Below are 55,581 nucleotides of genomic sequence, written 5' to 3' on the forward strand. Positions count from 1 at the left end.
TGGTGGGGAGAAGTAAATCATAAGCTTTCAATCCCATCATTTGAACGTCTTTACTTGAAAGTAGCGGCTTATTTGTCAAATCAGAATCTTTATGTAAAAGATGTATTTGCATGCGCAGATCATAATTACAGGCTGAGCATTAGACTGGTTACTGAATATGCATGGCAAGGGCTTTTTGCGCATAATCTTTTTTTAAGGCCACAGGATGAGGAATTGATGAACTTTAAGGAGGAATGGCTTATACTTTCTGCACCAGGTTTTATAGCCGATCCTAAAGAAGATGGCATTAGATCTGAAAATTTCACAATTATAAACTTCTCAAAAAAAATTATCTTAATTGGTGGAACAGCTTATACCGGTGAGATCAAAAAAGCAGTATTCACAGTATTGAATTACATCTTGCCACAAGAGAAAAATGTATTACCCATGCATTGCAGTGCAAACATAGGTGAGCGTGGTGATACGGCTATTTTCTTTGGATTATCCGGAACAGGAAAGACAACGCTTTCAGCAGACCCTGCCAGAAGATTAATTGGAGATGATGAACATGGATGGGATGCAAATTCTGTCTTTAATTTAGAAGGCGGGTGTTATGCAAAATGTGTCAACTTAAGTCAGGAAAAAGAACCTCAAATATTTAATGCCATAAAATTCGGAACACTACTGGAAAATGTCAGCTTATACCCAAATAGCAAAGAAGTCAATTATGCTGATACTTCTAAAACAGAAAACACAAGAGCTGCCTACCCTATTGATTTTATGGAAAATACGGTTAAACCTTCTTTGGGAAAACCACCTGAAAATATATTTTTCCTAACTGCTGACGCATTTGGGGTCTTACCTCCAATTTCAAAATTAAATGTACGTCAGGCCATGTATCATTTTATTTCAGGGTATACCTCTAAAGTTGCCGGAACAGAAATCGGAGTTACAGAGCCACAAATCACCTTCTCGGCCTGCTTTGGAAAACCATTCCTTCCCTTACATCCTGTACGATATGCCTCAATGTTAGGGGAAAAACTTAAAAGTGCTTCAATAAACGTGTGGTTAATTAATACTGGCTGGACTGGTGGAAGTTACGGAAAGGGCGAGCGTATTCAATTAGCATATACCAGAGCAATGATTACCGCAGTCTTAAATGGAAAGTTAGATGATGTAGTTTTCCAAAAACACAAAATATTTGAATTAGAAATGCCGCTAAGCTGCCCAGGAGTTCCAGCTGACCTTTTAAACCCAGAAAACACCTGGGCTGACAAAGCTGAATACCTCTTAAAAGCTAAAAATTTAGCGGACGAGTTTGCCAGAAATTTCCGCCAGTACAAAGAACATTAATACAATTAACATTAAATAAATTAATTATGAAGTATCCAAATAACTTGTTTTATACCAAAGACCATGAATGGATCAGTTTTGATGATAAATATGCCATTATAGGCATAACGGACTTTGCTCAAAATGAACTTGGGGACATCGTCTTCGTAGATATACCAACATTAAATTCAATAGTTAACAAAGATGAGGTTTTCGGTACTGTAGAGGCTGTTAAAACAGTATCAGATTTATTTATGCCCGTGACAGGGATCGTCGTTGCAGTAAATCCAGAAATTGAAAAGAAACCAGAAATAGTTAATCAGGATCCTTATAACAGTTGGCTGATTAAGGTGCTGGTGAATGCCCCTGAACAAAAAGAATCTCTTTTAACTGCCGGAGAATATAAAGCCTTAATTGGGGCAGACACGCATTAACATCAGTAAATAATCACCCAATTCCCTTTCGTTAAATGGTACCTCATCAAATACAAAAAGAATAAATGAATTCAATTAATCAATTTAAAAACAGACATATCGGGCCAGATAGCTCAGAAATAAAAAGTATGCTGGCAGTTATTGGGGTTAACTCTGTGAATGAGATGATTGATCAAATCATTCCGGAAGAAATAAGATATACCAGGGCACTAAAAATATCACCGGCACTTAATGAGTATGAATATATCAAATCATTAAGAAAAATTGCTGCTAAAAATGAAGTTTACCGAAGCTATATAGGCCTGGGTTATTATAATACGGCAATGCCTGCAGTCATCCAGAGAAATGTATTTGAAAATCCCGGATGGTATACCGCTTACACACCTTATCAGGCCGAAATATCTCAAGGAAGACTTGAGGCTTTGTTAAACTTCCAGACAATGGTCTCAGACCTTACAAGTTTGCCGCCGATTGCAAATGCATCCCTTTTGGATGAAGGTACTGCAGCTGCCGAAGCAATGCTGATGTTTTTCCATGCACAAGGCAACCCTGGGAATATCGATAAAGCAAAAAAATTCTTTGTATCTGAACATTGTTTCCCACAAACTATAGATATATTAAAAACCCGATCTGAGCCATTAGGGATTGAATTAATTATTGGTAATATCGATGTTATAGAACTTGATAAATCATTCTTTGGATTAATAATTCAATATCCAGATGTAAATGGAGAAATCCTTGACTACCAGGAATTGGTAACCAGGGCTAATGAATTAAATATTAAGATCTGTGTAGCCTCCGATTTAATGGCTCTAGCCATATTAAACCCTCCAGGAGAATGGGGTGCAGATTGTGTAGTAGGAAATAGTCAAAGATTTGGAATGCCATTAGGATTTGGTGGTCCTCATGCTGGATTTTTCTCTTGCAAGGAAAGTTTTAAAAGACTGGCACCGGGTAGAATCATAGCGTATCAAAAGATACTGATGGAAATCAAGCTTATCGAATGGCCCTGCAAACCCGTGAACAACACATTAAACGTGAAAAGGCAACTTCAAATATATGCACAGCACAAGCCTTACCTGCAATAATGGCAAGCATGTATGCAGTATACCATGGCTCCAAAGGGCTCAAATCCATCGCGTTTGAAATACACTTTAATACCTGTATTCTTGCTACCGAATCAGCTAAGTTAGGTTACCAGTCTAAGACTAAAGTATTCTTCGATACGCTAGTATTTGAAGGAGATATTGATAAAATTAAAATATTAACAGAGCAAAAAAAAAAAGATCAATCTAAGATACATCGATGATAAACTCTTTGCCATTTCAATTGATCAGACAACGTCAGCTGAAGATTTAAAAGACATCTTATGGATTCTTGCTCAGGCTAAGGGATTAACCCTAAGAAAAATTGGCGACTTAGAGTATTCTCCAATATCCATGTCCAGTTTTGTTAGAACCAGTCCTTTCTTGAGCACCCGGTATTCAATAAATATCACAGTGAGACCGAAATGATGCGTTATATCAAACGCCTGGAGAATAAAGATTTATCTCTCGTACATAGCATGATATCATTGGGGTCCTGTACTATGAAATTAAATGCCGCCTCAGAATTACTTCCACTTACCTGGCCGGAATTTACGGACATCCATCCCTTTGCTCCCTTGAGTCAGGCTAAAGGTTATTTAGAAATTATAGATGAATTAAGCAAAGATCTATGTGAAATCACAGGATTCAAAGCTATTAGTTTTCAACCTAACTCAGGTGCCCAGGGTGAGTATGCCGGACTCATGGTTATTAAGGCCTACCATAAAACCAATAATAATCAACATAGAAACATTACTTTGATACCATCATCAGCTCATGGAACCAATCCAGCTTCTGCTGCTATGGCTGGAATGAAGATTGTCATTGTAGGCTGTGACGAACAGGGGAATATCGATGTAAATGACCTTCGTCATAAAGCAGCAAGAGAGTATAAAGACATATTGGGTTGTTTGATGATCACTTACCCTTCCACTCACGGCGTTTACGAAACATCTATTAAGGAAATCGTTGGATTAATTCACGAAAATGGAGGTTTGGTTTACATGGATGGTGCTAATATGAATGCACAGGTAGGATTAACTAGTCCGGGTTATATTGGTGCCGATGTTTGTCATCTGAACTTACACAAGACTTTTGCCATTCCACATGGTGGTGGTGGTCCAGGCATGGGCCCAATAGCTGTTGCTGAGCATTTAGTCCCATTTTTGCCGGCACACATTACAATTGCTAAAAATGAAAATGCAATTTCGGCAGTCTCTTCTGCACCTTTTGGAAGCGCATTAGTATTATTGATTTCTTATGGATATATCAAAATGCTTGGTTCGGTGGGACTAGTGGAATCAACTAAAACGGCTATTCTGAATGCAAATTATTTAAAGGATTCGCTAAAAGGATATTATAATATCCTGTTTTCAGGTAAAAACGATCGATGTGCACATGAATTCATTATCGATTGTGGCATATTCAAGCAATTGGCAGGAGTTGAAGTCGGTGATATAGCAAAGCGATTAATGGATTATGGTTTTCATGCGCCAACTGTTGGATTTCCCGTTCACGACACGCTTATGATTGAACCAACTGAAAGTGAAAATAAGCATGAACTTGACAAGTTTGTCCAGGCAATGATCTCCATTAGGAGTGAAATAGACGAAATCATTCAGAAAGAATATAACCAGCAAAATAATGTATTGAAAAATGCTCCTCATACTATGACTGAATGTTTAAAGGATGATTGGAATAAACCATATAGCAGAGATAAGGCCGCATTCCCAACTCACTCGACAAGAGGAAGTAAGTTCTGGCCATCAGTAAGCAGAATAGACAACGCACTAGGGGACAGAAATTTAATCTGCACTTGCCCTTCTATAGAAAGCTATATAGCAGGTTAATCTATATCATAAATTCTGAAAAGAGTCTGAATACTTAAAAACACACCACTAAACCTGGGAGCCCCGGTTAGGGGCTCCTTATTAAAATTAAGGTTTATAAAAAAGACAAAAGCGAACCTAAAACATGCCTAAAAAATTACAACAAAAAATTTCTCAGTTCAAAGATGCTTCTGCAATTAAAGAGGCTGGACTTTACCCCTATTTTAGGGCTATCGAATCTGCTCAGGATGCTGAGGTAATTATTGAAGGAGAAAAAGTTTTAATGTTTGGATCGAACTCCTATTTGGGATTAACCAATCATCCTAAGATTAAGGAAGCCTCAAAAAAAGCAATTGATAAATATGGAACAGGTTGTGCCGGGTCAAGGTTTTTAAATGGCACTCTGGACATACATATAGAACTGGAGAAACGTCTGGCTCATTATGCAGGTAAAGAAGATGCTATACTTTTTAGTACAGGTTTTCAAGTGAATTTAGGTGTATTATCTTGCATCACCGGACGAAATGATTACCTGATACTTGACGCTCATGACCATGACCATGCTTCAATTATTGATGGTTGCCGCTTATCTCTATCACGGGTAATAAAGTATGCCCATAACGATATGGAAGACCTCCGCCGTAAGCTAAGTCTTTTACCTGAAGAGGCAATTAAAGTTATCGCAGTAGATGGGATATTCAGCATGGAAGGCGATCTGGTTAAATTACCTGAAATTGTTTCCTTAGCCCATGAATATGGTGCAAATATTATTGTTGATGACGCGCATAGTCTGGGAGTCATTGGCAAAAATGGCGCAGGTACAGCGTCACATTTTGGTTTAACGAGTGAAGTAGATTTGATAAGTGGTACTTTCAGTAAATCATTGGCTTCGTTAGGAGGCTTCGTAGCTGGTGATCACACTACAATAGATTATTTAAGACATAATGCCAGATCCCTTATATTTAGTGCCAGCATGCCACCATCGGCTGTTGCAAGTGTACTTGCCGCACTTGATATTATAGAATCTGAACCTGAAAGAATTGTTAAACTATGGGATAATACTTCTTATGCCATGCCATTAAATTAATGCAAGAAGAAGGTTTTGATGTGGGCGTAACAGAAAGCCCGATAATCCCCATTTACATTCGTAATAATCATAAGACCTTTTTAGTAACAAAACGTCTCCAGCAAGAAGGTGTATTTGTAAATCCAGTTGTCTCTCCCGCTGTGTCAGCTAATTCTTCACTATTAAGGTTCTCTTTAATGGCAACTCATACGTTCGGACAAATTGAAGAAGCAGTAAGAAAAATCAGGAAAGCTTTTGATAAGATAGGTGTAAGCACATTAAAAACTGAACAAGATCAGATGTAATAAACTTACCTATCCATACACAGTATTTATTTAATGAACTAATTACCAGGCCATCAGGCACAAGATTGGTCACTTATCATAGCTCACTGGAGGAGATTCCTCCAAATTACAAATTTATAGAAACCTCTGATGATCATTCACTTAGAATGTGGATCAAGGAATAAGTAGAATTTATTAAACTGATAAATATCAGTTCATATCCTGATTTCTTTCCAAAACTCCTTCCTAAATTTTGACATTCACATGCAAACTGATTCCATCAACTTAGTCTATTTTGATAAAGATACAAGCTTTGATTACCTATATCCCAAACGCATTCAAATTTTGTTTATCAGAAATTAGATAAAAAACCATCCGGAACACGACTGGTCACTTATCATGGAGCAATTAAACAAATACCTTCGAGTTATAAACTTATTGATAACTCTTACAGTTATGCACTCAAAATGTGGATGAAGGAATAATTTGAGCCGTGCAAGAAAACTGGCTTCATATATGGTTGACTAATACTCGTAGAGACAGTCAAAACAGTGATAAACTTTCTTCACATGAAATGGATAAACAAACAGCACTATAGAGACTATCATAGTCAAAATACTGAACCGCTTTTTAGTTGCCTGAACGTAACCAACATGACAGGATCCGCATTGGGGACAAACATATTCTCCTACTTCTTCTCCTTCTTTGGCAGTTTCTGAAATTGGAAATGTTTCGTCTAGTATACTTCTTGCCAAACCAGCATCTCTTTCAAAAAGGTGTAGCTTAACACCACCAAGGGCTTGCGTATATAAAGGGTTGATTGTTACAGTATTTTCATCAGATAAAAAACACTGAATGCCTGAGTCCATTAACCTTGATTTTACAATATTAGCTTCTATAGGATTATAGAAAACTTCGAACACAACGATATTATCCATTCTCAATTTAGATCAACAATAATTCATTATAATTGGAACAAAAATATAACTATAAATCCATATTTAATCAATGAACTATGTTATATTGGTTCGGTGCGTCCCTAAAAATTCAAATATAAAAATCTGAGAGGCTCCCCTTCTTCATCTTCATTACAGCTACACATTCATCCATTTTGGCTAATTTCTAATTGATTGTAATTATCATTTTTGCTCATACAATACAATAGTAGCTCAGGCCTGCATGGCCATCAAATTAACTCAATAGAAATGGACAACTCCTCTTAAATAAATTTAAAATATGGAAATGATGGTTGCTTTCTCCTTTTCCGACAGTCGTAATCCTTCATTTACCGCATAAGAAAAGAAACTATATTGTTTTATTTTTTTCCGCCAAAGGATAAAGGATATTCCTAACAAACTGTTTACTATTTTTTCAACGCTCCAAGGTGCCTATAAGTATTGAGCAATACGCTTGTTGGTGTGGTCAAAGTGTTAACACAGCTTGCCGGATTTCTATTTATTAGCCCGCAAGCAGTTGGAAAATGGGAACGGGGCGAGGGGTTGAATAATAGAAGTAATATCATTAAATTTGCCGCCCGAATGAACAATGGCGCTAAAGGCTTGTGTTACCCTGGCAGATTATTCTACAAAGCCAGAATTTCCATTGATTTAAAATCACTCTAACTTAATCAACAGGCTAATTCATTAACTAATTAGCCTGTTGACAATTATTTGTTAAATTCTGTCTTTTACACTTTGTATTCCGGATATAAACTCTTGTTGTAATTCTATATATATTTATGATTCCATTTTCCAAATCATAATTTTCATAAAACTTTGGTAAAAGAAAATATGCTATAATTTCAGCTCCAAATTGAGGAAATACATTTCTGGCAGTATCCATCACATTCTTTCCTCCAAAACCACCCGGCGAGGTTGTCATTAAAAACATTTTTTTTTTTTTGTTTTGGAAAGGTTTGATATTGATTCTGGTAAGCCAGTCAAAAATATTCTTAAATACGGTAGTATAACTTCTATTGTGTTCTGCAAGAGAACAAATAATAAGATCGCATGATTCAATCTCTTTTATAAATTGGTGAGCTGCTTCAGGGAAACCTTTTTTTTTTTCTTCATCTATGGAAAAAAGCGGCATCTCAAAATCATTCAGATCAATCAGGCTAACATCATTGGTGGTGAAATATCTGAGGCAGTATTTAACTAATTCCCGATTAATGGAAGAAGAAGAAGAGCTTCCTGCAAAGGCAAGTATTTTCATTGTTCTGGATTTAATTTTGTATTTTTTCTTAAAAGAGACCTATATGGTGGCTGACATGATAACTGCCGCCACTTCCTTTGGATGTGAAATATATACAGCATGGCTGCCTCCTTTAATCTCTGTTATCTTTGTTCCCGACCTCTTATACATCGCCCTAAGTATTAGAGGATTAATACTTTTATCAGCCGTGGGCACAATGCCAAATGCTGGCTTTGTATGCCATGCTGCTGCAGACAATGGTGTGGTAAAAGATACTGCGGCTATCGGCTTTTGTGAATCTGCCATAAATACAGCCTGTTCCTGGCTAAGACCACCTGCAAATCCAGCATGGAATTTTTCTTTGTCATAATATAAAAAGCCTTCTTTATCAGGCGGGAGAATACCATTTTCTGGTAAAGCTGGCTGAGATGAAACCCATTTCCATGTATCTTCACCCATATCCGGCTGAAAAGCAGTGACATAAACCAGAGCGGCTACTTTCGGATGGTTACTCACTTCGGTAATCACAGCGCCTCCCCAGGAATGTCCTACCAGAACGGCCGATCCATCAACTTTATCCAAAGCTCTTTTTACAGTTGCTGCATCATCCTGCAGCGAAGTCAATGGAATTTGAGCAATAACAACATGGTATCCTTTCCTGGTCAGAATATCATATACCCCTTTCCAGCCCGATCCATCCACAAATGCCCCATGTACGAGGATTATATTCTTAACTTTTAACATACTTTCTGTGCTTTGCGCATTAATTTTAGAATAATTGAATACTAAGGCAATTGCTGCCAAAAGCACCATATATATTTTCTTTCTCATACTTTTTTTTTTTTTATATTTTATATTTCAACTACCACTCTTAAATAATTGAGTAGCTTATTCGGTTTTCCCAACTAAATCCCCTCTTTGTCAGACACATCATACATCCACTTTTTAAGTAACTTTAATATGAACGGTATAGCTATGTATACCATTAAAGCAGAAATTATAACAGATACCACTATGCCACTTAGTATGGGTGACAAAAAATCTAGTTTAGCAAATAAAACAGCCACTATTTTGGGTACAAATATCGTCAGCGGATATACAGCCAGAAATGATGCAATTACTTGTTTCCAGCCAGGGATCTTTTTTTTGCTATCTGTTTGAAACCAAAACTGATTGCCACTATGCAGAACCTCTTCTTTCCCGGAAATATCTTCTATAGATGCTTCGTTTAAAATCTGCCTGCGCAGGTCTGAATTCATCCATTTCTTTGCATTATAGAATGTATTAAACCGCAGAACTACAGTATGAAATTTTTCTCCGTTTACAGAGGATAACTCACTCCTGTCTATGAACCCCTTCGACCTGTTAGTAGCTTCAATCAGTTTTTGATACCAAAGATTCCTTTGAATATCATTAGTATTATTAAGCTTATATTTTACAATAAAGGTGCTGATCATTGCGCTTATCCCAATTGAACATTCATTGTAATAATATCTCTGGAAGTAAGGTTAATAAACCAATCTTCCGATACAATTTGTGATTCCGGAAGAAGAATTCATAGAAACTTTGATACGTAATTTCCGCTTCCATTTTTGCCAGATACCAGCCAATACAATGATGTATACCTTTGCTAAAAGAGAGATGATTTTTCAGGGGATCTTCTCCGTTTTTCAAGTCATAATTTGCAGAAGCCAATATCACAATTAATAAATCTCCTTTTTTTATTAAAGTATCAGACAGCATATAATCCTGATGACTGTATCTTGGGAATGCACTATTTGCCGGCGAAGTTCGAAACAATATTTCGTCCGCAAGATTATCATGTGGTGGTATTTTATTACTTATAATTTGATGAAGCCCCTGGCTGATTAAACTTGCCGTTGTTCCTGATCCTGCCATAAACAAGAGCAGACTCATACTTAGCACCTCTTCTTCCGAAAGATCAGCATCTAATAATACAGAAATGATATCATTGCCCTTAAGATCTTTTTTTTCGGCTATAGCTTCACTGATGATTTGATGAAATGAGACTACATTTTTCAAGTGATCTTCAGGATTTCCTTTTACCAGTTGGAGAGAAATAGCATATTCAGGAAAATGCTCCCGCCATTCCAGGCCTAACATCTTTGAAATTACTTTTACCGGAACAAGATAGGAAAGCTCTTTTGCCAGATCATGTATTTCTTCCTTTTTCCAATTGAACAGCATACTTTTAATCTCTGTTGTCATAAACCCGCGATAACTCTCCAATACCTTTTTAGTGAAAAACTTTTCTAAAGGATCTCTTAATCTCTGATGCTCTGCACCATCAGTAGCTAATAAGTGTAAAGGTTTTGGAATGGCCTCGGAGAAAGGATTTTGTCGATATGACTGAGCTTCTGTTGCCGGTTGCACCCGAAATATGACGTTTTCTGTAAGCACTTCTTCTACATCCGAACGCCGTGTTACTAACCATGCCTTAGTCCCGTTTGGAAGTTCATAGGGATACAATCCTTTTTGCTTGCGTAACGCTGCCGAAATTAGTTCAGGATTCGTTGCGAATACTTTTGAGTTGAAATCTATATTGTCTATCATCGTTTTTCTCTGCAATTGATAAATACTCTTCTACAAAGTACCAGATCTGTGAAAAATGTGTTTATGCTCCAGAAAATCTTCCAATGAAGCTACTCCATTAAGCCTTCCAATTCCACTTAACTTATATCCACCTTCCTCAAATTCGTCATTTACCTGCGCCCATTCATTGATCCATACTGTACCGGCTTCCAGCGCTCTGATCACTTTGAATGGAAGGTCTACATCCTGACTCCATACAGATGCAGCAAGCCCATAAATGTTATCATTGGCCAATTCTATGGCTTCTTCTGCTGTCTCAAAAACCTGAAGAGTAGCAATAGGGCCAAATGTTTCGTCCTGAACAATCGACATTTTATTATCATTTACCAGCAATAATACCGGGCGATAAAATGCACCCGCAGTCAATGGACCACTAGTAATCTTCCCTCCTCTTACCAAAACCTTAGCACCTTCTGCAATTGCTTTTTCTCCACTTTATCTACACGATTCACATTCTCTTTGTCAATCATTGGTCCCATATCACTTTCAGGATCAGAAGCCGGACCTACTTTTACATTTTCTAATCTTTCCGACAATCTTCTAACAAGTTCATCCTTAATTCCTCTCTGTACCAAAATCCGGCTTCCCGTCATACAAAACTGACCAGCAAAAACAGTAATAGCTTTCTCCAATACAGGTACTGCCACATCCAGATTTGCATCATCAAAAACAAGCATAGGCGTTTTCCCTCCCAATTCAAATCCAAATTTCTTAAGCTGTGAAGCACCATTCCGCATTAAAATCTTTCCAGTTTGAGTACTACCAGTGTAAGAAATAGTTGGCACATCAGGAGACTCCACCATTAAAGCTGCACCTTCACTTCCGCTTTCGGTAAACTGATTGATTACACCCTTCGGTAAGCTTTTAACAGACGCAAAAACCTCGTTAATTTTTGCATTGATTTGTGCTGTTTGTGCCGGCATCTTAATCACAACGGTACGGTACATCCCGCTGCCAATGCTGGAGCTAAAGAGCGAATCATTAAAATAAGTGGTGAATTCCAGGGCGCAATAATTCCGGCAACCCCAATTGCTTCTGTAAGTACCATGCTATACGAACCAGGTTTGGTTTCCAAAGCACGACCCGTTTGTGTTAGTGCCTGAGCAGCATAATATCTTAGTTTAGGGGCTACCAAACTAAATTCGAATTCTGCTTCCCCTCTTACTTTTCCATTTTCTAAACTAAGTATATCCACCAATTGATTTTGATATACTTCAAACTGATTTGCGAGTTCGTTTAAAACTTTATATCGCAAATGACGGTTCGTTTTCCAATCACTTTTTTTGAAAGCTTCTTTAGCAGCAGCTATAGCTTGTTCTGCTTCTGCTTTTCCACCATCGGCATATTTTCCAATCGCCAATCCGCTGGCTGGATTGAAACTCTCTTTGTGGTTACCATTGTCTATCCAATCTCCATTAATCCAATTGAGTACTGTCTTCATTTTATATAGCGTTATTTTTAGTTTGAATATTTTTTGGTTTTACTTTCCATTTTTAATCTCTTCTGCAATTTTCTCAGCCATCATAATAACGGTTGGATTGGGAGCAGCCGAAACAGCATCAGGAAATATGGACGCATCTACCACACGTAACCCCCTGGTTTTATATACTTTGCCTGAAAAATTAACTACAGCATCTTTGCTATTTTCCACTCCCATCGGAACTGTTGAAAATGGATGATGATAGGTATCCAGGGACTTTTTCATGGATTCAATAATATCCTCGTCTTTGGTGATATCATTTCCCGGATTGAGCTCCTGTGTTGTCAGACTTTTAAAGGGCTCTGTCCGACCTATCCTCCGGGCAATCTTAATACCTTCCAGTAATCTTTTCTGATCTTCTTCTTCTGCCAGAAAATTTAAATCAATAACCGGGGATACTTTTGGGTCTTTGCTTGAAATAGTAAGCGTGCCTGATGATTTTGGATTAGTTAGTTAAGGCTACTGCCAGAACAAATCCTACTTGAGTTGGGCTCTGTTCATGGGGAAACAAATGGGTAGCTGTAATATGCAGGTCTAACTCCCCCTGCTTTGCATAAGAAGATTTTGTCCATAATTTTGCTCCAATCACAGGCGTTTGTCTTTCTACTTTTTCTGCGTCCAAAGCGTAGGCATTATAATAGAATGGATGATCATATAATTTTTTCCCAACAGGCAACTCTGCTACTAAAGGAATGTTCAATTCAACAAGGCTTTCTCTTGGCCCAACTCCCGAACGCAGTAGTATAGCAGCACTGCCGTAGGTTCCTGCCGAAAGAATGATTTCTTTACCTTTAAAAACACGTCCATCTGCAATTAAAACCCCAATCGCTTTTTTGTCTTCAAATAAAACTTTATCCGTTAATGCATCACCAATGACCGTTAAGTTCTTTCTGTTACGTACAGCTTCATCCAAATATGCCATTCCTGTATTGTACCTCACCCCGTTGATGATATTCATGGGATAAGCACCCACACCGTGTTGTTTCCCGGCATTGAAGTCTGAAATTTCGGCATACCCAATATTTTCCGTGGCTTTCATAAACGCAAGCTGCATAGGGCTGATTTCTTCTTTTGTCATTTGATGTATAGGAAATAATCCATTAGCACCATGCCATTGCTGATCTGACACATCTGATACTTCCATTTTTTTGTAGTAAGGAAACACATCGTCCCAGGTCCAGCCTTGAAGGTGATATTTTTGGGTCCAGCGATCAAAATCTGCCGGAAGAGAACGCACTGCAACAGCTCCGTTGACGCTGGAACTTCCTCCTAATACTTTTCCACGAATAGCTCCAATGGGTTTCTTAATATAACCGGGTGTGGATTGATAACCCCATTCATAACGACTATCTCCATTTGCTCCCAGTACATCGCTGCTTGCTATAATATCGGGATAGCCCTTCTTGTCGAATATAGGGCCCGCTTCCAATATTAATACTTTTTTAGAAGGATCTTCTGATAACCTGTTGCCCAATACTGCTCCCGCAGATCCAGCACCTACTATTACATAATCGTAATCTATGGTAGTAGCCATTGTTGTGTTTTTTGAATCCATTATCTTGAAATTTTGCGCATTAATATCCCTGGAAAATAAGGAGAAGACTCCTGCTATAACTATATACCTCACAGCTTTATAATTTAATTTTACGCTTTACTTATTTTATTCTTATGCAAATCTAATCTCTTACCAGTTCATGGAAAAGGTGAAAACCCGAACAAATCATGGATATTTGCGAATAAATAAACTCCATAAAAAAAAGCCCTGTCAAATAGTTGAACAGGGCTTTAGAAATAGGATAGACTTAAATGATTTATTGAATTATTGTGGTAAATTCAGGATGGTTTATTTTCCTTAAATTGTGTAGGAAATATTCCTGTTCTGGTTTTGAAAAACTTGGTAAAGCTAGAAGGTTCCTTAAACCCTAATTCATAACTAACTTCTTTGACGCTCATCGATCCGTGAATTAATAAACGCTTACTCTCCAGTATCATTTGTTCATTAATAAGTTCTTTAGGTGATTTTCCAAGAACCATCATTACTGCCTTCTGTAATGTTCTTTCGCTGATATGTAATTCTCTTGCATAATATTGCACTGTTGTTTCCTTTCTGAATGTTTGACTAATCAATTTTTTAAAATTCATAACATATAAACAATCCTGAGAATAACCTCTATAATGCACTTCTCTATTACTCAGCTTTTTGAAGCTCCGTTCTAAAGAAAACAACAGGTTGAATAAATCGTTACGGAGGATCAGCGCCTGGAATTCATCATATGGCGCCAAAAGTTCAATTTCCATCCTTTCTACATGAACAATAATGGCTTCTAGTTCCGATTCAATGAAGTTAAGTTTAGCAACATCACGAATACTATTGAAGATTTGAGCATTATCTAAAAAGTGTTTATCCTGCAGCGATTGATAAAGAAAATCTTTTGGGAATGCAATCATCACGAACCCATCGTAAAACTTCATTATTTATAAATTTATGAACCTGCCCGGGAGTGATAATAAGAATATCACCACGATTTACAGTTACCTCCTGAAAATCAATCATGTGCTTAGAAGTTCCTTCATTAACAATACTAATAAGGTAGAAATCTGTCCGGTGTGCTATTTCAACGAGGCCTTCTCCTTTTCTAATTCTTTCAGAAATTTTAATGAAATGCAGGCTTTGTAAAGGATTGTTAATGGGGCTAAAAGGATAAGACTTTATATTGGACATATTTATTATTTTCTCCACTTCATTTTTATGAGGCATACAAGATTAATATAAAATTGCAACAATCCATCTATTAAATATTCTAAAACAAAAGCTTCCAAAGGGGCTTTCTTTTAAAAAGATGCCGGCATTCTTGCAGGTATTCATCCATAATACGCGGTTTTCTTAAAATTAAGTTTGTAATTGTATCACTATCCGGTTCGGGAACTTTGATTGCCAAATCGTCAAGCTCAACAATATGGGTAGCCAGCCCAGCCATTTGGGTAATTTTGCTTTCCTGGTTAATTGACTAAATAGTTCGTCTGGCGTAATATCCACATATTCAATTTTATTGCCTGTTATACGGGATAGTTTTGCTGCCATTTCTATATTTGTAATGGCCTGAGGCCCCGCAAGAATGACTGATCGTTCCTTCAATTCTTCCGTCGCTAATAAATAATTCACCGCTACCGTTGCTACATCACGGCAATCAATATAATTTCGCTGAGCATTACCTAAAGCCCCGTAAATTTTACCAAAATATTGGATTGTAAATGTATTTCGCTCCCAATTTTGCATAAACGAATGGGGTCTTAAGCAACAAAATTCATCCAGATTGCTTGAAAGATAGTCATCTATTTTACTATGCCATTGGCTCACCTCTACCTTTGCCGGTGAATGAACAATCGGTGCAGATAACTTAACTATTCGTTTTATGCCGCTTTGTCTGGCAGCATCAATTATGTTAATTTCATGCTCTACCTGGTTCGGGGATGTTGCAGTTAAAAGAAATAATGCATCTGCCCCGATGCATGCTTCTTTAAGTTGCCCGCTTGAATTTAAATCGGCACTTACATAAGTGATATTCAATGCGTGGCTGCCCGTCAATACCGGATAAGGACGCTCAGGGCTTCTAAGAACCCCTCTTACCATACAATCACGATCATTTAGTTGACGCATTACCTCTGTTCCAACAGTACCTGTACATCCAAAAACAACTATAGCAGGTTTAATTTTTCTCATCATTATAATTTATTTACTTGTTGACGGATCGTCAATATTGCAGCGCCCAAAAAGGCAGATAATGTTATATTAAAGCGTTCTGATGGAAGTTTGAGTATTGAAGTGCATAACATTCCCAGACAGATCATTAAAAAGACGACAAGCGTGGATCTTATCAACTTGTTTTCTACTAAGATCTGTCTCGAATCGAATTGCCAAAGTATAATAAAGCTAAATACCGTTGATAATAAGGAAGAAAACCTATATAGCTCGTATAACTTGCCATCATAAGCTCATTTTTTCGAAGAAGAAAACCTGATATAAAAGACATTAAGGTGGGAAATATATAAGCAGGCACAGCTGCAGAGATCAGTGCGCGCAGGTTGAAAGTTGAAGGAAGATAATTTCTGGTTTTCATATTTAATGGATTTTTGTTTATCTCCTGCCAAAACGATAAGTTAGCGCAGCTTTTCCGTAAGCCATGTTCGAAATAGAGAAATCATTCACCGTTTTTTGGTTCGTGTCAAACAATTCATAACGATTTAAAAGCCCCATTCCACCCTGTGCCAGAAGCCAGATACCTCCTGTCAAACGCTGATGTACCTGTAGGCCGCCATGAATAGTAGAGAACTGAGCGTAATCGACCTCGTTACCATTATAACCTCCATAATTTTTCAGATTAAACCGTGTCAAGTCTATTGAACCAGCCAAACCTACTTGAGTATTTGGACTTACATTATAGAGAATATTTAACCTCGGCCAATAAAACTGCCAACCATTTATTATTTGTACTCCGATAATCAATTGAGATTCCAGGAGTAATCAAAGTCTCTCCGAAGGAATACATAGCATGAACCCCAAATCCAATTTCGAGATTCGATTCAGTACCAAATTTTTTCGATACCCCGAGTATTCCATCCAGGATCAGATCATCAAAAGAAACAGATTTTTTAAAATCTGCTGCAACGGTTGGCATTGCTATTACCAAAACAGACCATTTACTTGAAATTGGGTGCCGGATAATAATTACAGATTTTATTTCATGAATTTTTTCAATGCGGTTAGGATCAGCTATCGTATTATTTTCATAATTGAAATCCATCAAACGATAGTTCAGATTACTAAAAATGCTTGTCCTGCCAATTCTAAAAGGAGGAACAGGCAGCCATGCATCATAGGTGTTCAGTTGAAACTTATTCCCTGTAAGTGAACTTTCTGACGGCAGATCTTTAAAAGTCGCTTTATTATGAGCAGTGACGGACGGCAATACCGCCCACATCCTGAATAATCTGGCCCTGGCTTTTATTTGAAAAGAGGAGAGTTAAAACAATTAAACCAAGGCATGGCCATTTGGCTATAGCTTTGTAATTACAGTGAGTGGTAGTTTGGAGGTTATTCCTGATACCGCAGTTTCTAACAGTCATTAGTGTTTTCATTTTCTTTGGATTGAATAATACAAAGGTGGACTGAAAACGAGGGTTACTTTAAAACTAAACCATCCTTTATTCGGACAAATCTTGCATAAAGGCAGTTCGGTATTCCGAGGGGGTTACTCCGGTTATCTTTTTAAAGAGACGCCCGAAATAACTGGGATCTCCATAGTTAAGCTCAAAAGCTATTTCAGAAACGCTCTTGGTCAGATCCTGTAAAAGTAGCTGGCTTTGCAGGATACTTACTTTGTTGATCCATTCTTTTGGACTTTCACCAATAGTCTCCTTGATACATCTATGGAGATAGTTTTCGGAAACAGATAGCTCACCGGCATAAAATAAGATCGTCCTATGTTGCAGATAGTGTTTGTAAACCAGTTCCTTAAAATTGAAAGTAATTTCAGTACTTCGGTTAATACTTTTATTCAGTTCTTTACTTGAAGTAAAAATTTTTTGTAGCCCCGCCTGCAAAAGAGAGTAACAGATGCTAAGGTTTGGATTTGGGTAATAAAGCTCGATGCTCAACAGTTCAAATAAAGATGTTAGCCATGAACTGCTCTCCTGCGATAAATGAATGCTTATATTCGCAGAAAAGAGTTTAATGAGCTCTTGCTTTGATAACAATTGATTAAGGGTCTGGTCTTCAAATAAAATCATATGCCCCGCAGCATCCGGGCTCACCTCCTTTAAAGAGGTTACATTTCCTTGCCTGACAAATAAGATTTCATTCTCTTTGATTGACACCAAATCAGCATCTACCTGCTGTTTTGCACTTCCTCTGGTAATATGTACAATGAAATTATACTCAGGCCTATGCAATGGTGTTGGCACTTTAATGAAACCAGAGGTCTTTTCTATATCATGTATCTGAACAGCCGTCTTTAAAATCGCAAAATCAGCTGACATTTCTGACATAAACTGTCCCCTGAAATCTGTTGGAGTTATTCTCTTTATTTTAGTCACAGCACAAAATTAGCAGCACATATAATATCTATTATTGATTGTGATATCCCTTTTTATACAACGTATAAAATTTATCTATCTCCGCAGGACTATAAGCCTCCGGATACAACAAAATTTCTTTGGTAAACTCCAGAAATGCGGTTCCATTCGCAGTCACGATGTTCCCGTCAAGGACAGCTTGTTGTTCTTGATAATTCATTTCATTGTTATACTTTGTTCCCTTATACGCTTTGAGATCTTTAAGCGTATTACTGGTATGTTTTACTTCATTCAAAAAACCATTAACGCCTAAAAATAATGAAGCATCACAAATTGCACCTACCAGGGCATCTTTTGCCAAAGCATCCTCCACTAAAGGAAGTATCAGGTTAGTATATCGGGGCCTCTCCACGAAGAACCTCCAACCAGTATCAGAGCAGCGTATTCAGCAGGAACAGAATGGATATCATAATCGGGTATAACTTTCAGACCACCAAAAGAGACAGCACAATTCTTTGTCAATGACAAAGTTTTCACTATATATTCAGGGGCTATTTTACCTTCCGGGTCAGCATCAGCCAAGCCCCCATTAAGTGCAGCGGCAACAAAAGCAGACTCCCAATCAGCAAATTCACTAATTAGTACCAGGATAACTTCTTCTTTTATAATTCTCAAAGTATAAAATTCTTCATCAAAGATATAATTATAAAAAGAACCAGGATAAATATAATTTTAATTAATAATATATCTCCAATTACCCTCTTATTTCTGAATAAAAAATTATTTTTCTCATTAATTCAAATAATTTTCCTACCCAGTAGCAACCTGTTAAGGTGGATTCAAGAATGAAAGTCCTGCCTTAGTAAGGGTAAACCTGGTTCTTGTTGTCATTATTAAAGTTGAGTTAATATAAAACCCAAAATTTAAAATGAAAACAACGCATTTTTTTCACATTATTTCCGCTTTTTTATTAACTATCGGCGGTTGCAAAAAATCAGAGCAGCCAATTAAAACAGATAATAAACAATTTAATGAAATTGAAAGCTATCTGAGATCTGTAAGCGATACAGTTCCCGGTCTTGCAATAGCTATAACCAGCGGTGAGGATATTGCCTATAGTAAATCCTTTGGCGTAACCAATATACAAGATAAAACAAAATTAGAAGTTTGGAATACGTTTCATGTGGCCTCAATATCCAAAACATTTACTGCCACTGCTGTAATGCAGCTAGCCGAAAAAGGGAAGATAGATATCGAAAAGCCACTAATTACTTATCTTCCTTATTTTATACTGGATGATGAGCGTTATAAGACCATAACCATTAAGCAAATGCTCAACCATACCTCAGGAATGCCAGACGTATCAAATACAGAAGATGAAAAAGATTATGAGTGGGAAAAGGCATTGCGGATGAAGGTGCTTTAGAACGTTATACCAGAAGCCTGGCAAATCAAAAACTGATCAGCGCTCCGGGTGCAACGTTTCACTACAGCAATATCGCATTTGATGTGCTGGGAGATTTGATTGCCAAGGTTTCTGGAATGTCATTTGAGAAATATGTAAAATACAATATCCTCACTCCGCTGGAAATGCAGGAAAGCAGCTTTTATTATCCTGAAATTAAAAGTAATTTGCGCACCTCTCCACATACAGGTAAACCCACTGTATTAAGAACAGTATATCCTTATAATAGAATGCATGCCCCAAGTTCGACGTTAAACTCAAACGTTTTGGAGCTTTCGCATTGGGCAATTGCTAATATGTACCAGGGGAGATATAAAAATAAACAGATCATTTCTTCTGCTACATTTTCAAAAATGGTAAACCCTACAGCCCCTATTCCTGAATTAAATGCACAAATGGGCTTAAGCTGGTTTATACTTCCTTATAAAGGATATAAAACTTTACATGATGGTGGTGATATCGGCTATAGAAGTATACTGGCATTGGTGCCCGATAAAAAATTAGGGATTATCCTGTTAAGCAATACTGATAATATCGATATTCAGACAGTATACTTCAAAATTCTGGATATTTTATTAAAACCAAATCCATAGACACCGAAGAAAGTTGAAAGTAAAATATGTTTAAAAGGTGTTTAATTTTTCGAAGCCTCCGATACAACAAAAGGACGGTAAGGACTCAAGTTAAACGTAACATTCCCCTGCGAGTCTGTACTTTTATCTCCTGCAACCTCTGCTACAAGTGTATAACGCGCTTTAGACTTGTATCTGTCTACCTTTAAAGCATAAAAGAACATGTTTTTTTTGAACGGCGTACCCCTAAATTTATCAGCCAGGGATTCATGTTCATCTGCCGAGATTTCGATATTATTTTCCAGTAATCTGACATTTTTCACTTTCAGATAAGACTGTCCATTGGTGTATAAAAATCCAGCCAGGCACACTTCCATTGGTATATACTTTGCTGGTAACATCAAAATTAAGTGTTCTAAAGCCGGTGCTGATTTGTCCCGGCTTCCAGGTTGAAATGATATAACCGCCAGGTTTATAATAATCGACTTTTAAAGTGTCAAGCCTTGTATAATTTGCATTAAGCCTTTTCAGAAATTCATTTAAGTCTTTGTCTTTTCCAGATGTCCATCCAATTTCCGCCACAGCAAGCAATCTTGGGAAGTTCTGAACATTCATATCCTTCACTTCCTGAGGTACAGCAGGCCACATATTGGCTTGTATACCCAGCACAAATTTCTGTTCTGTTTCATTAAGATTAGCCAGAGGCCTATATTGATATACATCTTCAATTGTATTGGCCCCGCCGTAGTTTAGATCAGACATAGTTCCATCATTTCTATCTTTTTGAGTGATGTCAAAATAAAGCGGATCAGTAGGGCAAGCTATGGTATAAAAACCATACCTGGCCGCATTTTTCACTGCATCGTACCTACCTATCCATGACATAATTGCTGTGTTCTTTGGAAGGTTACCGGCATCTTCAAGAATATCATTCCATCCAATTGGCCGCTTCCCTTTCTGTGCTACAATCGCACTTACCCGCCGTACAAAATAGCTCTGCAATTCTTCCACTTTCTTCATTCCTTTTTCTTTCATAAACTGCTGTATATGAGGCTCGTTTTCCCAAAGGCGATGAACAACCTCATCTCCGCCAAAATGAATGTATTTTGAAGGGAAAATATCCGCAATTTCTCCAAAAATATCATTCAGAAATGTATAAACAGCTTCCTTTGTCGGGTCCAGAGGATTGGGTGTAAACTGCACCCCCCAGTAATTATACGAGTCCATGAAAGAGACCACATAATCCGGACTTGTTTTAGTGTTCACTCCCAGTTCAGGATGTGTAATGATGATAGGCCAGCAATGGCCAGGCACATCTATTTCAGGTACGATTGTGATATTTCTGACTTTCGCATAAGCAATTAAATCTTCATCATCTGGGCCTGAGTGTAATAGCCGGACCTCTCCGCAGGCTGTTTACTGCTCTCGCCAAAGACAGTGGTTTTCTTTGAAGTCAGTTCAGGATATTTTTTGATTTCGATGCGCCATCCCTGATCGTCTGTCAAATGAAAATGCAGTGTATTCATTTTATACAACGCCATTAGGTCCAGGTATTTTTTCATGACCTCCACACCATAAAAAGTACGACTTACATCCTGCATATATCCTCGCCAGGCAAATTGCGGTCTGTCTTTGATTTGCACTGCTGGCATTGTCCATTTTGAATTTTTAACTATGTTTTTACTTTCTATAGCATCCGGCAGCAACTGGCGGATGGACTGAATAGCATTGAACAACCCTTCCTTATCAGCAGCTTTAGCAATAACATTGCGGTCAGTGACATCCAGCGTATAAGCGCCTTTAACTGTATCTGCAAAATCTTTTGTAATCAGTAACAAAATTCCATTATTTTTTTCTGAGGAGGCTGGCTTCGCTAAATTTAGTTTATAACCTGTCGACTGGTTTAAAATTGACAGTAGAAATGAAGCTACCTGACTGGCATCGCTAGAACAGAAAACTGGAGTGGTAGACAGTAATGTAAAATGACCATTTCCCTTAATGATGGATGCCGGTTTCGGTATGATATTTACTGCGTTTTCCTGAGCCTTTACGGATAAAGTAAGAGCAAAGATAAACAACAAAAAAAAAACTACTTTTTCTATTCATTCTTAATTTGTTAAACATCATAATACTGTACAATTTATAAGTAATGTAGGCAAACTTGATATACTTATTTTGCGCAACCGTTTGCACTAAATTGTAATATGATAGATGACCGTGCTGCTGACTTTATTTTAAATCCGGAAATATAGGTCTCAGTATATATTATTTCATGATTTAAACTATATCTGGTTTTATGTGTTATACAAACGATAAAACCGCGCTATGAAAAGAACAATTTATTTTACTAGCTGTGCACTAGTTCTTGCATTTGTTAGCTGTAATAGCAATAAAGATTCTAAAGATGCCGCCGATAGTGTAAACAGAGTTAAAGCTATAACTACCAATGTTATGGCACGAGGTACACTGGGTGTAAAAGTATCCGATGCAGAATTTGCGACAAAAGTGGCCTCCGATGGAATGGCAGAAATTGAATGGAGTAAAATTGCACTGGAAAATACAGTAAATGTTCACCTAAAATATTTTGCCAGAACGATAATCAATGATTATAGTAAAATTAATAAGGAATTAGCATCAATTGCTGCAAAAAAAAAAAAAAAAACATTTCACTTCCCCTCACGCTGGACGATGAAAACCAAAAAAAATCACACGACCTTAATCAAAAATCAGGAACTGACTTTGATAAAGCCTTTGCTGAAACCTTAGCAAACGAAAATGAGAAAGCATTTAAGCTGATGCAGGACGAATCAAAAGATGGTAAAGATCCGGATGTCAGGGCTTTTGCAGCTAAAACTGTTTCAATTGCTCAATCACACCTCAATATGATTAATGTAATTCATGACAGTCTGAAGTAGGGTAAAACTACAAAAGCTCCCTTCAATGAAAATCATCGAAGAGAGCTAAATATTTTTCATAAATCAGAACCTTTATTGAGCGTAACCAGGGTTTTGAGGCGCCAGATTAGGATTTACCCCCAGAGGAAACTGTGGGACAGGAAATAAATTATGATACTCCCTGACATTAGTCGTGCCCTTAGCGGTTAACGTTGAAACCAATTTACCTGTGCGAACCAGGTCAAACCACCTACTCCCTTCAAAAGCGAGTTCTAACCGGCGTTCCTGCAAAATGGCATCCCGAAGATCCCCTTGTGTTAAATCTGTCAGATCTGGTAAACCAGCTCTTTTCCTGATGCTATTTACTGCTTTATATGCTGCGTTACCATTAACAGGATTATTTAGCTCATTATAAGCTTCTGCATAGGTTAATACGACTTCTGCATAACGCATCAAAGGGAAATTATTATCACTTTGATTTTCTGTTGTAGCATCTGCATCAACCCATTTATTCACATAATATTTACCATCTGTGCCTTTGATAAAGAAAACAGCTTTACGTTTATCACCAGCGGTATAACTATCATATATCTCCTGAGTAGGCTGAAAAGAACCAAAGCCCCTGCCCCCCACACTATTATTTTCCTGGGCAAAAAAGGCAATAAGATTTCCGCCCTGTCCACCAGGCCCGCTCACAAACTGAGCATCAAAAATAGCTTCTTTTCCAAATTCATTCTTAATATCATAAACATCTGAATAAGTATCCCAAAGACCATAACCTGCACCAGATAAAGTCATTACTTCATTCGCTTTATCTGCAGCGGGCTGGTATTGTTTTAAAGTCAGGTATACGCTAGCCAAAAAAGCCTTCGCTGCGCCACTGGTTGCCCTACCCTGATCTGCACTGCCATAAGCTAGTGGTAATATGCTTTCAGCATCCTTCAAATCTGCGATAATCTGCTTATAAACATCAGCCTTAGGGTCGTTTTGGATAAGTAAGCTGATCTAAAGAACTAACCTCCGAAGTAACAATAGGAAGATCTCCAAACAGTCTGACCAGATGGTAATAATAAAATGCCCTCAGGAATTTAGCCTCAGCAACTAACCTGGTTCTCAGTGCCTCATCCATATTTATTCCGGGTATTTTACTGATAGAAGCATTAGCTCTGGTTATACCGATATAAAAGTCGTCCCAGGTTTCACGCAGAATACCATTTTGGGAAGTATGGGTATAAGTATCCAGTTCAATTCTTGGGGCACTGTTATTTAACGGAAACATGTTATCTGTGGTGATCTCGCCCAGAATAACATAGTTACGCGTAACAAAACCATTTAAACGAACAGGCGCGTAAACAGCTGTAATTGCTGAAAGTGCGTCATTTTTAGTTTTATAAAAGTTCTCTGGTGAAATGAATGATTCCGGGTTTTCATCGAGTTTTTTACAGGATGTAGTCCATAATATGCTCAGGAGTAGTATATATTTAAGATTTTTTCATATGAATACATTTGATTTTTTTATAGACCAATATTAATACCTACCAGAAATATTTTTGATGATGGATAACTTCCATAATCTATGCCCTGGCTCAAGTTATCCTGCCCAAACCTGCTTACTTCAGGGTCATATCCTGAGTATTTGGTTTTAGTTAAAAGATTCTGTCCGCTGATATAAATCTTTGCATTGGATAATCGGATCTTTTTAAGCAGCTCCGGACTAAAATTATACCCCAGCTGTACGTTCTTTAAACGAATGTATGAACCATCTTCAACCTGCTGACTCGTTACCTGATATGGAGAACCTGCCGAGCTTGCACGTGGCATATTGCTACTCGGATTAGCAGGAGTCCAGCGATCGAGCACATTAGTAGATTGATTACTGACCCCCGTCATAGATTCCATCTCATACCTGTTTAAGTTGAAAATACTATTTCCTTGTACTCCCTGAATGAAGATAGAGAGATCAAATCCTTTATAGGAGAAATTTAGTAAGTAAAGCCAAAAGTATAATCCGGCTGGGCATGTCCCAGAATTACACGGTCCAATGAGTTAATTACACCATCGGGTACCACATCTTTATATCTGCGTTCTCCTGGTTTGGCACTTTTCTGTCCCGAGGCAGCAACTTCAGCAGCATTCTGAAAAATGCCATCTGTTACTAACCCATAAAAGACACCAATTGGTTGTCCTACACGTAATATTCCAGAGCTTCCCAATTGCAAGTGACCACTTGCTCCTCCTGAGGGGATATCGTCTGTGACTGCACCAAGATCAAGAATTTCATTTTTATTAAATGAGATATTAAAGTTCGTATTCCATTGAAAAGCTCCATTGAGATTAACCGTATTTACAGCGAATTCAAATCCTTCATTTTTAACTTTTCCAATATTCTGTAATGAGGTAGTAAACCCTGAGGTAATTGGCAAGGAAACATTATATAACAGATCTTTGGTTTTCTTTTGATACCAATCGGTCGTTACAGTGATCCTGTTTTTAAACAGACCCAGATCCAAACCAAAATTTAACTGGGCAGTAGTTTCCCATTTCAAATTAGGATTGGCAATCCGGTCTGGGGCATAGCCGATAGCGATGACGTTTCCAAAGTTATAACTTTCGGTCTTTAAGGCTCCTAATGACTGATACTGACCTATTTCCTGATTACCAGTAATACCATAACTGGCTCTAAGCTTTAAATCACTGACTGCTTTCAATTTACTCATGAAGGATTCACTGGATAACCTCCATGCCGCAGATCCCGATGGAAAGAAAGAATATTTTCTACCCATCCCGAATCTTGACGAACCATCATATCTTCCGGAGATTGTAAACAGATATTTATTACTTAAATCATAATTGATACGCCCCAAATATGAGCGTAAACTCCAGTCGTAAGCATTAGAAGTATTCGGATTGGTTTGCTGGGCCGCTCCTAAATTATTGAATTTCAGAATATCACTGGCAAAATTCTGTGCGCTGGCTTTTAAATCCTCAAAGTCAGCATTCTGAAAAGTATAACCCACCAAAAAATTAAAGCTATGGATATTAGAAATTACCTTTTTATAGTTTAATGTATTTTCGTTCAGCCATTCAAAATATCGTGACGTAGTGACTTCCGCTCTTCCATTAGTAGCCAGACCTGCATAAACAGTTCGTGGCAAATAAAAGTTAGTTTTACTAAAGGCCATATTTGCACCAAACATGGTTTTAAAAGTCAGACCGTCAATAATTTTGTATTCCAATGAAGTATTACCCAATATGCGGGTTTTCAGTTCAATATTTGTTCTTTCATTAGCTAAAGCAAGAGGATTGCTGATTAAGATCCCTCCAGGTCTGTTATTCATACTATACTGTCCCTGAGCATCATATACTGGAACAGTTGGAGAGAAAAATAATGCACTGTAGATTACACCAGCGTTACCACCTCCATCTCCGTCTGTTGCTACGGAGTTATTACTGCTATTGGTTACAGTCAGGCTATTACTGAATTTAAACTTACTGGATAATTGCTGATCCAGGTTTACACGTACTGAACCACGCTTAAAACCAGAGTTAGAGACAATCCCCTTCTGATTAAAATAGTTCCCGGATACAGCATACTGACTTTTTTCAGTTCCGCCTGTAAATGTCAATTGATAATTTTGTATGGGAGCAGCTCTAAAGATCTCATCCTGCCAGTCAGTCCCTTTACCTAAAGAAGCTATCTGGGCATCAGTATAAGTTAGTGGCTTAGGGTACCCCGGTTTACCAATGTTATCTCCGTTCACATTCGCAATCCCATCATTAACTAACGTAGCAAGTTGAGATGCATCCAGAAGATCCATCTTTTTCCTTAACGTTTGAGAACCATAATAACTTTCAAACTGGATGTGGTTAGCTCCGGCCTTTCCTCTTTTTGTGGTAATAATAATTACTCCGTTTGCACCTCTGGAGCCATATATAGCTGCTGCCGACGCATCTTTCAAAATCTCCATTGACTCAATATCATTGGGATTAATGCCCGGCCCGTTTTCATTATAAAGCGGATAACCATCAATGACGTAAAGCGGTTCATTTCCACCCTGAATAGAGTTTCCTCCGCGGATACGGATATTCATTCCGCCACCAGGAGCGTTTGAAGATTGTGAGACCCGAACCCCAGCCGCTCTTCCCTGAATAGCTTGTGAGAGCGAGGCAACCGGAGTAGCTTTGATGTCTTTTGAGCCGATTGAGGCAACAGATCCGGTAAGATCACTTTTCTTTACAGAACCATAGCCAACAACCACAACCTCATCGAGATTAGTATTATCAGCCTCAAGTGTAATATCGATTTGCTGGCGGCTATTTACTGGCAGTTGTTTGGTTATAAAACCGATACTCTTGAAAATTAAAGTACCCGCAGCAGGGACAGAAATCGAAAAAGTACCTTTCGCCGATGTACTTGTGGCTTTTGCAGTTCCCACTATTTTTACAGAAACGCCAGGCAGTGGTCCTCCCTGAGCATCTTTAACGAATCCATTCACTTGTATATCCTGAGCGCCAGCGACAAATATGCCTGTGAATAGAAACGCAATTAGTAAAATGATTTTTTTATTCATGCGATTAATTTTTGGTTAGGTTGGGAATTTATTAGTTGGGAATTTATATAGGTCAATACTCGTTATGCTGGATTGGCACCTCTGTATTATTGATTATATTATCGGCTATCGTATTATTAAAAGGGGCAATGTTTTGCATCGTTTGAGAAGGATACCTTTTAGTATCAAATTTTCCAGTCCAGTCTTTATCTTTACTATCACCAATTAGAATCCCGGTAACTCCATTGATGATGTGATTATTTTTGATCAGGCAATCACTTGCAGCGATGTAAAACCCAGTCTCAGTTTTACCTTTTGCCATCCCATACATTAACCTGATACCTATCGGCAAACCTGTCAATATATTATTGGTAATGACATGATGAGTTCCATTAACACGAATGCCACCTGTCCCTCCTTTGAAAGTATTGCTATTATTACACAATCATGCCCGCCACGCATAACCAGTTCTCCCTGGCAATCCTCAAAAAAATTACTGATATAACTGTTTCCTGAACTTTTATTGCTAATCACTTCCGGTTCACCGTTACATTGAATGAAGCGATTGTTACGAACCGTAGTATGCGCAATTTGTTTTCCCAGCAGTATAGGATCCTGCCCTACCTGAATACATTCTCCGCCATTAAATAGTTTCCAGCTTACTTTATCCTTATGCTCAAATACATTGTGATCAATCAGCGTGTAAACAGGCACCGCGTCAGCAGTAATCTTTACCTGCAATTCCTGATTATCAATATTGGCAATGAAAATACAATGGTCTACCCTGTTATGCTCCCCAGCCCCTGACACTACAACAATAGGTGTAAACTGAGTTTTCGCAGTATTTTTTGTAAAAGTACAGGCAGTAATCCGGCAGTATTTTGCTGCTTTCAATTCAATTAAAACCCCAGAGCTTTCCTCCTTCTTAAATAGGTTACAATTATTAAAAAAAGCAATCCTGAGATTTCCGTAAAACTTCCTGCTAACTGGAAGACAGGTTTATTTATATCACCTGAAAACACAACTTTCCCAACTGTTTCAGCATGAATCAGAATAGGTTTTTCTGCTGTTCCATGTGTATTAACAATTAACTCCCAATTGTCATATTGGTTATTCGCAATGACAATCTCATCACCCGGTACAACTAGCTCTGCGACTTTTTTAAACTCGTTCTGGCTGTTAACTTTATACACTTTACCAGCTGCACTAGTATGGATAAATAGCAAACAGCCCAATAATGATATTAGATTTTTCATTGGAATATAATTGTTTTTTAATGGTAATGAAGCTATCATGCGCTACCTGGTTCTTATTCATTTCGCTTTGTGTTCTGCTGCACATGATGGTTTCATACGATAAATGATAGGTTTATAATTATTTAATAACTCCGTTGAGCAACAATTGCCAGTTAGGATAAGTGCCAGATACAGCCATTAACTTTTTTTTTACGATGCTGGTGTAGCGTGGCTGAAAATAAGCGGCATAGGAAAGCACCCCAATAGCCGTTTTCGGATCGAAATCATGACCTATTGTATAACCCGCTTCTTTATTTTCAGCTCTCTTTTTATCAAAAGGTGTTTTGCTGTTTACAAACTCCTTGTGTTTCTTTTCACCCGTAGCAAAAGGTATTAAAAACTCAACGGATTTTTGAATAGATGATCCTGAAGGAGATGTATAAGCAAAATAATCAAATCCAGTTGCCCGCTTAATGAGTATTGCCGTTTTCAAGAGAGGTTCCAAAGTATAAATATGGTAATGGAGTGCATCCCTGTCTTCAAAATCCATCCCAGAGCCATCAGCATACAGGTTCTTTAAGATCTGAGTTTTGATATTTGTATCAGCAAACCGTTGGTACGTTTTTTATTATTAAGTATAAAAGCAATATTGGCCACTACTTTTATCCGATGTGAATTCCAGTTATTATAGACACTTTTCTTTTCTGATTTGAAAACGCGGGTTTGAAATTTCAGCATCAGCCAACTGGATTAACCACGCAGTGACTATTTCTTTTTCATTTGTTGTAAACTCTTCCTTTATCAAATCATAAGCTTCCAGTAAAGGATCTAGTTTACTGTCATTGATCGGATTACCGAGGCCATGATTAGTCCTTGCCCAGGCTATAATATATTGAATACTCTTTTTTAAATAAATCTTCTGATTACTGATGCGGTAAGTGTAGGCCAGGGCATATATTTTAGGCAGATCAGCAAGCGCTTTCTGTGTAATAATTTTTTTAGGATCATTTGCCAGATGTCCCTCAGAAATGATCGTATCTATTGGATTGGGCTCCTGCTGCAAGGAGATATCAGCTAAGGATTTTAAACTCTGATAGTTTTTTTCTGCACTTTGATCTGTTTTAATTAATAAGACCAGTTTTTGTATCTCGTTTCTATTTAAACTGAGCGATTGAGTCTGTAAAACCGGGATCAAACCTTGCGAAAATCCAGCGACAGATAGATAATAACAATAAAAAGCCAGACAGGCTATTTAAGTAAAATTTGCTCATAAGTTTAATATTTGGTTTAGTTTAATTAGGAATTGAAATTAAACAACCACACTCTAAATGGTTTAAGCTAAATCCCAAAAAATGGGCTAAAGACCAATTCCTCTCATTTCAAGCGTTTGAAATAATGTGAAATATATGCAAGAGAAGAATCAATTATAATTACTTACCATGTTACAACAAGTCACTCTTTTAAAAAAATGCAAGCAAATCTGATTCAAAAACGATGAACAAACTGAAACCATTTTTATTTTCATCGATACTAATTATCTCCCTATTTTTCTCTGCTGCGATAAAGGCACAGGATAAAGACGATAAAATTTACATTCTCGACTCCGTAAATATGCCACAACATTGCTGTGCGGTCTTATTATCGCTTACCTATTTCATTTACAATAAATCCCTGATTCCAAAAGAATTTATAAGCAGCTTGTGGTAAATCTACCAACTGTGCTACAGATAGTTCAAACCTCCGTGAGCGCATGTTACTCAATGCTTCATTCATCAAGGCTTTACCAAATAGTAACTGGCCCTGGTAAGCAGCAAGGCTGACTTCCCCACTCCCTAATTGGCTTTTTATATCTTTCAAATTAGCTTTTTGCATATCAGGATCATGTACCATATCAGTCGGTTTTGATGTTGCTGCCAATTTAAACATCAGCATAGCATATACCAGCCGGCATATCTGGCGCATGATAAAAAACCTCGCCCGGTTATAATCATTTAGATCACTACCAAAATAGCTATCAAGGAAAACATGCTCCTGCTCTTCAACAGAGATATGAAAATTTGCTGTTATGGCCAGATCAACATACCGGTCATTCTTAAAAGCCGCATCCCAGTCAATGATCCATATTTTTTCGCCATCAAATACCATGTTATTAGGATTAAGATCGTTATGGCTCGAAACCCGATCTTCATCATTCCATGGATAATGTTTTCTGATTTACATCATAATTAGCAAAACACTCCTCGAAAACTGGCCCTGTTAACATCTGTGAAGCTTTGAACTGATCGATGAGCCTGTCAACGGTATCTATTAGACTGCTTTCTTTTGGAAAAAGCGGTAGGCCATGTATACATTTAATAGTTTTCGCAAGCTCAGATAACAGCCTTTCCGGGGATCTAAAAACAGCTTGCAGTGGAATATTTTTAATAAAGCCTGTGATTGCTATACCTTCTGCCTTATTCAGATAATAAACTGGCGGAGCAATGCCCGCATCGGCAGCAATTTCCATACAGGTATACGCATTGACAGGTTCCGCTGAAATATCTGATTTCAAAACATATTCCTGATCGTTAACCGCAATTTTATAGACTTTAGAAGCTGAAAGTCCACCAGCGAGTAAAATTATTTCATCTACCTCTGTTGTGCTAAAGGTTTGTAATAACGCTTTCTCAACTACCGCTAATTTTTCGGCTGGTATAAGACCGTACAAAGTGCATAATCAGGTAATATTGCCACCCAATCTGGTAAGCAGGTTATTTATAAGGTTGATGTCTTTTGATTTCTCGACCGGAATGATTTCATTGGCCAATAGATTAGCTGTTTTTTCTGCATCTTCAAACAATTGCTTACCTGCTGGAGTAAGTACAACGTAACTCACCCTTGCATCCCGCTCGTTCGCTTCACGTGTAACCAAACCTCTTTTTTCCAGAGGTAAAAGTACCCGGGTGATACCGGATGCAGTAATTCCTATTTTATCAGCCAGATCTACCCTTCTCATCTTTTCACCTGCTGACTGCTGTAACAGATACAGGATCATAAAATCGTTAAAACCTATACCGTGAATATTTAGCCTGTCAAACCTGCGCGATATAACAGCTTGCACTTTGGCCAGGTTCATTAATGTTTTAAGGGAAGAGTTTATTGTTGACATATACTTGACTACTCAATGATTATGCAATAATATCACATTACAATAAGATTTGCAATTATTCTTTAATATAATTGTCGAAATTTCATTGATATAACGTATTTACATCGACAAAAAGATGAATTCTCTAACAAAATCCTTACCTTGAAACGCTCAGTGAAAACTGACATTTATAACAACAAAACAATAAGAAAAATGGCACAGCAAAGCATTCATGTTTGGGCGGGAACTTCAGAGAAAACAGAAGAACAATTCTATAAATATTTCGACCAGTCAAAATTCCTGAAAAACACCGAAGATTTAAACCTCCGCTCCCAGTTCAGTAAAGATCTGAACCTGCAAAATTCTTACGACGAAGACTGGATTACTATTTTCCATAACAAAAAAAAAAGATCAGCATTCAATCCGTTATTGAGGAGCTGCCAGTATGGAATGATCAAACCGAAGTAGAAATCTATCAGGCTTGTGTAAAGAAAGGAATTTCAACAGCAAATGCCATATTTAGTTATGCAGATGATGACCTAACGATTGAGAATCAAAAAGGAACCTATAATGGCCTGTTATATATAGGATAGGATGCTTTGACATTCCAGCCTAAAATTTCTACTTTACAAGACATGCAAGACTATATATTTGAAATTCAATTAAAAGTAAGGGATTATGAGTGCGATATACAGGGCATTGTAAATAATGCCACCTATCAATCTTATCTTGAACATGCCCGTCATGAATATCTGCAATCAAAAAACATTTCCTTTAAAAAGCTGACTGAAGAAGGCATCCTTTTAATGGTCTCCAGAATTGAAATGGACTTTAAAAGATCACTTACTTCTGGAGACACTTTTCTTGTGAAACTAAGAATTGAAAGACAAGGAGTTAAACTGGTGTTTTTTGAAGATATCTTTCGTTTGTCAGACCATGCGTTATGCCTCAAAGCTAAGGTTGATGTTATTGCTAAAATCAATGATAAACTGAGCAGAGGGGAAATTTTCGATACACTGAGCCTGGTTATGGAAAAATAAAAATTATGAATCTTATAGTCAACGAAAAAGATATTAGTATTCTGATTCAGACAGATCAACTAATCGCTGATATATATAACCGGCATCAGTCACCACCAAACTGGTCGAGACCTCCGGGGTTTATTACCTTATCGAAAATAATATTAGAGCAGCAGGTTAGCCTGTCTTCCGCTAATGCACATTTTCAAAAACTAAATGGCTATATCACAGAATTTACACCAGCCAACATTCTGAAATTAAGTGATGATGAAATGAGAGATTGTCAGATAAGCCGGCAAAAATCGAAATACCTTCGCGAACTCTCCAGTGCAATACTCAATAAAGACATAGATCTTGAAGAATTCTCAAATCTGGATGAAACAGAAATCAGAAGTCAGCTAATCAAAATTAAAGGGATTGGCCACTGGACAATAGACGTTTATTTAATGTTTTGTTTAGGAGCTAAAGACATTCTGCCTCTGGGAGATATTGCCGTGGTGAATACCATAAAAGAGCTGACAAATGCAAAAACAAAGGAAGAAATGATTGCTTTGTCTGAAAAATGGAAACTTTCCGATCACTCGCAACCTATTTTTTATGGCATCATTATTTAATCAAACGTAACCGACAAAGCAGCCAGCTTGGATACACATAGCATCAACATTTAAGCTACGCAATACGGATACTTAAACCGTTCTGATATATTCATCAGCAATCCCCTTTAAAAAAGGCACAACTTCTAATTCAAACCATGGATTTTTCTTTTGCCAGATCTTATTTCGCGGAGACGGATGAACGAGTGGTAAAAATGATGGCAGATATTCACGAAAATTGCGCACTCTTTCAGTGAGCAACATCTTTCTTGCATCTTTCAAATAATAGTTTTGTGCATATTGACCGATAAGTATAGTCAGCTGAACTTCTTTCATATTGCTTAATAACAGTTGGTGCCATAATGGGGCACATTCAGGGCGAGGCGGAAGATCCCCCGAACTGCCTTTACCGGGATAACAAAAACCCATTGGGATTAAAGCAAATAACCGGTCATCATAAAACTGCTCTTTGGAAACCCAAGCCACCTCCTTAATTCATTTCCACTTTGATCGTCCCAGGGTATTCCGCTATTTTGAACTTTTTGTCCCGGAGCCTGCCCTATGATCACAATTTTAGATTTAACACTCGCCCTAATAATCGGTTTGGGCAAATTAGGCAAATAATCTTTGCACTCCATACAGGATCTTATTTCCTTTAAAATATCATCCACGCTGTAAAATTAAAAGATAAAAATAAAAGAACCTCCGGGCCGCTAAATATTTAGTCCTCAAATAATATGTAGCCTATATTGTCATCGTTTATACCAGACAATAAATATCTGGTATTATTTGATAAATTTATATCCAGTATATCATCATCCGTATTAGGTTCAAATTCTTCACTTAATGGCTTTTCTTTGAGCAATTTAGCCTGATCATATAATATTAAGATACCGCATTTTTCATAAAATGGCCTCAGTTCTTTTTCGCAAAACCCTACGCATTCAACACCCCTGCTTTTTAGATTGCAGACAATCCCGGATTAACCGTTTCGCATAACCTTTCATTTTTACTATAGAGACTAAACCTACCAGTTCTGATAAACTGTAAACAGCATTATTTACTTCGATTTTAAAATCAAAATTGATCCGTGTTACACAAAGTATATTTGAATGCCGATCTGCAAGTAAATGAAATTCAGAATCACTGAACCTTTCGTTAAATTCCTGTACAGTAAAGCCGAGCCATTCTTTCACCTCCCAATATTGCAAAATGACCCCGATTTCAGATAATGAGAGCATATCAGGAGTTTTTATATGATAAGTTATCATATAAAAAATCAGATTAAAACGCTGGAAACTAATCCATTTTTCTCAAGCCTGTTAAAAAGCGTTAATACACCAGGCACTTGAGCAGGCTCTTTTAAATAAGTTTCCAGGTCAAAATAACCTACCTTGTCAATTTCATTACTAGCCACAATTTCTTCCGTTAAATCATAGATAAAACAATCTTGCTCCATCAGTATACTTTTATATCCCCATAGGCAGGAGCTGTAATATGGCAGTAAAACTCAAGTAAATCCGGGTTCATTTGAATATTCAACTCTTCCTTTATCTCCCTTTGGATAGCCTGGAGAGAAGTCTCCCCACTATCAATTTTCCCTCCCGGAAGATACCAGGCATTTTTATTACCACTAAAAGCTAATAATAGTTTCCCTTCTTTGATGACAACTAATCCTGCTGTATGCAATGTTACAAATTCACTACTCATGTCGCTAATTTAATATTTTTCACCTTCAAATCAGGAGAACTATATGATTTTATTAGAATGTCCCAGGAACCCATGTATTTTATTTATCATGCAATTACATATCATATGTAGAAATAAACATATATACTTGTATAGAAATCTGATAAATAAAATGGATATTAATTACATAGAAATAAACAAAGAATCCTGGAATAACCGAACAGAGACACATTTAAAATCTGATTTCTATAACCTTGAAGACTTCCTCAAAGGTAAAAAACCTCTCTTAATGAAATTGAACTTAATTTACTTGGAGATATAAAAGGTAAAAGCATTTTACACCTGCAATGTCACTTTGGACAAGACACAATTTCTTTGGGAAGGCTGGGAGCCAAAGTAACTGGTATAGACTTATCGGACAAAGCCATTGCAGCTGCAAAAGAAATTGCCGGAAAAACTAAAACTGAGGCCACATTTATATGCTGCAATATTTACGATCTCCCGAATCATTTGGATGAACAATTCGATATTGTATTTACCAGTTACGGAACAATTGGCTGGTTGCCCGATCTTGATCAATGGGCACAAATAGTTTCCAGATTTCTAAAGACTAATGGGAAATTTGTTTTCGTAGAATTCCATCCTGTAGTATGGATGTTTGATGATAATTTTGATAAAATAGGCTATAATTACTTCAATACAGGGCCTATTATAGAAACCTCAAGCGGAACTTACGCGGACAGAGAAGCTAAAATAAGTCAGAAGTCTGTTGGCTGGAATCATAGCATAAGCGAAGTTCTCAATAACCTTTTAAAATACAACCTTGAACTTAGTTCACTGGATGAATTTGATTATTCTCCATATAATTGCTTCAACAACACCGTAGAATCTGGCACTGAACAAAAAAAATATCGCATAAAACACCTTGAAAATAAGATACCAATGGTCTATGCAATCGTAGCCACAAAGAAAAACCAAGTGTAATTATAAAATCTGATGCCAACAATCTAATTTACATCAGATTTCCACAAAGCAAACTCAGGAGAAAGTATATGAAGAATTTATTGACTGTCCGTAATGCGATAATAAAAGAATATGCTGAAAAAAGCCTCCCCCTCACAGACCAGATGAAAATTTAAAACAGCTACAAAATCACATACCTCAGTAGCCCCACCAAAAGGCTTAGTAGAATAAGGTAAACGACGTTTAACTTCAACTTAAGCATCAAAAAAAGAGAAATTACAATCCAGACTAAAGCAACGGCATCAAAATGAGAAACGGTTACTCCGCCTGGAAAAATCACATCTTTTCCTAAAAAGATAGTTAGATTCAGGATAACCCCAACCACAGCGGCAGTAACCAGTTTTAAGACTCCGCCAATTACTTCATTACCATGGGATTTTTCAATTAATGGACCGCCAATAAAAATGAATAAAAAGCAAGGCAGGAACGTATAAAAAGTAGTCATTACCAATGCAATACTTCCCATCAGCAAAGACCCATTAAAATGGTTAAATCCTGCCATAAACCCAACAAAGCCGACTACAATAATCAGTGGGCCGGGCGTAGTCTCCGCAAGAGCAAAACCATCCACCATTTGCATTTTGGAAAGCCAGCTGAGCTTAGTTACCGCAAATTGTGCCACATATGGCAATACTGTATATGAACCTCCAATAGTTAAGAAAGCCGTTTGTGTAAAAAACAAAATTAATTGCTTCCAGAAGGAAAAGTCTCCCGATAAAATATAAAACGCAGTCAAAGGAATGAACCAAAAAATCATCAGGAAAATACAACAAGCTGTTTAATGAATCGTTTAATTTCAAATCCAGCATCCGGTGCAACCGAAGATGAATTGATATAATAATCTTCTTCATTTACAGGCTGATCCTGCTGCATATTATCCGCTCCATGTAACAATTCTGGATTAAAATACCGGATAATCAGCGCCAGAACAATAGTTCCAATGATGATTAAAAGTAGTGAAACATTGAAAAAGAAAATGCAAATGAAAGCGGCACCCGCTATTATGAAATGTAAAATACCACTCAGAGACTTCTGTCCAACTTTACATAAGGCAATGATAATGATGGCAATTACTGCCGGTTTCAAGCCATTGAACATAGCATAAATCCATGGTAAATTGCCATACGACACATAAACGATACTTAAAGCAAGGAGAATAAACATCGATGGCAGAACGAATAATATACCTGCAATCAGGCCACCCTTTTTACCATGTAATTGCCAGCCAATATAAATAGCTAATTGCTGTGCCTCGGGTCCGGGCGGGCAAAAGCATACAGATACTCAGCGCGTGAAAGAACCGGCTGTTACTAATCCATTTTTTCTTGTCTACCAGGAAATCATGCATTAATGCAATGTGTCCGGCTGTCCCGCCAAAACTAATCCAACCTAACTTAAACCAGAATCTTACAGCCTCTTTAAATGCGGGTCTCCCCAATCGTTTCTCATCCATCATTATAATGCTTAAAGATACGAAAAACCGCGATTTCAGCCAAGTTTAAGACACATATAATTGCCGTTTTTTAAGCATTTATCATCTCCTCCCGCCTATCTGCTGACGCCACATTGAGTAATACAAACCCTTCTGCTCTAAAAGCTCCTTGTGGCTTCCTGTCTCGGCAAACTGCCCCTCCGTAATCTCTTCTGAAGTGGCTGAAGGTTTAACAAAAAGTAATTTATCCTTTATAGAACGGAGTGTCTTGCGTAACAAAGCCAATTTGTCTTCTAAGCGGGTTATCTAACCGGCCAATCTCCGCAGAATTTTCCGGACGCTGCTCAACCGGCTTGTTCATCAGTTTATCAAAAGTTCTTAAATAAGCATCAGCTTCCCGGTAAAGGATAATCATATTACCTAAATCCTGTAAAGGCGCAAAAATAGCCGTTGAAATAAATTGCATTACCTGGAATGGTTAAATAAATATCATCCCAATATTATTTTATAAAAAGATAATATCAGTTAATAAATTACCAATCTGAGCTTATACGTTTTATTTACATTTGGTTCCAGACAAGCCAAATGTAATTATGATCAAGTATAAACTATTTTCCTTAGCGACGCTCTCCTTTTTTCTACTCCTGAATCTCACCTATGCTCAAACTACAAACAGAAATTATTCTGTTATCCCTCAGCCTGCTACTCTAAAACCACTAGCAGGTCAGTTTCTGATCCATAAAAACACCCCGATTATAAGTCCTTCAAATTCAGTGTTTGACGCGGCATCGGCCGAGATAAAAAACATGGCCGGGAAAAGTACCGGACAGGGAAAAACCACAGGAAAGATCATTCTTAAAACCGGAGATAATTCATTACCTCAGGGCGGATATACACTTTCTGTAAAAAATGAATCTATTACCATTACCTCCAACACAGCAGAAGGTGCTTTTTATGCCGTATCAACACTAAAACAGCTTATCGGAGCTCCTTTGTATACCAACCATCCCTTAAAAGACCTTAGCGTTCCTTGTGTAGAAATCACAGACGCCCCCCGTTTCGAGTGGAGAGGTATGCATTTAGATGTATCCCGTCACTTTTTTGATATCGCCTATCTTGAAAAAATGATAGACCGCATGGCATTATATAAGTTCAACAAATTCCATTTACATCTCACAGATGATCAGGGCTGGCGTATAGAAATTAAAAAATATCCCGAACTAACAGCTAAAGGCGCATGGCGTACACTTAACAAACAAGATTCCACCTGCCTTACCTTAGCTAAAGATAATCCTGACTATGCCCTTCCTGAGAAACATTTCAAGGTTATTGATGGGGTAAGGAAATGGAGGATTTTATACTCAGGAAGAAATGAAAGGCTTGATCAGCTATGCTCAGGCAAGAGCTATTGAAATTATCCCCGAAATAGATATGCCAGGACACATGATGGCAGCAACAACGTTGATGCCATGGCTTTCGTCTAATGGAAAAGGCGGGCAGGCAAAAGATTTTTCTGAGCCTTTATGTCCATGCAAAGAAACTACTTATGAGTTCGCCGAGAATGTATTTACAGAAATAGCGGCACTTTTCCCAAGTAAATACATACACTTAGGTGCAGATGAAGTAGAGAAAAGCAGCTGGAAAAACGTTCCTGAATGTGATGCGTTAATGAAAAAAGAAGGTTTAAAAGACATCAATGAACTTCAAAGTTATTTCGTTCATAGAATGGAACGCTTTTTTATAAGCAAAAACAAGAAGATGATTGGATGGGATGAAATCTTAGATGGTGGAATATCCAAAACAGCAACGATGATGTATTGGCGTACATGGATTCCTGGTGCCCCAAAACATGCCGCAGCAAAAGGAAATGAAATCATTATGGCACCTGGAGAATACTGTTATTTTGATGCCCAGCAGGATGTCAATTCCCTGCAAAAAGTTTACACATTTGATCCACTTGGTTTTCAGCTCAGCACAGCCGATAAAAAACTCATTAAGGGAGTTCAGGCCTGCACATGGACAGAAACTATTCCGAGCGAACAGCGTCTCGAATATATGATTTTCCCAAGGATGATGGCTATGTCAGAAGTAGCCTGGAGTAATTCACCAGCAGATTGGAAAGGATTTGAAAAGAGAGTGATCAGCCAGTTACCAATGCTGGATGCCATGAACATCAATTACAGGTTCCAGGATCTGAAAGGTTTTAGTCTAAACAGTGTTTTTACTGATACCACTTCCCTTCGCATTATTAATCCTGTTCCGGCTTTTAAAATACATTATACTACAGATGGATCTTTACCTACTCCAGCGTCCACAGTATTTAATGAAAGTGTTAAAGTTAATCATCAGCCAGTTCAATTTAAATTAGCCGCATTTAATACATCCGGCAAACGCGGAGAAGTTTATACGATCAATTATAAGAAACAAGATTATTTTGAACCCGCCAAAGTCACTAATCTGCAAAAAGGGTTAAACTTTTCCTACTATCCTCATGGTTACAAAGTAGTTAAAGAGATTAATGAAAAAGATCTGGAAATTCAAAAAGTGACTTCAGCTATCGAGATACCATTAGCCAAAACAGCAGATCAATTTGCGACTAAACATCAAGGTTATTTTTGTGCGGATCAAACAGGAGTTTATACCTTTTTCCTCAGATCTGACGACGGTAGTGTGTTAAATTTAGATGGAAGTATCCTTGTTGACAATGACGGCATGCACTTCGCTATTGAAAAGTCTGCTCAGATTGCGTTAAAAAAAGGATACCATCCTTTTGAATTGTTATTCTTAGAAGGTGGTGGTGGTTATACGCTAAAATTAGAAGTACAAGATCCTTCAGGAAAACGAAGAGATGTGAATGCTAAAGATTTTTACAGATAAGCCGCCGCAAATACCAGGTATAATTCCCATAATTCAAAACCGGGCTGATTTCAAATACAAATCCGTCCGGTCTTGAATTATTCTGAGTTAAAAACAGCCTGACTTAAAAGTTCACAAGGCTCTGACCATCATAGTTTGCGGGTGCATTCAATACCAGGTCATTTTTGTTAGGATGGCTACTATCGATATCATTAAAAGCATAAGTACCGATTGTATTTGCACTCAATGCAGCTTTAAAAATCCTTAAACCAGCAATATTACCCGTAAAAACAGGCCCGTATTTCCCTGTAAGTCTATTCTGGAATTATTTGCAGGACAATCATTACATAGTATAGAAGCTCTTAAAAAACCTGACATCAATGTATGGGCAATAGATTCCAGCTCTGAAATGAAGCAAATTGCTATAACTGGAGGTTTTAAAAATCCCGCTCAATATATAGTAGGTGATCTGCCTCAGGCAATCTTAAATTGTGTTGATCAATTAAAGTTCGATTGTATTACCTGTTTATATAATGGCCTTAGTAATTTAACAAAATCAGCTGTATTCGAGCTTTTGAGTAACTGCAAACAAATTCTGAACAGTAAAGGAAAGATATTTATAGAGCTGCATAACATCTTCTATATTATGCAGTAGCTACACTGCAAAAGTGCCTGTAAAATTTCTGATTCAGGGTGCACAACGTACAGATACCATAGAATTCACTTCAACAGATCATATTTACAGTGCAGAGGATATTGTGTTTTTAGCTTACCTTTTGGGCTATAACAGCAGAATAATGACAACTCATCCCGGTTGGGAAGAGCATTTCGAAAAAGCTATCATTCTTGAATTATCTCTCAAATAAAACACTTCAATCTTATAGAAGGCCCTGCATCTTGAACCTGCCCCAAAATTAAAAGGCTATTTTGGGGCTTTTACATTCATTACCTGTTAACATCGCAGAAAAATAAAATCTGTAAATTTGCCGGATGATGAAACAGAACAAATACGACGATCCGGATTTTTTCGCAAATTACAATCTGTTGCCCCGTTCAAAAGATGGTTTAAATGGAGCAGGTGAATGGCAGGTTTTCAAAGCATTACTTCCTGATCTGAAAGATAAAAAAGTACTTGATCTTGGTTGTGGTTTTGGCTGGCACTGCCGTTACGCAAGCGAACAGGGAGCCCAATCAGTAACTGGCGTGGATCTTTCTGCAAACATGTTAAAACGTGCCAGAGAAAGTGCTAACGACCCTTCAATTGAATATCTTCAGCTTGCCATAGAAGACATTGACTTTGCCGCTAAACAATTCGATGTAGTGATCAGTTCACTTGCTTTTCATTATGTAGAAAACTTCGATATCGTTTGCAAAAAGGTTAACCACACACTTAAACCTTGTGGTTCATTTGTACTTTCTGTAGAACATCCCATTTTCACTGCAATGGCTTCACAGGATTGGTATTGTGATCAGGAGGGTAAAAGATAAAAGATTACACTGGCCAGTTGACGGTTATCAGGATGAAGGACAACGTGTAGCAAGATTTCTTGACAATGATGTTATCAAATATCACCGCACTTTAGAAACTTATCTCAATACGATCATTGATGCCGGATTCCAGATTACAAAAATCTCAGAACCACAGCCATCAAAAAAAGCACTGGAAGAATATCCTGAAATGAAGGATGAGGCGCGCCGTCCGATTTTTCTTTTGATAGCTGCGATAAAAAAAATTCTTAATATACCTCTTTAATACTTTGTGGTAACAAAGGAGGTGCAAAAGAAGATACACCATTCACATTTGCACCCGCCTGTGCCATGTGACCGGCCCGGTTTAAGATAAACGGGATTGGAAAACTTAATACAGGTTCTGAGAGCTGATCTAATGAAGCGATATCATCAGCAGATAACTTTACAGATAAGGACTTAAGATTCTGATTTAGCTGATCCATTGTACGCGCACCAATTAAAGTAGAAGTTACTCCAGGTCTGCTCGCACCCACGCTAAAGCCACGCTGGCCGGAGTAGTTTCTTTTTCCTGGGCAATCTCAGCTAAGCGGTCAATGATCTGATAAGTATTTTCGGTAAGTTCCGTCCCTACTCCCATACTATTTCTTCCACTTTGTGTTTCCCCCTTATTAGCTCTTGTATATTTCCCGCTTAGAATTCCCCCATTTAACGGAGACCAGGGCATTACACCTAAGCCTAAATCCTGTGCCATTGGAATCAGTTCGCCCTCAACAGTTCTTTCCAATAATGAATATTCTATTTGCAACCCCACAAAAGCCGACCAACCACGAAATTGAGAAATCATTTGAGACTGCGCTATTTTCCATGCTGGTGTATCAGATATGGCAATATAACGTACCTTACCAGAAGTTACCAGATCGTGCAAAGCTGACATGGTTTCTTCAATCGGTGTATAAGGATCAAAAGCATGCATCCAGTATAGGTCTATGTGATCAGTCTGTAATCTTCTTAACGAGTTTTCTAAAGAACTGATAATAGTTTTTCTGCTGGTGCCACCTGCATTTGGATCACCAGGATACAGATTACAGAAAAATTTAGTGGAAAGTACTAACTGATCTCTGCGGAGATCTGTTTTCTTTAAATAATCACCAATTATTTTTTCAGAATGTCCTTTGGTATAAACATTGGCAGTATCAATGATATTACCTCCCAGTTCTATATATTTCGACATAATGGTCTCAGAATCAGATGGAGTTGAACCCCATCCCCAATCTTCACCAAAAGTCATTGCACCAAGAGTAAGCGGACTTACCCTTAACCCTGATTTTCCAAGGGTTCTATAACTTGTTAAATCCATAATATTTATTTTTTAAATATCCACCGCTGTGTGTTATACAATTAAAACACACAGGGAAACAATAAGCATATAAAAGTATTACAGAAAACGATGCTGCTGATTGCTAAAATCAAACTGATAATTGCAAATTTCAAACACCATATCATTTACCAGGTTGAAGACGTTTACAAACCCGGTTTCGCCCAGAAATAAGCAGCATTGTTAGTCGCGTAACTCACTCTGTTTTTTCCAGCTTCTTTGTCTCCGCTAAACGTTGTGAATTGACCAGGATATAAAAGAACAGTATCAATGGGCGCCTTTCCAGCTCCAATAGTTTCTATATCCCACTCGTTTTTAGCATTACAATTGATCCAGTACAAATTTTTGGACATATAGAAATCCAGGTAGTGCTCTTTGGTCTCTTTGTTTTTATTATTCCAGTTTGCATTATCATTCAACACTAATGTTTCTCCAAGGATTAGTTTGCTCCTAACCTCTTCAATATTCAGAAGATTCCCTTTCTTATCACTCACATAAGCATTAAAAGTAGGATCCATCCATATCCATTTATCAAGTGTTTTTGACCAGACTATATTAATCACGTGGCAATCAAAATCTGCCGTATCTTTCGGCATACAGGTAACTGCCCGCGATTTGAAGCCCATTGCCTGATATGCATCTTTCAAAATTGTTGCCATCATCCGGCAATTGATCCCACGGTCTTCCTTTTTACATATTTCAATTAAATCAACAGCATTTTTCCTGTTCGGGTTATCAGGATTTGTACCGTCATGCTTTACCACGTTATGAACCCATGACAAAAGGTTTTTAATTTTTGAGATTTCATCACCGTTCCCACTTATAGAATCCAGCTTATATTGCTTTCTGAATTTGACCAGTTCAGGTGCATCAGCATTCTGATAAGTAAAAACTACAGGTGTCCTTTTATCATTATTGTTATAATCACCTGATTTTTGAAGGATATAGTTATAGTCATCCTTTTCCCTTATTTTTAGTAAAACTATTTTAAACTGCTCTTCATTACGTAAACCATCCAGATCCGTATCTGTCAATGTATGCTTATAGTCCCGATACCCATTTTGAAAAGCGCTGTCCAAATATAGAATTGCTTTATTTTTATGATCACTGAGTGCATTGATACAAGAAAGATTATAGTAATTAAGAGGAATGAGACCCGAATATTTTTCTTGTGTACCAGCAGACATTCTCTTAAACTGATCACCAAAAATGATTATTTGTCTCTCTGCTTCTTTATAATCTTTTTTCGCTAAAGCATCTTTTTGCAATTGATTAAAAACCTGATAAGGTTGCTCAAATTCATCAGTAACAGTAGCAGTCTGGCTAAATACCACAAGTGTAGCACAGGTTAAACCCAACAATACAGAAAGGAATTTTCTCATAAAAATTATTTTTACATAAAGATAAGAAATACAATTGCATTGTAAATTATAAAACATACTTTTTAACCCCCGGATTTTATCACTAATTTGTCCTCATGTTTAATGAAATACCAACTATTCTCAAAGAAAGAATGCAGTATCTTGAAAAGATCGATCTGGCTGACCGGACTGATGGTACACCAAGGAGCAAACGTCTAAGACAAATCAATTCTGAGACCGGTAAATTTCTATCCCTGCTTTCAGTTAACCTGCCAGAAGGAGAAATTATTGAAATCGGGACAAGCGCAGGTTATTCAACTTTATGGCTTGCTTTTGCAGCCAGAGAAACAGGAAGAAAGATAAAGACTTTTGAAATTGATGCTGATAAAGTCAATTTAGCTAAAGAGACCTTTCGGATTGCTGGTCTGGAAAAATCTATAGAATTAATTCACGGAGATTTTTTTGATCACGCACCACACCTTGGTCAGATTGCCTTTTGCTTTTTAGATGCAGAAAAAGAGATATATGAACGGTGTTTTCAGGAAATTGCTCATAAAATAGTGCAAAACGGACTTATAGTTGCGGACAATGCAATAGATCAATATGAAGGAGTTAAGCCAATGATCAATACTGCTACGCAGGATAACAGGTTTGATTGTTTGACGGTTCCTATTGGTAACGGGGAATTTATCTGCAGACGTAAATAAAAAAACAAATTAAGAAGAGGGATCCTGAATCAGGATTGAAAAAGTATACTTAGATGAACCTGGCAATTACCTTTTTGTACATACATCAATACTTTCATTTCCACCAAGCGACAATGCGGGAACAAAAAAGAAGATCTCATTTTTTTTAAGCTCTCCTATTTTCTCTAGTGAAGCCTTAAACAGGTCCGCTCTCAAAACTTCCTGAATGATACTATCATCACATAAATAGCCATTAAAAAAATCAGTCAGGCTCCAGACACAAGTTTCAATTTGCTTATAGTGTGGATCAAACAAGCAAACATCTTCGTCAGTAGCTGTTATTTTCCTATAATAAAACAATTCACCAAAGCCGCTAATCGCAATCGGAACATAATTTGATGCTTTTCTCCCAATAGTTCTTTCTAAATCATCCTGAAAATCGTCAGGATTGATAACTTCTATCAACCCATCATTATATTTACCCAGTCCCTTTTTCCTCCATAACTCAATCATACTGGATGGAAGTATATGTGCATATTGATTAACCAGGGCTTCGCTGGCAAGTTCTGTATGTGTCGGCTGATATTTTCCTAAAAAACGAGTTAGTTCCATTTTAGTAGTGATTATTAATCTACCTACAATATACCTAGTTTCTTAGTCGCAAACAACCACTAAGATTGGCTAATTCATACCCTAAAAAATCATAAAAATGGATATATATTTGTTATAAACAATTCAAAAAATCTAAAAAACAGACCATGGCAACAGTTAATCCTTATTTAAACTTTGATGGTAATACCGAAGAAGTATTTAATTTTTACAAATCAGTATTTGGCGGTGAATTTGACGTATTAGCCAGATTTGGTGAAATGCCAGAAGAATATCAAACCGACAAAAGTCAAAATACCAAGATCATGCATATTTCTTTACCAATTGGCGGAGGAAGTACTTTAATGGGTAGCGACCGTCTGGAATCTTATGGGCCTATCACGAAAGGTGATAATTTTTACGTTTCTATTCAGGCAGATAGTGAAGAAGAGGCAACAAAACTATTCAATGGTCTTTCTGCAGGTGGTCAGATTATCATGCCATTGGAAAAATCTTTCGGGTGCATTCTTTGGAATGTTCAACGATAAATTTGGCATACAATGGATGATCAATTTTGATTATAATAAAAAGTAATTAATATAGAAAGCATTATCCTTTTATAAGCTTCAAAAAGCCAGACACTATTTGGTGGCTTAAAAAAGGATGATGCTTTTTAAAACACTAATTTATTTTAGCGAAGCAATTTTCTCAAAAACTCTTGCAATTACTTCAGCACCCGGATCAGGAATATTCTTCAAAACTGCCTCAGAAAGATAGGAAGACCTTCCAAATTTAGTATTCGTAATCGTTTTGGTATATTCTGCCCCTTTACGTGCCTGCTGGGCAGCATTGATGACAGATTCATTCTTTGCTAACGATTCAAATGCAGGTTCCAAAGCATCAATCATCGTTCTATCCCCTACTTTTGCCCCGCCATAATCCTTCACCTTTTGCAAACCATTTAAAAGAGCTTTTCCTAAATCATGATCTTTTGAATAAGTATGACCAGCAGCAGTAAATAAAATCGATAACAATACACCACTTGATCCTCCAGCCTCTCTGGCCAGTATCCTTCCAATAGTTAGCAATAGTTTTCCGGTATCATCCAGGGGAAGCTTATCTACAACCAATAACAAACGTTTACCCGCCAGCGCAAATGTAGATCCGGCATCACCGTCACCAACTTTAGCATCCAGTCCATTAATTTCTTTTTCGATAGCAACCAATAAAGAACCCGTTTCTTCGATCAGCTGTTTAACATTAGCATTCACAGAAGGTTCATATTGCAGCGTCTCGGGAAGCTTTGGACTACTGATTTCTGCCGGTTTGTTGAAAGGTTGTATCTGCCATGCAGCAGGCTCTGAATCAACCAGTAATGCCTTCTCAATTTCTTCATCCAGCAAAAGTACTGATACAGAGAAACCACTCATATTAATTGATGACATCAAAGCAGCCGGGCCAACTATAAAGTCAACTTGAGCAGCTAATTTTGTTTTACTGAACGCATTGACCAGTAAACTCATTTCAATAGGGCTTACACTACCCATATTATTAAAGATCATAGCATATCTGCCATTAGTATCAGGCAAATTCGCCTCTAGTTTTTTTTCAATAGCCAAAGCCATTAAATGATCTGCCTGTGCATAAGCAATTACTTCTATACCCGGCTCTCCGTGAATACCCAAACCCAGTTCGGCTTCCTGGTCAGTTAAGCGGGAGAGTGTCTCCTGCCCCAGATGCTGGCATTCGGTAAGCGAAAGACCTATCGAAGCCGTACGATCAATAACTTGCTGTGCAATCTTTGCAATCTCAGCTAATGATTTACCTTCTTCAGCAAGCTGTCCTGCAATTTTATGCACAAACAAAGTACCTGCCAATCCTCTTTTTTTAACATCCTGGCCAAGGGCGATATCATCATCAACTGTTACCGTTTGCACCTCGTACCCTAAAGCACGTGCCTGTTCTGCAGCCAAACCAAAATTAAGACGGTCACCAGTATAATTTTTGATAATTAACAAAAGCCTTTTGGCCCGGTTGCAGCTAAGATAGCCGACAATACAGCATCTACTGTAGGTGAAGCAAAAATATCACCACATACCGCAGCAGTAAGCATCCCTTTTCCCACAAACCCTGCATGAGCAGGCTCATGGCCAGAGCCACCACCAGAAATAACCGCTACTTTTGACTTATCCCAATCTTTACGAATGACTACACGTATCTCAGGAAAGGAATCCAGTTTGGCTAATTTAGGGTTAGTTAATAATCCATTGATAGCTTCATTTACAATCTGATCGGGTTCATTTATAAAAAATTTCATGGTATATTATATTTCGTTTGTGTATAATTCAATAATTGATAGCGTTACAAGGTAATGAAAGATCTTATTTTTCGCTTTTCAGATTCATTAAGATAATGTCATAAAACAAGATTACCCCAAATACGTTATCATGATATAAAACCCTAATCAGATTATTATGGCATGGAATCCGGATGTATATAACAAATTCAAACAAGAACGTTTTGGCCCTTTTTACGATTTATTACAATTAGTAAAAGTTAAACCAGCTTTAAGTGCAATAGATTTAGGATGCGGAACTGGTGAACTGACCAGGAAACTCGCAGATGCGCTGCCCGGATCAACTGTTCTTGGAATAGATTCATCACAGGAAATGCTTAATGATGCTATCGCCTTTCAGAATGACCAGGTCAGTTTCAAAAAAAGAACAATAGAACAACAGCTTGCGTCCGCAGAAAAATACGATCTGCTCTTTTCAAATGCAGCCATCCAGTGGGTCGGTGACCACGAAATATTATATCCGAAAATTATTTCTGCTGTTAAACCTGGCGGACAGCTTGTGATACAAATCCCATCAAATCATAGTCACTTCACTCATACCACACTAATAGATATAGCCACAACCCCGCCTTTCGCAACTGCATTGAATGGCTTTACCCGCGTTTCTCCGGTTTTGGATATACAAGAATATGCTAAGATATTTTTCCAGCACGGAGGTACTGAAATCACAGTTTATGAAAAGATATATCCACATGTTCTAAAAGATGCAGACGCATTGTTTGACTGGGTATCCGGCACAGCGATGATCCCCTATGTAGAAAAACTGCCAGAAGATATCAAACAAAGTTTCATCGCCACCTATAAAGAAAGATTGCGGAAAGAATTTAAAGAATCACCTATATTTTACCCTTTTAAACGAACTATTATGGCTGCTACTTTTTAGATTTTCTAAAAGGAATAGTTTAGTTTTGTGACCGCTTATGAAATTTGATTCAATCACTTATTTGGCAGCAGGTAATGATCGTCAAAAACATGCATTTACTGTACTCAAAGATCACCTGATCTTTGAAATACTACAACCATTTGATCCTATTTTAGTTGGAACCGTTCCTCTGGATATAGCTATTAAAAACAGTGATCTTGATATTATCTGCTATTATCATGATAAAAATGAGTTTAAAAATTTACTCATTGACTCCTTTTCACAATTCAAAGATTTCAGATTAAGGAGACAAGGATCAATAGCCAGGAAGTAGTACTGGCTAAAATGATAGCCGATAAATGGGAGATTGAAATTTTCGGACAAGAAATACCTACCCGTGAACAGGCGGGCTACAGACATATGCTCATCGAAAACAAATTACTGATTGAACATGGTGAGCAGTTCAGAAAAGAGATTATCAAACTTAAAGAGCAAGGTTATAAAACCGAACCCGCTTTTGCCAGATTACTGAATCTGACCGGTGATCCTTATCTTGAATTACTGAAACTCTAAAGGTTTAATCTTTTCTGTTTCCAACCATCACTACACCGGTTGTATTACCCGTAGCATCTCTCAAGGGTGTGTAGCTATAGCATATTTGATTAATTTCTGAAGTAAAAGACACTCCGTTATGATAAACATGTTCCAATTCTCGGATACACTCTTTAGTCTTGCTATTCCATAAATCCAGCATCCTGTCATTTACAGATTGTATCTGAAAATCAAACCCACTAAATAAGCCATTGCCATTGCTACTGGTGCAGACATCACTACGGCGCGCAAATTCCGGTCCGACTCCAACCTGTACAGCCTGCTTAACTCCCTTTCACTCACATCCATCCCGACTACCAAAACTGAGACAACGTGATTCTTTTTACCAAGAATTGGTGTGTAGCTATAATCCACAAAGATCGTTTCGATCTTCCCGTTATTATTTGTATAAAATTTAGCGCCCGTTTCGCTATATGGCCTTCCTGTACGAATTACATCATAAATTAATTCGGGAAATGGCTGTTCAGCAATTTCGGGAAGAAACTCCAAAATGTTCCTGCCCAATACAGATTTTTCCCTCCTCAACAGTTGCAGCATAGCAGAATTTGCAGAATCCAGTCTTAACGTTTTTGCATCCAGAATCGCAATTGCAACCGGCGCATTTTGAAACAAATTCAGAAATCCTTTCATAACTCACAGCCCTTTAAATTGGTTAACTCAACTAAATATTCCAATTTTATTCCATAAAACAAAGCGTATTTCGTATACACTTTTACGCAAATAATTGAACAAAAAATCCCGGCAAAATCAATTTACTTTGACCATTTGGCTTAATCTACCCCATTGGTGGCATTTTATGGAGATCATAATTTTACCTTTGTGAAAAAGAAGAATTTTTCAACTACGTTTAAAACAATATAAAAAGCTTAATGCCTCAAAATTATTACAATCGGTAAGAAATTGAAGATCTCATCTCAATTACTGAAAAATGCCTTAGAAATATATTTCTAAGGCATTTTTCAGTAATTATATCATTTCTGGCTACTTACAATCTCTTTTTAATCCTATCCTAATATATCTTGAGATTACTGATCCATCAGGATAGCTAATTGTTACATTAAGATTTGCAAAGCTTTTCCCAGTATCAGTAACTGGATTATGCCTGACAATGACAGAATTCCCTGTATTTGATCCAACTATTTTAATTCCTGGCTGGGTAGACCAGGCTAAGGTAGTTCCTGCAGGTATATTTTCGAGTGTATAGGTATAATCGCCACCATCCGGTTCAGCTATGTTTCCAGTACATAAAATGAGTGACCCATTAATATATGTTGTTAACGAATAAAGATAATTTAGAGCAATTATATCATTGTTATTAAACGTCCTATTGCCTCCGGTAGTGCAAGCTAACATCCATGAGCCTGCATCAGCATCAGTTGGTGTTCCTGGAATATTGATTGCACCAACGTCACCTATTCCTTCATTACCTCCATTGCCACAACTAAATGCCCTATTCATATAATCAGTATGTCTCAGGCCAATGCAATGACCTAATTCATGTTGTATAACTGATGCAACATACAATAAATCTGGATTTGCACCGTAAGCCTCAGGATGCGTATTCATTTTAATCTCATTATATGGATTACCAGAAGATGTTGGAAATCCTGCCGATCCTAAAGCTATACCGCCCCCTTGTGGGGCTTCATAAAATCCGATCAAATTGATATCCCCCGTACCAAGAGTCCGCTGAAACGAATACGAAGTTTTAAAGCATTATAGCGATTTACTGCAGTATCTAAAGCAGCAGAAAAAACCTGCGGCAGATTTGAAACTGAAATTGTTATCATTCTTTCCGGAGATGCAGTAACAAGTTGATTGGTACGATATTGTTCGGTATTGGCTACTTTAACTGAAAAAGATTCATCTCTCTGATCCAGATCTTTATCTGGAAGGAATATGTCCCCTTCCACAATGTATCCGCCCTTAGTTTTTAACACATTCATTGTACTAAATCCAAGAGTTTTGATTTTACTTAATACACTTACAGATATTTCTTCGGGTTTGCTTGGTTTTTCATTTTTACATGCAGTGAAGCAAAAACAAAACAATAATAATAGTGCGATAATTTTCGGTTGTTTTTTCATAATTATTACATAACTGGTTCAATTATAAATATATGGTAATTAAAATAATAAAAAACTATCATAGAAAATAATTAAATTTAACCAATTGCGTATCCCCTTCTTTGATATCCGGTATTCATAAACCTTTCCCTGTTTCTTTACCCTGATGAGCAATTTTTTATTCGCTAACCGCGAAACCTCCAGATCGAAAACATTTCCGAAAGAATGAATATTCTTCAAAGCCATCTCCTTCCAATCTTTCGGCATTCCCGGTGTACAAGTAAAACTATCAAAAGCTACAGGACGCATACCAAATAATCCTTCAGTAAATACCCGGCAATACAAGCCGCTTTCTGCCGATAAATGACGCTGTCCACCCTCCGGATAAGCCTCCACAGGATATGGAACATGCTCTCCCAATAACCTTCTGCGGGAATAATACTGAAGATAGGGCATTGCCAGTTCCGTTTCTCCAGCTGCCAGAATACCTCTTAAAGCATACAGTGTAGACCGGTCCCAGAAGGTTTTATCACCAGCCTGAGTTAGTAAGCCATCGGGCGTAAACAACCCTGGAGAGAAAAGCGCTTTTATAGTTCCTTCCTTGTGCTCATAAATTCCTACCGTACCGTAAGTGGCATACATACAGATCCACGATCTTAACACCGTATTTTCTTTATAATAACGATAAGTATCAAACCCTTCAATAACACCCGCAAAATATTTGTCAATTGCACCCCGCAGCTCTTTTGCCTGACTCAGATAACCCTTTGTTAATTCCGGAGATTTTCCAAGCAATTTACTCAGTTTACTTGCCGAAATCAAAGCATCATAATACAAGGAGCTCGTAGATAAATTAGCTTTCCCGGCAGGGAAACGTCCTTCCAGTTCATCACTTTGAGAAGCCACCACTCCTTCTGCATTAAGCTTTCTTCTGGAATACTCCAGGCACCATTCAATTAATGGCCATAAAACCCGTGCAGAATCTATATTTCCATTTGCCAATGCATAACGTGATGCCCCATAGGCGATCATAGCCTGATCGCCACGATCACCAGCGCCATTCCAGAAACTTGTTCCTTCGGCTATAATAGAACTTGGAATAGGCTTATATTCAGGATTCATATAGGCCGAAAACATCCGATACGAATTCATTGCAGATTTACTGGCCAGATCATCACCCAAAAAAGCAAAAAACGGATTCACGTATTCAGCCTCATCATTTGCCCAGATCGCAGCATAATAAGAAAGTCCGCCAGGGCCATGCATCAAGCCCCCCTTCGTTTTAAAAATACTCTCCGCAGCCCTGATTTTTGCAAAAGCAAAAGCAGTATTCAATATAATATCAGGTGTGACCAATTGTAATTGCTGCAAAATACTCCGAACACGTTCCTTACGACCTTCTTCTTCCTTCAGTACGACAGCATTGAGGATCGATTGATGATCGGCCGCAGCCTGGTAAGAAACTGAAAACAATACAGAGTCTCCAGGCTGAACAAGATGCGCTCCATCACCTATAGACTTTAATACCAGCTTATGTGGCACTTTATAACTTCTAGAAGTATCAATAAGAACCTCTCGGCTCTGTCCATCCATTGAAATCAAAGCTGGTCTGTTTCCTTTATTAATGAATACCAGTTTTTCTATTGCCATTGGTTTATCCGCAGAAGGGAATAAAGAACGTTTCAAACTAATCGTACCCTTGCTGCCAATTTCACTATAGATCTCCATAATTCCATGATGTCTGATTCCGGTGACCCTTTCTGATAAACCTGCTATTTGATGGCCATTAATTAAATCGTCTTTCAATGGTTTACCATCAATAAAGATCTTTGGCAACTCATTATCACCAATTACCTGCATCAAACTCGCATGAGTATCATTAGGCTTCATCCTGAAAGTTGGAAAAACAACAGTACGTTTTAAATGCAACCGGCGCAGGCTATCTACTTCATACTGCACCCATAAAGAAACCTTCTGTCCACTCATTTCAATATGGTCAGCATGAGGCAAACGGCTGTCCGTCTTCCAAAAGATACTACCATCCTGACTGACTGACCAGCGATCAATCTGCTCGGGCAATGTATGCTGCTGAGCGTAAACCGGAACACGGTTTATAAACAACAGCAGAAATATTAAAATAAACAGCTGTTTATAATACATCGTCATAGCTAAATAAGATTATTTTTTTTCTTAGTTAATTTAAACATAAGGACATCATGCGCTGCAATTGTTCCCGTAATATTATCTTTTGTAAACCCAGTATCTTTATGTTTCCAAAGATCCCTGATCTGATAAGTACCATCAATTTTATATTGCTTTATCGTTGCCTTTAAGTCCTGATTGATAGTAATTGGCTGATTACTTCTATTGATAATACAAAAAGCAAAATTCCCATCACTTAGTGGTTTAAACCAAACTTCATAATCTCTGTATTTCATCCACCTGGTGGCAGAGATACCCAATTTATCCTGATCAATATCCAATACCTCTTTATTGGTCAGAATTTTCGCAGTTTCGGCAGACATATTTCTGATGTCATTACCAGCAATTAATGGCGCCGAAAACATAGCCCACATACTCATATGTAACCTTTCTTCATTTAGCGTCAGGATGCCATTTCCAATCTCCAGCATATCCGGATCATTCCAATGTCCGGGGCCGGAAAAATCACCTATTGACGTATGCAGATCTATAATCTGTAATACACCTAAACCGCCCCAGTTATTTGTACAATCAAAACAATTGATAATATCTTCGGTAGTACGCCATAAATGACCAATGCTTTTCCCCCACTCCCAGGGTTTGGTTGTCCCCCATTCACAAATGCTAAATACCATAGGCCTTCCCGCCTTATTGATCGCATCTCTCATTAACGTATAAGAAGCTTCAGCACTTTGTTTTCCATGATTACACCAGTCATACTTTAAAAAGTCAACTCCCCATGCGGCATAAGTTCTGGCATCCTGAAACTCATACCCCCTGCTCCCTGGTCTGCCCTGGCAAGTTGCTGTGCCTGCATCCGAATAGATCCCGAATTTAAACCCTTTCGAATGAATATAGGCTCCAAGACTTTTCATACCCGAAGGAAAACGTTCTGGATCTGCAAGGATATTCCCCAGGCTGTCCCGCCCAATCTGCCAGCAGTCATCAATCACGATATACTCATAACCAGCTTTTTTCATACCATTCAAAGCCATAGCATCTGCTACCTCTTTAATGATATTTTCATTTATTTTACATTCAAATTTGTTCCAGCTATTCCAACCCATTGGTGGGGTTTTAGCCAGTTCTTCGTTTTTTTTTGAGCGCGCATAGAAAGACATGACATGCTCAATATCAAAAGCAATAATATTCTCATCATGATTTAATGTTTTGTTTTTCCC

Annotated in this window: 71 protein-coding genes and 7 pseudogenes (1 of these 78 cut by a window edge); 25 read left to right on the forward strand and 53 right to left on the reverse strand. The window is 37.7% G+C overall.

From position 1 onward, the window contains the following. The 6 genes and pseudogenes from pckA to ACWYN3_RS11520 form a co-directional block, all read left to right on the forward strand. Positions 1-1,332, forward strand: the 3' portion of a protein-coding gene (pckA, locus tag ACWYN3_RS11495) for a phosphoenolpyruvate carboxykinase (ATP) (RefSeq protein WP_456221270.1). 222 nt of this gene lie to the left of the window's left edge; the window shows 1,332 of its 1,554 coding nt (coding positions 223-1,554); its start codon lies beyond the left edge, outside the window; it ends in the stop codon at positions 1,330-1,332. Positions 1,333-1,358: 26 nt separating this feature from the next. Then, on the forward strand, positions 1,359-1,745 hold the full coding sequence (gene gcvH, locus ACWYN3_RS11500) for a glycine cleavage system protein GcvH (protein WP_456221271.1): 387 nt from the start codon (positions 1,359-1,361) through the stop codon (positions 1,743-1,745). Positions 1,746-1,873: 128 nt separating this feature from the next. After that, a pseudogene (locus ACWYN3_RS11505) lies at positions 1,874-3,054 on the forward strand (glycine dehydrogenase). 201 nt (positions 3,055-3,255) lie between these two features. Then, positions 3,256-4,680: an aminomethyl-transferring glycine dehydrogenase subunit GcvPB gene (gene gcvPB, locus ACWYN3_RS11510; RefSeq protein WP_456221272.1), complete on the forward strand. Its 1,425-nt coding sequence runs from the start codon at positions 3,256-3,258 to the stop codon at positions 4,678-4,680. A gap of 124 nt (positions 4,681-4,804) precedes the next feature. Continuing rightward, positions 4,805-5,746 (forward strand): aminotransferase class I/II-fold pyridoxal phosphate-dependent enzyme, encoded by a 942-nt coding sequence (locus ACWYN3_RS11515; RefSeq protein ID WP_456221273.1) that lies wholly within the window; start codon positions 4,805-4,807, stop codon positions 5,744-5,746. Continuing rightward, the gene (locus ACWYN3_RS11520; protein ID WP_456221274.1) at positions 5,746-6,030 is read left to right on the forward strand and encodes a hypothetical protein; all 285 of its coding nucleotides are present in this window, start codon (positions 5,746-5,748) and stop codon (positions 6,028-6,030) included. The genes ACWYN3_RS11515 and ACWYN3_RS11520 overlap by 1 nt, the downstream gene beginning before the upstream one ends. Positions 6,031-6,533: 503 nt before the next feature. On the opposite strand, the gene ACWYN3_RS11525 is transcribed toward ACWYN3_RS11520, so the two are convergent. Then, on the reverse strand, positions 6,534-6,947 hold the full coding sequence (locus ACWYN3_RS11525; RefSeq protein WP_456221275.1) for a putative signal transducing protein: 414 nt from the start codon (positions 6,945-6,947) through the stop codon (positions 6,534-6,536). 459 nt (positions 6,948-7,406) lie between these two features. Between ACWYN3_RS11525 and ACWYN3_RS11530 the strand changes: the two genes are divergently transcribed. Continuing rightward, on the forward strand, positions 7,407-7,631 hold the full coding sequence (locus ACWYN3_RS11530) for a hypothetical protein (protein ID WP_456221276.1): 225 nt from the start codon (positions 7,407-7,409) through the stop codon (positions 7,629-7,631). 25 nt (positions 7,632-7,656) lie between these two features. Here the strand turns inward: ACWYN3_RS11530 and ACWYN3_RS11535 are convergent, their stop codons facing one another. The 16 genes and pseudogenes from ACWYN3_RS11535 to ACWYN3_RS11610 form a co-directional block, all read right to left on the reverse strand. Beyond that, positions 7,657-8,223 carry an NADPH-dependent FMN reductase gene (locus ACWYN3_RS11535; RefSeq protein WP_456221277.1) on the reverse strand — a complete coding sequence of 189 codons (567 nt, stop codon included), beginning with the start codon at positions 8,221-8,223 and terminating at the stop codon, positions 7,657-7,659. Between the two features lie 39 nt (positions 8,224-8,262). Beyond that, complete coding sequence (locus ACWYN3_RS11540; RefSeq protein WP_456221278.1) at positions 8,263-9,033, reverse strand: alpha/beta hydrolase; 771 nt, start codon at positions 9,031-9,033, stop codon at positions 8,263-8,265. Between the two features lie 74 nt (positions 9,034-9,107). Continuing rightward, positions 9,108-9,659, reverse strand: coding sequence for a hypothetical protein (locus tag ACWYN3_RS11545; RefSeq protein ID WP_456221279.1), 552 nt, complete (start codon positions 9,657-9,659; stop codon positions 9,108-9,110). A 22-nt stretch (positions 9,660-9,681) separates the two neighbouring features. After that, on the reverse strand, positions 9,682-10,776 hold the full coding sequence (locus ACWYN3_RS11550; protein ID WP_456221280.1) for a cytochrome P450: 1,095 nt from the start codon (positions 10,774-10,776) through the stop codon (positions 9,682-9,684). Positions 10,777-10,806: 30 nt separating this feature from the next. Next, positions 10,807-11,762 (reverse strand): annotated as a pseudogene (locus ACWYN3_RS11555) (aldehyde dehydrogenase family protein). Next, positions 11,744-12,256: an aldehyde dehydrogenase family protein gene (locus tag ACWYN3_RS11560; protein WP_456221281.1), complete on the reverse strand. Its 513-nt coding sequence runs from the start codon at positions 12,254-12,256 to the stop codon at positions 11,744-11,746. Before ACWYN3_RS11560 ends, ACWYN3_RS11555 begins: the two are co-directional and overlap by 19 nt. Before the next feature lie 39 nt (positions 12,257-12,295). Continuing rightward, a pseudogene (locus ACWYN3_RS11565) lies at positions 12,296-12,727 on the reverse strand (GMC oxidoreductase); the annotation flags it as partial. Between the two features lie 13 nt (positions 12,728-12,740). Then, positions 12,741-13,850, reverse strand: coding sequence for a GMC family oxidoreductase (locus ACWYN3_RS11570; protein ID WP_456221282.1), 1,110 nt, complete (start codon positions 13,848-13,850; stop codon positions 12,741-12,743). A 278-nt stretch (positions 13,851-14,128) separates the two neighbouring features. Then, a complete protein-coding gene (locus tag ACWYN3_RS11575; protein WP_456221283.1) occupies positions 14,129-14,743 on the reverse strand; it encodes a helix-turn-helix domain-containing protein in 615 nt (204 codons plus the stop codon). Further along, positions 14,697-15,053, reverse strand: a complete 357-nt coding sequence (locus ACWYN3_RS11580) for an AraC family ligand binding domain-containing protein (RefSeq protein WP_456221284.1) — start codon at positions 15,051-15,053, stop codon at positions 14,697-14,699. The genes ACWYN3_RS11575 and ACWYN3_RS11580 overlap by 47 nt, the downstream gene beginning before the upstream one ends. 132 nt (positions 15,054-15,185) lie before the next feature. Continuing rightward, positions 15,186-16,019, reverse strand: a complete 834-nt coding sequence (locus ACWYN3_RS11585; protein WP_456221285.1) for an NmrA family NAD(P)-binding protein — start codon at positions 16,017-16,019, stop codon at positions 15,186-15,188. Between the two features lie 411 nt (positions 16,020-16,430). Further along, positions 16,431-16,688 carry a hypothetical protein gene (locus ACWYN3_RS11590; protein WP_456221286.1) on the reverse strand — a complete coding sequence of 86 codons (258 nt, stop codon included), beginning with the start codon at positions 16,686-16,688 and terminating at the stop codon, positions 16,431-16,433. 43 nt (positions 16,689-16,731) lie between these two features. Continuing rightward, entirely contained in the window at positions 16,732-17,274 is a 543-nt protein-coding gene (locus tag ACWYN3_RS11595; RefSeq protein ID WP_456221287.1) for a DUF6268 family outer membrane beta-barrel protein, read from the reverse strand. 223 nt (positions 17,275-17,497) lie between these two features. Beyond that, complete coding sequence (locus tag ACWYN3_RS11600; protein ID WP_456221288.1) at positions 17,498-18,388, reverse strand: helix-turn-helix domain-containing protein; 891 nt, start codon at positions 18,386-18,388, stop codon at positions 17,498-17,500. Positions 18,389-18,419: 31 nt separating this feature from the next. Continuing rightward, a complete protein-coding gene (locus tag ACWYN3_RS11605; protein WP_456221289.1) occupies positions 18,420-18,779 on the reverse strand; it encodes a DJ-1/PfpI family protein in 360 nt (119 codons plus the stop codon). Then, positions 18,752-19,042: a hypothetical protein gene (locus ACWYN3_RS11610; protein ID WP_456221290.1), complete on the reverse strand. Its 291-nt coding sequence runs from the start codon at positions 19,040-19,042 to the stop codon at positions 18,752-18,754. The genes ACWYN3_RS11605 and ACWYN3_RS11610 overlap by 28 nt, the downstream gene beginning before the upstream one ends. A 253-nt stretch (positions 19,043-19,295) precedes the next feature. Here ACWYN3_RS11610 and ACWYN3_RS11615 point away from each other — a divergent pair, with 253 nt between their 5' ends. After that, on the forward strand, positions 19,296-19,793 hold the full coding sequence (locus tag ACWYN3_RS11615; protein ID WP_456221291.1) for a serine hydrolase domain-containing protein: 498 nt from the start codon (positions 19,296-19,298) through the stop codon (positions 19,791-19,793). After that, positions 19,760-20,425, forward strand: a complete 666-nt coding sequence (locus ACWYN3_RS11620; protein ID WP_456221292.1) for a serine hydrolase domain-containing protein — start codon at positions 19,760-19,762, stop codon at positions 20,423-20,425. Before ACWYN3_RS11615 ends, ACWYN3_RS11620 begins: the two co-directional genes overlap by 34 nt. Before the next feature lie 41 nt (positions 20,426-20,466). Here ACWYN3_RS11620 and ACWYN3_RS11625 read toward each other — a convergent pair whose 3' ends face one another. From ACWYN3_RS11625 to ACWYN3_RS11635, 3 genes are read right to left on the reverse strand one after another with little or no spacing between them, the layout of a single operon-like run. Beyond that, complete coding sequence (locus ACWYN3_RS11625) at positions 20,467-20,727, reverse strand: hypothetical protein (RefSeq protein WP_456221293.1); 261 nt, start codon at positions 20,725-20,727, stop codon at positions 20,467-20,469. Then, positions 20,699-21,766, reverse strand: a complete 1,068-nt coding sequence (locus ACWYN3_RS11630; protein ID WP_456222966.1) for a family 20 glycosylhydrolase — start codon at positions 21,764-21,766, stop codon at positions 20,699-20,701. Before ACWYN3_RS11630 ends, ACWYN3_RS11625 begins: the two co-directional genes overlap by 29 nt. Continuing rightward, positions 21,766-22,485, reverse strand: a complete 720-nt coding sequence (locus ACWYN3_RS11635; protein WP_456221294.1) for a family 20 glycosylhydrolase — start codon at positions 22,483-22,485, stop codon at positions 21,766-21,768. Before ACWYN3_RS11635 ends, ACWYN3_RS11630 begins: the two co-directional genes overlap by 1 nt. A gap of 244 nt (positions 22,486-22,729) precedes the next feature. Between ACWYN3_RS11635 and ACWYN3_RS11640 the strand changes: the two genes are divergently transcribed. Next, positions 22,730-23,170, forward strand: a complete 441-nt coding sequence (locus ACWYN3_RS11640; protein ID WP_456221295.1) for a DUF4142 domain-containing protein — start codon at positions 22,730-22,732, stop codon at positions 23,168-23,170. Beyond that, a complete protein-coding gene (locus tag ACWYN3_RS11645; protein WP_456222967.1) occupies positions 23,086-23,319 on the forward strand; it encodes a DUF4142 domain-containing protein in 234 nt (77 codons plus the stop codon). The genes ACWYN3_RS11640 and ACWYN3_RS11645 overlap by 85 nt, the downstream gene beginning before the upstream one ends. Before the next feature lie 72 nt (positions 23,320-23,391). On the opposite strand, the gene ACWYN3_RS11650 is transcribed toward ACWYN3_RS11645, so the two are convergent. From ACWYN3_RS11650 to ACWYN3_RS11705, 12 genes and pseudogenes are all read right to left on the reverse strand, one after another. Beyond that, positions 23,392-24,303 carry a RagB/SusD family nutrient uptake outer membrane protein gene (locus ACWYN3_RS11650; protein ID WP_456222968.1) on the reverse strand — a complete coding sequence of 304 codons (912 nt, stop codon included), beginning with the start codon at positions 24,301-24,303 and terminating at the stop codon, positions 23,392-23,394. After that, positions 24,275-24,775 carry a RagB/SusD family nutrient uptake outer membrane protein gene (locus ACWYN3_RS11655; RefSeq protein WP_456222969.1) on the reverse strand — a complete coding sequence of 167 codons (501 nt, stop codon included), beginning with the start codon at positions 24,773-24,775 and terminating at the stop codon, positions 24,275-24,277. The genes ACWYN3_RS11650 and ACWYN3_RS11655 overlap by 29 nt, the downstream gene beginning before the upstream one ends. Before the next feature lie 38 nt (positions 24,776-24,813). Further along, positions 24,814-25,197, reverse strand: a complete 384-nt coding sequence (locus ACWYN3_RS11660) for a hypothetical protein (protein WP_456221296.1) — start codon at positions 25,195-25,197, stop codon at positions 24,814-24,816. An 83-nt stretch (positions 25,198-25,280) separates the two neighbouring features. Then, a complete protein-coding gene (locus ACWYN3_RS11665; RefSeq protein ID WP_456221297.1) occupies positions 25,281-27,869 on the reverse strand; it encodes a SusC/RagA family TonB-linked outer membrane protein in 2,589 nt (862 codons plus the stop codon). Between the two features lie 52 nt (positions 27,870-27,921). Then, positions 27,922-28,293 carry a chondroitinase-B domain-containing protein gene (locus ACWYN3_RS11670; protein ID WP_456221298.1) on the reverse strand — a complete coding sequence of 124 codons (372 nt, stop codon included), beginning with the start codon at positions 28,291-28,293 and terminating at the stop codon, positions 27,922-27,924. Then, positions 28,206-28,742 carry a chondroitinase-B domain-containing protein gene (locus ACWYN3_RS11675; protein WP_456221299.1) on the reverse strand — a complete coding sequence of 179 codons (537 nt, stop codon included), beginning with the start codon at positions 28,740-28,742 and terminating at the stop codon, positions 28,206-28,208. The genes ACWYN3_RS11670 and ACWYN3_RS11675 overlap by 88 nt, the downstream gene beginning before the upstream one ends. Before the next feature lie 5 nt (positions 28,743-28,747). Continuing rightward, positions 28,748-29,104: a chondroitinase-B domain-containing protein gene (locus ACWYN3_RS11680; protein WP_456221300.1), complete on the reverse strand. Its 357-nt coding sequence runs from the start codon at positions 29,102-29,104 to the stop codon at positions 28,748-28,750. A gap of 118 nt (positions 29,105-29,222) precedes the next feature. After that, positions 29,223-29,681: pseudogene (locus tag ACWYN3_RS11685) on the reverse strand (alginate lyase family protein); the annotation flags it as partial. An 87-nt stretch (positions 29,682-29,768) separates the two neighbouring features. Next, on the reverse strand, positions 29,769-30,278 hold the full coding sequence (locus ACWYN3_RS11690; RefSeq protein WP_456221301.1) for a hypothetical protein: 510 nt from the start codon (positions 30,276-30,278) through the stop codon (positions 29,769-29,771). Positions 30,279-30,721: 443 nt separating this feature from the next. Continuing rightward, positions 30,722-31,297 carry a phosphotransferase family protein gene (locus ACWYN3_RS11695; RefSeq protein WP_456222970.1) on the reverse strand — a complete coding sequence of 192 codons (576 nt, stop codon included), beginning with the start codon at positions 31,295-31,297 and terminating at the stop codon, positions 30,722-30,724. Continuing rightward, positions 31,272-31,790: a hypothetical protein gene (locus ACWYN3_RS11700; RefSeq protein ID WP_456221302.1), complete on the reverse strand. Its 519-nt coding sequence runs from the start codon at positions 31,788-31,790 to the stop codon at positions 31,272-31,274. The genes ACWYN3_RS11695 and ACWYN3_RS11700 overlap by 26 nt, the downstream gene beginning before the upstream one ends. Positions 31,791-31,799: 9 nt before the next feature. Beyond that, positions 31,800-32,231: a MarR family winged helix-turn-helix transcriptional regulator gene (locus tag ACWYN3_RS11705; RefSeq protein ID WP_456221303.1), complete on the reverse strand. Its 432-nt coding sequence runs from the start codon at positions 32,229-32,231 to the stop codon at positions 31,800-31,802. 192 nt (positions 32,232-32,423) lie between these two features. Between ACWYN3_RS11705 and ACWYN3_RS11710 the strand changes: the two genes are divergently transcribed. From ACWYN3_RS11710 to ACWYN3_RS11720, 3 genes are all read left to right on the forward strand, one after another. Continuing rightward, complete coding sequence (locus ACWYN3_RS11710; protein ID WP_456221304.1) at positions 32,424-32,678, forward strand: immunity 22 family protein; 255 nt, start codon at positions 32,424-32,426, stop codon at positions 32,676-32,678. Positions 32,679-32,845: 167 nt separating this feature from the next. Further along, the gene (locus ACWYN3_RS11715) at positions 32,846-33,250 is read left to right on the forward strand and encodes an acyl-CoA thioesterase (RefSeq protein WP_456221305.1); all 405 of its coding nucleotides are present in this window, start codon (positions 32,846-32,848) and stop codon (positions 33,248-33,250) included. A 5-nt stretch (positions 33,251-33,255) separates the two neighbouring features. After that, a complete protein-coding gene (locus ACWYN3_RS11720; protein ID WP_456221306.1) occupies positions 33,256-33,843 on the forward strand; it encodes a DNA-3-methyladenine glycosylase family protein in 588 nt (195 codons plus the stop codon). A gap of 72 nt (positions 33,844-33,915) precedes the next feature. Here the strand turns inward: ACWYN3_RS11720 and ACWYN3_RS11725 are convergent. The 4 genes and pseudogenes from ACWYN3_RS11725 to ACWYN3_RS11740 form a co-directional block, all read right to left on the reverse strand. Then, positions 33,916-34,460: pseudogene (locus ACWYN3_RS11725) on the reverse strand (uracil-DNA glycosylase family protein). A gap of 306 nt (positions 34,461-34,766) precedes the next feature. Next, positions 34,767-35,063, reverse strand: coding sequence for a hypothetical protein (locus ACWYN3_RS11730; RefSeq protein WP_456221307.1), 297 nt, complete (start codon positions 35,061-35,063; stop codon positions 34,767-34,769). A 38-nt stretch (positions 35,064-35,101) separates the two neighbouring features. After that, the gene (locus tag ACWYN3_RS11735) at positions 35,102-35,281 is read right to left on the reverse strand and encodes a hypothetical protein (RefSeq protein WP_456221308.1); all 180 of its coding nucleotides are present in this window, start codon (positions 35,279-35,281) and stop codon (positions 35,102-35,104) included. Next, a complete protein-coding gene (locus tag ACWYN3_RS11740; protein WP_456221309.1) occupies positions 35,281-35,532 on the reverse strand; it encodes an NUDIX hydrolase in 252 nt (83 codons plus the stop codon). Before ACWYN3_RS11740 ends, ACWYN3_RS11735 begins: the two co-directional genes overlap by 1 nt. 321 nt (positions 35,533-35,853) lie before the next feature. Between ACWYN3_RS11740 and ACWYN3_RS11745 the strand changes: the two genes are divergently transcribed. Beyond that, on the forward strand, positions 35,854-36,495 hold the full coding sequence (locus ACWYN3_RS11745; RefSeq protein ID WP_456222971.1) for a class I SAM-dependent methyltransferase: 642 nt from the start codon (positions 35,854-35,856) through the stop codon (positions 36,493-36,495). A 160-nt stretch (positions 36,496-36,655) separates the two neighbouring features. Here the strand turns inward: ACWYN3_RS11745 and ACWYN3_RS11750 are convergent, their stop codons facing one another. From ACWYN3_RS11750 to ACWYN3_RS11765, 4 genes are all read right to left on the reverse strand, one after another. Continuing rightward, positions 36,656-37,216, reverse strand: a complete 561-nt coding sequence (locus ACWYN3_RS11750; protein ID WP_456221310.1) for a chromate transporter — start codon at positions 37,214-37,216, stop codon at positions 36,656-36,658. A 74-nt stretch (positions 37,217-37,290) separates the two neighbouring features. Beyond that, positions 37,291-37,770 carry a chromate transporter gene (locus ACWYN3_RS11755; protein ID WP_456222972.1) on the reverse strand — a complete coding sequence of 160 codons (480 nt, stop codon included), beginning with the start codon at positions 37,768-37,770 and terminating at the stop codon, positions 37,291-37,293. Further along, positions 37,742-37,990: a chromate transporter gene (locus tag ACWYN3_RS11760; protein WP_456221311.1), complete on the reverse strand. Its 249-nt coding sequence runs from the start codon at positions 37,988-37,990 to the stop codon at positions 37,742-37,744. Before ACWYN3_RS11760 ends, ACWYN3_RS11755 begins: the two co-directional genes overlap by 29 nt. Before the next feature lie 220 nt (positions 37,991-38,210). Next, positions 38,211-38,432, reverse strand: coding sequence for a hypothetical protein (locus ACWYN3_RS11765; RefSeq protein ID WP_456221312.1), 222 nt, complete (start codon positions 38,430-38,432; stop codon positions 38,211-38,213). Between the two features lie 127 nt (positions 38,433-38,559). On the opposite strand from ACWYN3_RS11765, the gene ACWYN3_RS11770 reads away from it, so the two are divergent. Continuing rightward, complete coding sequence (locus ACWYN3_RS11770) at positions 38,560-39,378, forward strand: family 20 glycosylhydrolase (RefSeq protein ID WP_456221313.1); 819 nt, start codon at positions 38,560-38,562, stop codon at positions 39,376-39,378. Further along, positions 39,338-40,843, forward strand: coding sequence for a family 20 glycosylhydrolase (locus ACWYN3_RS11775; protein ID WP_456221314.1), 1,506 nt, complete (start codon positions 39,338-39,340; stop codon positions 40,841-40,843). Before ACWYN3_RS11770 ends, ACWYN3_RS11775 begins: the two co-directional genes overlap by 41 nt. A gap of 103 nt (positions 40,844-40,946) precedes the next feature. On the opposite strand, the gene ACWYN3_RS11780 is transcribed toward ACWYN3_RS11775, so the two are convergent. After that, positions 40,947-41,069, reverse strand: a complete 123-nt coding sequence (locus tag ACWYN3_RS11780; protein ID WP_456221315.1) for a hypothetical protein — start codon at positions 41,067-41,069, stop codon at positions 40,947-40,949. A gap of 72 nt (positions 41,070-41,141) precedes the next feature. Here ACWYN3_RS11780 and ACWYN3_RS11785 point away from each other — a divergent pair, with 72 nt between their 5' ends. From ACWYN3_RS11785 to ACWYN3_RS11800, 4 genes are all read left to right on the forward strand, one after another. Then, positions 41,142-41,477, forward strand: a complete 336-nt coding sequence (locus tag ACWYN3_RS11785; RefSeq protein ID WP_456222973.1) for a methyltransferase domain-containing protein — start codon at positions 41,142-41,144, stop codon at positions 41,475-41,477. Between the two features lie 13 nt (positions 41,478-41,490). Beyond that, on the forward strand, positions 41,491-41,688 hold the full coding sequence (locus tag ACWYN3_RS11790) for a hypothetical protein (protein ID WP_456221316.1): 198 nt from the start codon (positions 41,491-41,493) through the stop codon (positions 41,686-41,688). A gap of 124 nt (positions 41,689-41,812) precedes the next feature. Next, the gene (locus tag ACWYN3_RS11795; RefSeq protein ID WP_456221317.1) at positions 41,813-42,310 is read left to right on the forward strand and encodes a class I SAM-dependent methyltransferase; all 498 of its coding nucleotides are present in this window, start codon (positions 41,813-41,815) and stop codon (positions 42,308-42,310) included. Continuing rightward, positions 42,288-42,575 (forward strand): hypothetical protein, encoded by a 288-nt coding sequence (locus ACWYN3_RS11800; RefSeq protein ID WP_456221318.1) that lies wholly within the window; start codon positions 42,288-42,290, stop codon positions 42,573-42,575. Before ACWYN3_RS11795 ends, ACWYN3_RS11800 begins: the two co-directional genes overlap by 23 nt. On the opposite strand, the gene ACWYN3_RS11805 is transcribed toward ACWYN3_RS11800, so the two are convergent. The 3 genes from ACWYN3_RS11805 to ACWYN3_RS11815 form a co-directional block, all read right to left on the reverse strand. Next, complete coding sequence (locus ACWYN3_RS11805; protein ID WP_456221319.1) at positions 42,559-42,825, reverse strand: aldo/keto reductase; 267 nt, start codon at positions 42,823-42,825, stop codon at positions 42,559-42,561. The genes ACWYN3_RS11800 and ACWYN3_RS11805 overlap by 17 nt on opposite strands. Then, on the reverse strand, positions 42,801-43,649 hold the full coding sequence (locus ACWYN3_RS11810) for an aldo/keto reductase (protein ID WP_456221320.1): 849 nt from the start codon (positions 43,647-43,649) through the stop codon (positions 42,801-42,803). The genes ACWYN3_RS11805 and ACWYN3_RS11810 overlap by 25 nt, the downstream gene beginning before the upstream one ends. A gap of 164 nt (positions 43,650-43,813) precedes the next feature. Then, complete coding sequence (locus tag ACWYN3_RS11815; RefSeq protein ID WP_456221321.1) at positions 43,814-45,049, reverse strand: TPR end-of-group domain-containing protein; 1,236 nt, start codon at positions 45,047-45,049, stop codon at positions 43,814-43,816. Between the two features lie 95 nt (positions 45,050-45,144). Between ACWYN3_RS11815 and ACWYN3_RS11820 the strand changes: the two genes are divergently transcribed. Next, positions 45,145-45,735 (forward strand): O-methyltransferase, encoded by a 591-nt coding sequence (locus ACWYN3_RS11820; RefSeq protein WP_456221322.1) that lies wholly within the window; start codon positions 45,145-45,147, stop codon positions 45,733-45,735. Between the two features lie 66 nt (positions 45,736-45,801). On the opposite strand, the gene ACWYN3_RS11825 is transcribed toward ACWYN3_RS11820, so the two are convergent. Further along, a complete protein-coding gene (locus tag ACWYN3_RS11825; RefSeq protein ID WP_456221323.1) occupies positions 45,802-46,326 on the reverse strand; it encodes a GAD-like domain-containing protein in 525 nt (174 codons plus the stop codon). A 146-nt stretch (positions 46,327-46,472) separates the two neighbouring features. Between ACWYN3_RS11825 and ACWYN3_RS11830 the strand changes: the two genes are divergently transcribed. Continuing rightward, the gene (locus tag ACWYN3_RS11830) at positions 46,473-46,850 is read left to right on the forward strand and encodes a VOC family protein (protein ID WP_456221324.1); all 378 of its coding nucleotides are present in this window, start codon (positions 46,473-46,475) and stop codon (positions 46,848-46,850) included. A 138-nt stretch (positions 46,851-46,988) separates the two neighbouring features. Here the strand turns inward: ACWYN3_RS11830 and ACWYN3_RS11835 are convergent, their stop codons facing one another. After that, complete coding sequence (locus ACWYN3_RS11835; protein ID WP_456222974.1) at positions 46,989-47,747, reverse strand: DAK2 domain-containing protein; 759 nt, start codon at positions 47,745-47,747, stop codon at positions 46,989-46,991. Then, positions 47,736-48,619: pseudogene (locus ACWYN3_RS11840) on the reverse strand (dihydroxyacetone kinase subunit DhaK); the annotation flags it as partial. The gene ACWYN3_RS11835 and the pseudogene ACWYN3_RS11840, both read right to left, overlap by 12 nt. A 157-nt stretch (positions 48,620-48,776) precedes the next feature. Here ACWYN3_RS11840 and ACWYN3_RS11845 point away from each other — a divergent pair. Further along, positions 48,777-49,541, forward strand: a complete 765-nt coding sequence (locus ACWYN3_RS11845) for a methyltransferase domain-containing protein (protein WP_456221325.1) — start codon at positions 48,777-48,779, stop codon at positions 49,539-49,541. Positions 49,542-49,578: 37 nt separating this feature from the next. Beyond that, positions 49,579-50,093: pseudogene (locus tag ACWYN3_RS11850) on the forward strand (DUF4269 domain-containing protein). A gap of 4 nt (positions 50,094-50,097) precedes the next feature. Here the strand turns inward: ACWYN3_RS11850 and ACWYN3_RS11855 are convergent. From ACWYN3_RS11855 to ACWYN3_RS11880, 6 genes are all read right to left on the reverse strand, one after another. After that, positions 50,098-50,274 (reverse strand): hypothetical protein, encoded by a 177-nt coding sequence (locus tag ACWYN3_RS11855; protein ID WP_456221326.1) that lies wholly within the window; start codon positions 50,272-50,274, stop codon positions 50,098-50,100. 8 nt (positions 50,275-50,282) lie between these two features. Beyond that, on the reverse strand, positions 50,283-50,762 hold the full coding sequence (locus tag ACWYN3_RS11860; RefSeq protein WP_456221327.1) for a PAS domain-containing protein: 480 nt from the start codon (positions 50,760-50,762) through the stop codon (positions 50,283-50,285). A gap of 351 nt (positions 50,763-51,113) precedes the next feature. Further along, positions 51,114-51,794, reverse strand: a complete 681-nt coding sequence (locus tag ACWYN3_RS11865; protein WP_456221328.1) for a M57 family metalloprotease — start codon at positions 51,792-51,794, stop codon at positions 51,114-51,116. Further along, complete coding sequence (locus ACWYN3_RS11870) at positions 51,791-52,219, reverse strand: M57 family metalloprotease (RefSeq protein WP_456221329.1); 429 nt, start codon at positions 52,217-52,219, stop codon at positions 51,791-51,793. The genes ACWYN3_RS11865 and ACWYN3_RS11870 overlap by 4 nt, the downstream gene beginning before the upstream one ends. Positions 52,220-52,258: 39 nt before the next feature. After that, entirely contained in the window at positions 52,259-54,319 is a 2,061-nt protein-coding gene (locus ACWYN3_RS11875) for a hypothetical protein (protein WP_456221330.1), read from the reverse strand. 47 nt (positions 54,320-54,366) lie between these two features. Next, positions 54,367-55,521 carry a glycoside hydrolase family 27 protein gene (locus ACWYN3_RS11880; RefSeq protein ID WP_456221331.1) on the reverse strand — a complete coding sequence of 385 codons (1,155 nt, stop codon included), beginning with the start codon at positions 55,519-55,521 and terminating at the stop codon, positions 54,367-54,369. Positions 55,522-55,581: the final 60 nt, after the last annotated feature.

The sequence above is a fragment of the Pedobacter sp. NJ-S-72 genome, assembly GCF_053890575.1.

What these genes read in the sequence shown, in the direction of transcription:
- gcvH (WP_456221271.1), top strand. Translation starts at nt 1,359, where the DNA reads ATGAAGTATCCAAATAACTTGTTTTATACCAAAGACCATGAATGGATC.
- gcvPB (WP_456221272.1), top strand. Translation starts at nt 3,256, where the DNA reads ATGATGCGTTATATCAAACGCCTGGAGAATAAAGATTTATCTCTCGTA.
- ACWYN3_RS11515 (WP_456221273.1), top strand. Translation starts at nt 4,805, where the DNA reads ATGCCTAAAAAATTACAACAAAAAATTTCTCAGTTCAAAGATGCTTCT.
- ACWYN3_RS11520 (WP_456221274.1), top strand. Translation starts at nt 5,746, where the DNA reads ATGCAAGAAGAAGGTTTTGATGTGGGCGTAACAGAAAGCCCGATAATC.
- ACWYN3_RS11525 (WP_456221275.1), bottom strand. Translation starts at nt 6,947, where the DNA reads ATGGATAATATCGTTGTGTTCGAAGTTTTCTATAATCCTATAGAAGCT.
- ACWYN3_RS11535 (WP_456221277.1), bottom strand. Translation starts at nt 8,223, where the DNA reads ATGAAAATACTTGCCTTTGCAGGAAGCTCTTCTTCTTCTTCCATTAAT.
- ACWYN3_RS11540 (WP_456221278.1), bottom strand. Translation starts at nt 9,033, where the DNA reads ATGAGAAAGAAAATATATATGGTGCTTTTGGCAGCAATTGCCTTAGTA.
- ACWYN3_RS11545 (WP_456221279.1), bottom strand. Translation starts at nt 9,659, where the DNA reads ATGATCAGCACCTTTATTGTAAAATATAAGCTTAATAATACTAATGAT.
- ACWYN3_RS11550 (WP_456221280.1), bottom strand. Translation starts at nt 10,776, where the DNA reads ATGATAGACAATATAGATTTCAACTCAAAAGTATTCGCAACGAATCCT.
- ACWYN3_RS11560 (WP_456221281.1), bottom strand. Translation starts at nt 12,256, where the DNA reads ATGAAGACAGTACTCAATTGGATTAATGGAGATTGGATAGACAATGGT.
- ACWYN3_RS11570 (WP_456221282.1), bottom strand. Translation starts at nt 13,850, where the DNA reads ATGGATTCAAAAAACACAACAATGGCTACTACCATAGATTACGATTAT.
- ACWYN3_RS11575 (WP_456221283.1), bottom strand. Translation starts at nt 14,743, where the DNA reads ATGATTGCATTCCCAAAAGATTTTCTTTATCAATCGCTGCAGGATAAA.
- ACWYN3_RS11580 (WP_456221284.1), bottom strand. Translation starts at nt 15,053, where the DNA reads ATGCCTCATAAAAATGAAGTGGAGAAAATAATAAATATGTCCAATATA.
- ACWYN3_RS11585 (WP_456221285.1), bottom strand. Translation starts at nt 16,019, where the DNA reads ATGATGAGAAAAATTAAACCTGCTATAGTTGTTTTTGGATGTACAGGT.
- ACWYN3_RS11595 (WP_456221287.1), bottom strand. Translation starts at nt 17,274, where the DNA reads ATGTGGGCGGTATTGCCGTCCGTCACTGCTCATAATAAAGCGACTTTT.
- ACWYN3_RS11615 (WP_456221291.1), top strand. Translation starts at nt 19,296, where the DNA reads ATGAAAACAACGCATTTTTTTCACATTATTTCCGCTTTTTTATTAACT.
- ACWYN3_RS11640 (WP_456221295.1), top strand. Translation starts at nt 22,730, where the DNA reads ATGAAAAGAACAATTTATTTTACTAGCTGTGCACTAGTTCTTGCATTT.
- ACWYN3_RS11660 (WP_456221296.1), bottom strand. Translation starts at nt 25,197, where the DNA reads ATGGAATCTATGACGGGGGTCAGTAATCAATCTACTAATGTGCTCGAT.
- ACWYN3_RS11665 (WP_456221297.1), bottom strand. Translation starts at nt 27,869, where the DNA reads ATGAATAAAAAAATCATTTTACTAATTGCGTTTCTATTCACAGGCATA.
- ACWYN3_RS11680 (WP_456221300.1), bottom strand. Translation starts at nt 29,104, where the DNA reads ATGAAAAATCTAATATCATTATTGGGCTGTTTGCTATTTATCCATACT.
- ACWYN3_RS11705 (WP_456221303.1), bottom strand. Translation starts at nt 32,231, where the DNA reads ATGTCAACAATAAACTCTTCCCTTAAAACATTAATGAACCTGGCCAAA.
- ACWYN3_RS11710 (WP_456221304.1), top strand. Translation starts at nt 32,424, where the DNA reads ATGGCACAGCAAAGCATTCATGTTTGGGCGGGAACTTCAGAGAAAACA.
- ACWYN3_RS11715 (WP_456221305.1), top strand. Translation starts at nt 32,846, where the DNA reads ATGCAAGACTATATATTTGAAATTCAATTAAAAGTAAGGGATTATGAG.
- ACWYN3_RS11720 (WP_456221306.1), top strand. Translation starts at nt 33,256, where the DNA reads ATGAATCTTATAGTCAACGAAAAAGATATTAGTATTCTGATTCAGACA.
- ACWYN3_RS11730 (WP_456221307.1), bottom strand. Translation starts at nt 35,063, where the DNA reads ATGCTCTCATTATCTGAAATCGGGGTCATTTTGCAATATTGGGAGGTG.
- ACWYN3_RS11735 (WP_456221308.1), bottom strand. Translation starts at nt 35,281, where the DNA reads ATGGAGCAAGATTGTTTTATCTATGATTTAACGGAAGAAATTGTGGCT.
- ACWYN3_RS11740 (WP_456221309.1), bottom strand. Translation starts at nt 35,532, where the DNA reads ATGAGTAGTGAATTTGTAACATTGCATACAGCAGGATTAGTTGTCATC.
- ACWYN3_RS11760 (WP_456221311.1), bottom strand. Translation starts at nt 37,990, where the DNA reads ATGATGGATGAGAAACGATTGGGGAGACCCGCATTTAAAGAGGCTGTA.
- ACWYN3_RS11765 (WP_456221312.1), bottom strand. Translation starts at nt 38,432, where the DNA reads ATGCAATTTATTTCAACGGCTATTTTTGCGCCTTTACAGGATTTAGGT.
- ACWYN3_RS11770 (WP_456221313.1), top strand. Translation starts at nt 38,560, where the DNA reads ATGATCAAGTATAAACTATTTTCCTTAGCGACGCTCTCCTTTTTTCTA.
- ACWYN3_RS11775 (WP_456221314.1), top strand. Translation starts at nt 39,338, where the DNA reads ATGAAAGGCTTGATCAGCTATGCTCAGGCAAGAGCTATTGAAATTATC.
- ACWYN3_RS11795 (WP_456221317.1), top strand. Translation starts at nt 41,813, where the DNA reads ATGATGAAACAGAACAAATACGACGATCCGGATTTTTTCGCAAATTAC.
- ACWYN3_RS11810 (WP_456221320.1), bottom strand. Translation starts at nt 43,649, where the DNA reads ATGGATTTAACAAGTTATAGAACCCTTGGAAAATCAGGGTTAAGGGTA.
- ACWYN3_RS11815 (WP_456221321.1), bottom strand. Translation starts at nt 45,049, where the DNA reads ATGAGAAAATTCCTTTCTGTATTGTTGGGTTTAACCTGTGCTACACTT.
- ACWYN3_RS11820 (WP_456221322.1), top strand. Translation starts at nt 45,145, where the DNA reads ATGTTTAATGAAATACCAACTATTCTCAAAGAAAGAATGCAGTATCTT.
- ACWYN3_RS11825 (WP_456221323.1), bottom strand. Translation starts at nt 46,326, where the DNA reads ATGGAACTAACTCGTTTTTTAGGAAAATATCAGCCGACACATACAGAA.
- ACWYN3_RS11830 (WP_456221324.1), top strand. Translation starts at nt 46,473, where the DNA reads ATGGCAACAGTTAATCCTTATTTAAACTTTGATGGTAATACCGAAGAA.
- ACWYN3_RS11835 (WP_456222974.1), bottom strand. Translation starts at nt 47,747, where the DNA reads ATGTCATCAATTAATATGAGTGGTTTCTCTGTATCAGTACTTTTGCTG.
- ACWYN3_RS11845 (WP_456221325.1), top strand. Translation starts at nt 48,777, where the DNA reads ATGGCATGGAATCCGGATGTATATAACAAATTCAAACAAGAACGTTTT.
- ACWYN3_RS11855 (WP_456221326.1), bottom strand. Translation starts at nt 50,274, where the DNA reads ATGCTGGATTTATGGAATAGCAAGACTAAAGAGTGTATCCGAGAATTG.
- ACWYN3_RS11860 (WP_456221327.1), bottom strand. Translation starts at nt 50,762, where the DNA reads ATGAAAGGATTTCTGAATTTGTTTCAAAATGCGCCGGTTGCAATTGCG.
- ACWYN3_RS11870 (WP_456221329.1), bottom strand. Translation starts at nt 52,219, where the DNA reads ATGAAAAAACAACCGAAAATTATCGCACTATTATTATTGTTTTGTTTT.
- ACWYN3_RS11880 (WP_456221331.1), bottom strand. Translation starts at nt 55,521, where the DNA reads ATGTCTTTCTATGCGCGCTCAAAAAAAAACGAAGAACTGGCTAAAACC.